This window comes from Catenulispora sp. EB89, from assembly GCF_041261445.1.
Taxonomy (GTDB): domain Bacteria; phylum Actinomycetota; class Actinomycetes; order Streptomycetales; family Catenulisporaceae; genus Catenulispora.
The window spans coordinates 114,491-172,161 of sequence record NZ_JBGCCU010000027.1; the positions used below are offsets into that span (position 1 = coordinate 114,491).

At 71.0% G+C, this 57,671-nt stretch carries 49 protein-coding genes and 2 pseudogenes (2 of these 51 running past the window's edge); 29 read left to right on the top strand and 22 right to left on the bottom strand.

Annotated elements, in window-relative coordinates:
- On the top strand, positions 1-300 hold the final stretch of the coding sequence (locus ABH920_RS40105; RefSeq protein ID WP_370354540.1) for an electron transfer flavoprotein subunit alpha/FixB family protein. Its footprint begins 909 nt before the window's first position; 300 of the gene's 1,209 nt are visible here — the last part of the coding sequence; its start codon lies off the left edge, out of view; it ends in the stop codon at positions 298-300.
- Positions 301-334: 34 nt separating this feature from the next.
- Positions 335-2,518: a (Fe-S)-binding protein gene (locus ABH920_RS40110; protein WP_370354541.1), complete on the top strand. Its 2,184-nt coding sequence runs from the start codon at positions 335-337 to the stop codon at positions 2,516-2,518.
- On the opposite strand, the gene ABH920_RS40115 is transcribed toward ABH920_RS40110, so the two are convergent.
- Together ABH920_RS40115 and ABH920_RS40120 are read right to left on the bottom strand one after the other, a co-directional pair.
- Positions 2,505-3,203: an HAD family hydrolase gene (locus tag ABH920_RS40115; RefSeq protein ID WP_370354542.1), complete on the bottom strand. Its 699-nt coding sequence runs from the start codon at positions 3,201-3,203 to the stop codon at positions 2,505-2,507. The genes ABH920_RS40110 and ABH920_RS40115 overlap by 14 nt on opposite strands.
- Positions 3,204-3,225: 22 nt before the next feature.
- Positions 3,226-3,864, bottom strand: coding sequence for an alpha/beta family hydrolase (locus ABH920_RS40120; protein WP_370354543.1), 639 nt, complete (start codon positions 3,862-3,864; stop codon positions 3,226-3,228).
- A gap of 341 nt (positions 3,865-4,205) precedes the next feature.
- Here ABH920_RS40120 and lpdA point away from each other — a divergent pair, with 341 nt between their 5' ends.
- From lpdA to ABH920_RS40135, 3 genes are all read left to right on the top strand, one after another.
- Entirely contained in the window at positions 4,206-5,609 is a 1,404-nt protein-coding gene (lpdA, locus tag ABH920_RS40125) for a dihydrolipoyl dehydrogenase (protein WP_370354544.1), read from the top strand.
- A gap of 120 nt (positions 5,610-5,729) precedes the next feature.
- Entirely contained in the window at positions 5,730-6,566 is an 837-nt protein-coding gene (locus ABH920_RS40130) for an SAM-dependent methyltransferase (RefSeq protein WP_370354545.1), read from the top strand.
- 22 nt (positions 6,567-6,588) lie between these two features.
- Positions 6,589-9,027 carry an EAL domain-containing protein gene (locus tag ABH920_RS40135; RefSeq protein ID WP_370354546.1) on the top strand — a complete coding sequence of 813 codons (2,439 nt, stop codon included), beginning with the start codon at positions 6,589-6,591 and terminating at the stop codon, positions 9,025-9,027.
- 18 nt (positions 9,028-9,045) lie between these two features.
- On the opposite strand, the gene ABH920_RS40140 is transcribed toward ABH920_RS40135, so the two are convergent.
- Positions 9,046-9,852, bottom strand: a complete 807-nt coding sequence (locus ABH920_RS40140) for an alpha/beta fold hydrolase (RefSeq protein ID WP_370354547.1) — start codon at positions 9,850-9,852, stop codon at positions 9,046-9,048.
- A 27-nt stretch (positions 9,853-9,879) separates the two neighbouring features.
- On the opposite strand from ABH920_RS40140, the gene ABH920_RS40145 reads away from it, so the two are divergent.
- Genes ABH920_RS40145 through ABH920_RS40155 form a run of 3 tightly spaced genes read left to right on the top strand, consistent with a single transcriptional unit; the run spans position 9,880 to position 13,597 of the window.
- Positions 9,880-11,259 carry an FAD-binding oxidoreductase gene (locus tag ABH920_RS40145; RefSeq protein WP_370354548.1) on the top strand — a complete coding sequence of 460 codons (1,380 nt, stop codon included), beginning with the start codon at positions 9,880-9,882 and terminating at the stop codon, positions 11,257-11,259.
- Positions 11,256-12,320, top strand: coding sequence for a (Fe-S)-binding protein (locus tag ABH920_RS40150; RefSeq protein WP_370354549.1), 1,065 nt, complete (start codon positions 11,256-11,258; stop codon positions 12,318-12,320). Before ABH920_RS40145 ends, ABH920_RS40150 begins: the two co-directional genes overlap by 4 nt.
- A complete protein-coding gene (locus tag ABH920_RS40155; protein ID WP_370354550.1) occupies positions 12,317-13,597 on the top strand; it encodes an alanine racemase in 1,281 nt (426 codons plus the stop codon). Before ABH920_RS40150 ends, ABH920_RS40155 begins: the two co-directional genes overlap by 4 nt.
- 59 nt (positions 13,598-13,656) lie before the next feature.
- Here the strand turns inward: ABH920_RS40155 and ABH920_RS40160 are convergent.
- From ABH920_RS40160 to ABH920_RS40170, 3 genes and pseudogenes are all read right to left on the bottom strand, one after another.
- Positions 13,657-13,896: pseudogene (locus ABH920_RS40160) on the bottom strand (HD domain-containing protein); the annotation flags it as partial.
- Positions 13,865-14,368: a hypothetical protein gene (locus ABH920_RS40165; protein WP_370354551.1), complete on the bottom strand. Its 504-nt coding sequence runs from the start codon at positions 14,366-14,368 to the stop codon at positions 13,865-13,867. The gene ABH920_RS40165 and the pseudogene ABH920_RS40160, both read right to left, overlap by 32 nt.
- 129 nt (positions 14,369-14,497) lie before the next feature.
- Complete coding sequence (locus ABH920_RS40170) at positions 14,498-16,012, bottom strand: carbohydrate binding domain-containing protein (protein ID WP_370354552.1); 1,515 nt, start codon at positions 16,010-16,012, stop codon at positions 14,498-14,500.
- Positions 16,013-16,379: 367 nt separating this feature from the next.
- Between ABH920_RS40170 and ABH920_RS40175 the strand changes: the two genes are divergently transcribed.
- The 3 genes from ABH920_RS40175 (at position 16,380) to ABH920_RS40185 (ending at position 19,379) form a co-directional block, all read left to right on the top strand.
- The gene (locus ABH920_RS40175; protein ID WP_370354553.1) at positions 16,380-17,828 is read left to right on the top strand and encodes a hypothetical protein; all 1,449 of its coding nucleotides are present in this window, start codon (positions 16,380-16,382) and stop codon (positions 17,826-17,828) included.
- 193 nt (positions 17,829-18,021) lie between these two features.
- Positions 18,022-18,777 carry a hypothetical protein gene (locus tag ABH920_RS40180; protein ID WP_370354554.1) on the top strand — a complete coding sequence of 252 codons (756 nt, stop codon included), beginning with the start codon at positions 18,022-18,024 and terminating at the stop codon, positions 18,775-18,777.
- 80 nt (positions 18,778-18,857) lie between these two features.
- The gene (locus ABH920_RS40185; protein WP_370354555.1) at positions 18,858-19,379 is read left to right on the top strand and encodes a hypothetical protein; all 522 of its coding nucleotides are present in this window, start codon (positions 18,858-18,860) and stop codon (positions 19,377-19,379) included.
- Between the two features lie 102 nt (positions 19,380-19,481).
- Here ABH920_RS40185 and ABH920_RS40190 read toward each other — a convergent pair whose 3' ends face one another.
- Complete coding sequence (locus ABH920_RS40190) at positions 19,482-20,135, bottom strand: helix-turn-helix domain-containing protein (RefSeq protein WP_370354556.1); 654 nt, start codon at positions 20,133-20,135, stop codon at positions 19,482-19,484.
- Positions 20,136-20,240: 105 nt separating this feature from the next.
- Here ABH920_RS40190 and ABH920_RS40195 point away from each other — a divergent pair, with 105 nt between their 5' ends.
- Together ABH920_RS40195 and ABH920_RS40200 are read left to right on the top strand one after the other, a co-directional pair.
- Positions 20,241-21,059 (top strand): MBL fold metallo-hydrolase, encoded by an 819-nt coding sequence (locus ABH920_RS40195; protein ID WP_370354557.1) that lies wholly within the window; start codon positions 20,241-20,243, stop codon positions 21,057-21,059.
- Positions 21,060-21,289: 230 nt separating this feature from the next.
- Positions 21,290-22,507 (top strand): ROK family protein, encoded by a 1,218-nt coding sequence (locus tag ABH920_RS40200; protein WP_370354558.1) that lies wholly within the window; start codon positions 21,290-21,292, stop codon positions 22,505-22,507.
- A 313-nt stretch (positions 22,508-22,820) separates the two neighbouring features.
- Here the strand turns inward: ABH920_RS40200 and ABH920_RS40205 are convergent, their stop codons facing one another.
- The gene (locus ABH920_RS40205; RefSeq protein ID WP_370354559.1) at positions 22,821-23,750 is read right to left on the bottom strand and encodes an AraC family transcriptional regulator; all 930 of its coding nucleotides are present in this window, start codon (positions 23,748-23,750) and stop codon (positions 22,821-22,823) included.
- Between the two features lie 122 nt (positions 23,751-23,872).
- On the opposite strand from ABH920_RS40205, the gene ABH920_RS40210 reads away from it, so the two are divergent.
- The 5 genes from ABH920_RS40210 (at position 23,873) to ABH920_RS40230 (ending at position 29,806) form a co-directional block, all read left to right on the top strand.
- Positions 23,873-24,742, top strand: coding sequence for an NmrA family NAD(P)-binding protein (locus ABH920_RS40210; RefSeq protein WP_370354560.1), 870 nt, complete (start codon positions 23,873-23,875; stop codon positions 24,740-24,742).
- Positions 24,743-24,798: 56 nt separating this feature from the next.
- Positions 24,799-25,392 (top strand): GNAT family N-acetyltransferase, encoded by a 594-nt coding sequence (locus ABH920_RS40215; RefSeq protein ID WP_370354561.1) that lies wholly within the window; start codon positions 24,799-24,801, stop codon positions 25,390-25,392.
- Between the two features lie 87 nt (positions 25,393-25,479).
- Entirely contained in the window at positions 25,480-26,769 is a 1,290-nt protein-coding gene (locus ABH920_RS40220; RefSeq protein ID WP_370354562.1) for a low temperature requirement protein A, read from the top strand.
- Positions 26,770-26,838: 69 nt separating this feature from the next.
- Positions 26,839-27,006, top strand: a complete 168-nt coding sequence (locus ABH920_RS40225; protein WP_370354563.1) for a hypothetical protein — start codon at positions 26,839-26,841, stop codon at positions 27,004-27,006.
- A gap of 94 nt (positions 27,007-27,100) precedes the next feature.
- Positions 27,101-29,806, top strand: coding sequence for a lanthionine synthetase LanC family protein (locus ABH920_RS40230; RefSeq protein ID WP_370354564.1), 2,706 nt, complete (start codon positions 27,101-27,103; stop codon positions 29,804-29,806).
- Here ABH920_RS40230 and ABH920_RS40235 read toward each other — a convergent pair.
- Positions 29,778-31,187 carry a restriction endonuclease gene (locus ABH920_RS40235; RefSeq protein WP_370354565.1) on the bottom strand — a complete coding sequence of 470 codons (1,410 nt, stop codon included), beginning with the start codon at positions 31,185-31,187 and terminating at the stop codon, positions 29,778-29,780. The genes ABH920_RS40230 and ABH920_RS40235 overlap by 29 nt on opposite strands.
- Positions 31,188-31,269: 82 nt before the next feature.
- Here ABH920_RS40235 and ABH920_RS40240 point away from each other — a divergent pair, with 82 nt between their 5' ends.
- Entirely contained in the window at positions 31,270-32,031 is a 762-nt protein-coding gene (locus ABH920_RS40240) for a DeoR/GlpR family DNA-binding transcription regulator (RefSeq protein ID WP_370354566.1), read from the top strand.
- Positions 32,032-32,071: 40 nt separating this feature from the next.
- On the opposite strand, the gene ABH920_RS40245 is transcribed toward ABH920_RS40240, so the two are convergent.
- The 3 genes from ABH920_RS40245 to ABH920_RS40255 all read right to left on the bottom strand — a co-directional run bounded on the left by ABH920_RS40245 (position 32,072) and on the right by ABH920_RS40255 (position 34,560).
- A complete protein-coding gene (locus ABH920_RS40245) occupies positions 32,072-32,815 on the bottom strand; it encodes a DUF1266 domain-containing protein (RefSeq protein ID WP_370354597.1) in 744 nt (247 codons plus the stop codon).
- Between the two features lie 265 nt (positions 32,816-33,080).
- Complete coding sequence (locus ABH920_RS40250) at positions 33,081-33,797, bottom strand: Mut7-C RNAse domain-containing protein (RefSeq protein WP_370354567.1); 717 nt, start codon at positions 33,795-33,797, stop codon at positions 33,081-33,083.
- A 103-nt stretch (positions 33,798-33,900) separates the two neighbouring features.
- Entirely contained in the window at positions 33,901-34,560 is a 660-nt protein-coding gene (locus ABH920_RS40255; protein WP_370354568.1) for a DUF2461 domain-containing protein, read from the bottom strand.
- A gap of 114 nt (positions 34,561-34,674) precedes the next feature.
- Between ABH920_RS40255 and ABH920_RS40260 the strand changes: the two genes are divergently transcribed.
- Positions 34,675-34,890, top strand: coding sequence for a dodecin (locus ABH920_RS40260; RefSeq protein ID WP_370354569.1), 216 nt, complete (start codon positions 34,675-34,677; stop codon positions 34,888-34,890).
- 197 nt (positions 34,891-35,087) lie between these two features.
- Here ABH920_RS40260 and ABH920_RS40265 read toward each other — a convergent pair whose 3' ends face one another.
- The 5 genes from ABH920_RS40265 to ABH920_RS40285 form a co-directional block, all read right to left on the bottom strand.
- A complete protein-coding gene (locus tag ABH920_RS40265) occupies positions 35,088-36,041 on the bottom strand; it encodes a glycosidase (protein ID WP_370354570.1) in 954 nt (317 codons plus the stop codon).
- Positions 36,042-36,058: 17 nt separating this feature from the next.
- The gene (locus ABH920_RS40270) at positions 36,059-38,473 is read right to left on the bottom strand and encodes a glycosyltransferase (protein WP_370354571.1); all 2,415 of its coding nucleotides are present in this window, start codon (positions 38,471-38,473) and stop codon (positions 36,059-36,061) included.
- Between the two features lie 363 nt (positions 38,474-38,836).
- Positions 38,837-40,210 (bottom strand): FAD-dependent oxidoreductase, encoded by a 1,374-nt coding sequence (locus ABH920_RS40275; RefSeq protein ID WP_370354572.1) that lies wholly within the window; start codon positions 40,208-40,210, stop codon positions 38,837-38,839.
- A gap of 225 nt (positions 40,211-40,435) precedes the next feature.
- The gene (locus tag ABH920_RS40280) at positions 40,436-41,881 is read right to left on the bottom strand and encodes an alpha/beta hydrolase (RefSeq protein WP_370354573.1); all 1,446 of its coding nucleotides are present in this window, start codon (positions 41,879-41,881) and stop codon (positions 40,436-40,438) included.
- Between the two features lie 125 nt (positions 41,882-42,006).
- Positions 42,007-42,702 carry a GPP34 family phosphoprotein gene (locus tag ABH920_RS40285; RefSeq protein ID WP_370354574.1) on the bottom strand — a complete coding sequence of 232 codons (696 nt, stop codon included), beginning with the start codon at positions 42,700-42,702 and terminating at the stop codon, positions 42,007-42,009.
- Between the two features lie 391 nt (positions 42,703-43,093).
- Here ABH920_RS40285 and ABH920_RS40290 point away from each other — a divergent pair, with 391 nt between their 5' ends.
- From ABH920_RS40290 to ABH920_RS40325, 8 genes are all read left to right on the top strand, one after another.
- Positions 43,094-44,098 (top strand): LacI family DNA-binding transcriptional regulator, encoded by a 1,005-nt coding sequence (locus ABH920_RS40290; protein WP_370354575.1) that lies wholly within the window; start codon positions 43,094-43,096, stop codon positions 44,096-44,098.
- Between the two features lie 116 nt (positions 44,099-44,214).
- Positions 44,215-45,912: an ABC transporter substrate-binding protein gene (locus tag ABH920_RS40295; protein ID WP_370354576.1), complete on the top strand. Its 1,698-nt coding sequence runs from the start codon at positions 44,215-44,217 to the stop codon at positions 45,910-45,912.
- A gap of 101 nt (positions 45,913-46,013) precedes the next feature.
- Complete coding sequence (locus tag ABH920_RS40300; protein WP_370354577.1) at positions 46,014-47,210, top strand: ABC transporter ATP-binding protein; 1,197 nt, start codon at positions 46,014-46,016, stop codon at positions 47,208-47,210.
- On the top strand, positions 47,207-48,178 hold the full coding sequence (locus ABH920_RS40305) for an ABC transporter permease (protein WP_370354578.1): 972 nt from the start codon (positions 47,207-47,209) through the stop codon (positions 48,176-48,178). Before ABH920_RS40300 ends, ABH920_RS40305 begins: the two co-directional genes overlap by 4 nt.
- Before the next feature lie 4 nt (positions 48,179-48,182).
- Positions 48,183-49,121 carry an ABC transporter permease gene (locus tag ABH920_RS40310; RefSeq protein ID WP_370354579.1) on the top strand — a complete coding sequence of 313 codons (939 nt, stop codon included), beginning with the start codon at positions 48,183-48,185 and terminating at the stop codon, positions 49,119-49,121.
- Positions 49,118-50,104, top strand: a complete 987-nt coding sequence (locus tag ABH920_RS40315) for an ABC transporter ATP-binding protein (protein WP_370354580.1) — start codon at positions 49,118-49,120, stop codon at positions 50,102-50,104. Before ABH920_RS40310 ends, ABH920_RS40315 begins: the two co-directional genes overlap by 4 nt.
- 26 nt (positions 50,105-50,130) lie before the next feature.
- A complete protein-coding gene (locus ABH920_RS40320) occupies positions 50,131-51,519 on the top strand; it encodes a GH1 family beta-glucosidase (RefSeq protein WP_370354581.1) in 1,389 nt (462 codons plus the stop codon).
- Between the two features lie 580 nt (positions 51,520-52,099).
- Entirely contained in the window at positions 52,100-52,222 is a 123-nt protein-coding gene (locus tag ABH920_RS40325; RefSeq protein ID WP_370354582.1) for a hypothetical protein, read from the top strand.
- On the opposite strand, the gene ABH920_RS40330 is transcribed toward ABH920_RS40325, so the two are convergent.
- The 3 genes and pseudogenes from ABH920_RS40330 to ABH920_RS40340 form a co-directional block, all read right to left on the bottom strand.
- Entirely contained in the window at positions 52,206-53,249 is a 1,044-nt protein-coding gene (locus ABH920_RS40330) for a sigma-70 family RNA polymerase sigma factor (protein WP_370354583.1), read from the bottom strand. The two genes, ABH920_RS40325 and ABH920_RS40330, sit on opposite strands and share 17 nt — an antisense overlap.
- 10 nt (positions 53,250-53,259) lie before the next feature.
- Positions 53,260-53,886: a TIGR03086 family metal-binding protein gene (locus ABH920_RS40335; RefSeq protein WP_370354584.1), complete on the bottom strand. Its 627-nt coding sequence runs from the start codon at positions 53,884-53,886 to the stop codon at positions 53,260-53,262.
- A gap of 165 nt (positions 53,887-54,051) precedes the next feature.
- Positions 54,052-54,691: pseudogene (locus ABH920_RS40340) on the bottom strand (HNH endonuclease).
- Positions 54,692-54,941: 250 nt separating this feature from the next.
- Between ABH920_RS40340 and ABH920_RS40345 the strand changes: the two are divergent.
- Complete coding sequence (locus tag ABH920_RS40345; protein ID WP_370354585.1) at positions 54,942-56,498, top strand: GGDEF domain-containing protein; 1,557 nt, start codon at positions 54,942-54,944, stop codon at positions 56,496-56,498.
- A 60-nt stretch (positions 56,499-56,558) separates the two neighbouring features.
- Here ABH920_RS40345 and ABH920_RS40350 read toward each other — a convergent pair whose 3' ends face one another.
- Together ABH920_RS40350 and ABH920_RS40355 are read right to left on the bottom strand one after the other, a co-directional pair.
- Positions 56,559-56,972 (bottom strand): hypothetical protein, encoded by a 414-nt coding sequence (locus ABH920_RS40350; protein WP_370354586.1) that lies wholly within the window; start codon positions 56,970-56,972, stop codon positions 56,559-56,561.
- Positions 56,969-57,671 carry the 3' portion of a metallophosphoesterase gene (locus tag ABH920_RS40355; RefSeq protein ID WP_370354587.1) on the bottom strand. It continues 254 nt past the right edge of the window, so 703 of the gene's 957 nt are visible here — the last part of the coding sequence; the start codon falls outside the window, past its right edge; the stop codon is at positions 56,969-56,971. The genes ABH920_RS40350 and ABH920_RS40355 overlap by 4 nt, the downstream gene beginning before the upstream one ends.

Below are 57,671 nucleotides of genomic sequence, written 5' to 3' on the forward strand. Positions count from 1 at the left end.
GCCCTCGCCGGCTCGCACACCGCCGCCGAGCTCGGCTGGATCCCGGCGGAGGCGCGCGTCGGGCTCACCGGCAAGACCGTGCGGCCGCGGCTCTACCTCGCCTGCGGGCTGTCCGGCTCGGTGCGGCACCGGGCCGGGATGCAGGGTGCGGAGACCGTCGTGGCCATCGGCGACGATCCGGCCGCGCCGATCTTCAAGCTCGCCGAGCTCGGGGTCGTCGGCGACGCGCGCACTATCCTGCCCGCGCTGCTCGCGGAGATCCAAAGCAGGGCTCGAATACCCATGTCCGATCCCGCCTGACCGTTCCACCATCCCTCAACGGACGGAGGCCCCTGTGGCTGTACGACTCATCATCGGCGCGGCGATCACGCTCACGGCGTTCGCACTGGCCGGACGCCGGGTGCTGATGCTCTATCGCCTGGGCCGCACGATGCAGCCGGCCGAGCCCGGGCGCGCCGACCAGCCGGCCACCCGCCTGTGGGCGGTGGTCACCGAAGTCCTCGGGCAGCGCAAGCTCCTGCGCTGGTCCGGCCCGGGGCTGGCGCACGCCGCCGTCTTCTGGGGCTTCATGATCCTCGGCGCCACCATCGTCGAGGGCTTCGGGGCCCTGTTCGACCGGGACTTCCACATCCCGCTCATCGGCACCGACACCTGGCTGGGCTTCCTGGAGGACTTCTTCATCGTCGCGGTCCTGGTCGGCCTGCTGGCCTTCACCGCCATACGCGTCAAGCAGAACCCCGACAAGCGCGGCCGCAAGTCCCGCTTCTTCGGCTCGCACACCACCGCCGCGTGGGTCGTGCTCTTCATGATCTTCAACGTCATGTGGACCCTGCTGCTCTATCGCGGCGCGCAGATCAACACCGGCAACTTCCCCTTCCCGCACGGCGCCTTCGCCAGCCAGGCCGCCGGCCACCTGCTGCACGGCGCCGGCAAGACCGGCAACGACGTCCTGGAGACCGTCGGCCTGCTGGCCTCCCTCGGCGTGGTCCTGAGCTTCCTGGTGCTGGTCGTGCACTCCAAGCACCTGCACATCTTCCTGGCCCCGTTCAACGTCGCCTTCTCCCGCCGCCCCCGCGCCCTGGGCCCGCTGCTGCCGGTCTACTCCGGCGGCAAGGCCGTGGACTTCGAGGACCCCGGCGAGGACGACAAGATCGGCCGCGGCGCCATCGAGGACTTCACCTGGAAGGGCCTGCTGGACCTCGCCACCTGCACCGAGTGCGGACGCTGCCAGTCCCAGTGCCCGGCCTGGAACACCGAGAAGCCGCTGAGTCCGAAGCTGCTCATCATGGCCCTGCGCGACCACGCGCTGAACAAGGCCCCGTACCTGCTCGCCGACGGCGAGGAGGCCAAGGCGGCCCTGGAGACGACCGCGGTGGACGTCTTCAAAGAGGCCCAGCGCCCCCTCGTCGGCGGCGCCGACGTCAACGGCGTCATCGACCCCGACATCCTCTGGTCCTGCGTCACCTGCGGCGCCTGCGTCGAGCAGTGCCCGGTGGACATCGAGCACGTCGACCACATCGTCGACATGCGCCGCTACCAGGTCCTCATCGAGGCCGAGTTCCCCCGCGAGGCCGGCACGATGCTCCGCAACCTGGAGAAGAACGGCGACCCGTGGGGCCGCGGCGCCAAGGCCCGCCTGGAATGGACCGCCGGCCTGCCCTTCGAGGTCCGCGTCCTCGGCGGAGGAGGCGAGGAGCGCATCCCCGAAGACGTCGAATACCTCTTCTGGGTCGGCTGTGCGGGCTCGCTCGACGACAACGCCAAGAAGACCTCCCGCAACGTCGCCGAGCTCCTGCACGAGGCCGGCGTCGAGTTCATGATCCTGGGCTCGGGGGAGACCTGCACCGGCGACGCCGCCCGCCGCCTGGGCCAGGAGTTCCTGTTCCACGAGCTGGCGTCGCAGAACGTGGAGACGCTGAACTCCGCCGGCGCCAAGAAGATCGTCGTCACCTGCGCGCACTGCTTCAACACCCTCGCCAACGAGTACCCGCAGCTCGGCGGCCACTACGAGGTCGTGCACCACACCGAGCTGCTGGCCCGCCTTATCAAGGACGGCCGCATCAAACCGGTCGGCGAGGTGGATGTCGCGGTCACCTACCACGACCCCTGCTACCTCGGCCGCCACAACCGGGTCTTCGACGCCCCGCGCGACATCCTCGGCACCATCCCCGGCGTGAAGCTCACCGAGATGCCGCGCAACCGCGAGAAGTCGTTCTGCTGCGGGGCCGGAGGCGCGCGGATGTGGATGGAGGAGACGATCGGCTCGCGGATCAACGAGACCCGCACCGACGAGGCGCTGGGCACGTCGCCGGATCTGGTGACCGCCGCCTGCCCCTACTGCATCGTGATGCTCACCGACGGCGTGAACACCCGTAAACAGCAGGGGAAGGCCGACGACGCGGTGCGGGTCGCGGACGTCTCCGAGGTGCTGCTGCGCTCGGTGCGCAGGCCGGAGGAACGCGCAGCCGCAGCCGAGCCACCTACGACTCCGCCCACGACTCCGCCTACGAAGCCGTGACCTCCCGCAGCACACTGATCAAAGCGTCCGGCCGCTCCTCGACCGGCACCAGATCGACATAGAAAGTACGCACGCCGAGCGCGGACCCGCCGCCGTCGGCCGCGTGGTCGCCGACCATGACGGCCGAGGCCGGGTCCACGCCGAGCGTGTCGCACGCCAGCTGGAAGATCTTCGGGTCCGGCTTGATCAGCCCGACCTCGTAGCTGAGCACCACCGCGTCCAGCAGGTCCAGCAGTCCGGCGTGCTTCAGGTGCGGCCGGATGTCGAAGGAGATGTTGCTGATCACCGCGGTCGCCAGCCCCCGGTCCTTGGCCTCGCGTACCGTCTCCAGCGCGTCCGGGTACGGCAGCCACGCCTCCGCGGCGTTACTGCGGTCGTACAGCGGCTCGACCAGCTCCGGCCACGGCCACCCGGACTCCCGGATCAGCCCGGTGTAGCAGGCGCGGTGGTGCGGCTCGTCCAGATCGCGCGCCTCGTAGAGCTCCGCGAGGTGTTCCGGGACATGCGTCGGATAGGCGCCGTACCAGGCCCCGGCCTCGATCAGGCGACGGGCCCAGTGCTCGACCTCGCCGTCGTCCAGGGCGAGCCCGCCCTCCTCGGCGACGGCGCGGACCCACCGCTCCGCCGGCTCGATGCGCATCAGGGTGCCGGAGAAATCGAAGAGCATCGCTCGGGGGTGGTCCATGCCCCAGACTCTAGATGACTCCTTACCGCAGCAGCGCGCCGATCCAGTCCGCGACCGCCGCCACCAGCGCGTCCAGCACGGGCGGATCAGTCTTCTTCACCTTGTACGCGTGGTCGCCGGCCGGCAGCCCGACCAGCCGGTGCGTCGGCGGCAGCCCGGGGAACTCGGCCGCGGTGCCGAACGTGTCGGCCCCGGCCTGGACGACCAGCGTCGGCAGCCCGGTGTCGAGCAGTTCCTCGGCCCGCGACTTCTCCGGCTTGCCCGGCGGATGCAGCGGGAACGCGAGCGCGACGACGCCGGCCGCGCCGGTGCCGAGCGCGGTCCGGCAGGCCACGCGGGCCCCAGCGCTGCGTCCGCCGGCCAGGAACGGCGTCGCGCGGGCGCGCTTGCGCAAGGCCTCGGCCACCGGGATCCAGCCCTCGTCGAGCGTCTTCGGCGCCGGCGCGATCTTCTTGCCCGCCACCCGCCACGGCTGCTCGACGAGCACCACCTCGATCCCGCTCGGCGGCAGCGCCACGGCCAGAGCTTGCAGATCTGCCGCCTCGATGCCGCCGCCGGCCCCGTGCCCGAGCGCCAGCAGCGCCCGGCGCTTGGTGCGCGACGGAGTCGGGAAGCGGGTCAGGCGGGCGTCGCCGGCCGGGGTGGTGATCAGTTCCTGCACGGTCTCAAAGTAGCCGCCGCCGATCAGCACAGCGCGGCGGACACTCGCCGAAACCCGGACCCGATCCGGCCCCCACCCGGACCCGATCCGGCCCCCACCCGGACCCGATCCGCACCCCGTCCGGACCCGATCCGCACCCCGCCCGGACCCTCATCCATCCGCACCCCACCCGCGCCACCCCGCATCACCGGCCCCACCAGCCGCGACCCGGCCGGCGCGCGCCCTACCCCGCCCGCCCGACCCGCAAACAACCCCCGGACCAGCCCTTTCCAACGCCGTGAGTCCCACACCCCCACCGGTCACCAGGCGTGCCATATGTCCCGGCGGTTAGAGTCGGAGCCATGAGCACGCATTTCGATGTCGTCGTCCTGGGCGCGGGGCCCGGCGGGTACACAGCGGCGGTCCGAGCGACGCAGCTCGGCAAGACGGTCGCCGTTGTCGAGGAGCGCTACTGGGGCGGGGTCTGCCTGAACGTCGGGTGCATCCCGTCCAAGGCGCTGCTGCGCAACGCGGAGCTGGCGCACACTGTGCAGCACGAGGCGAAGACCTACGGGATCTCCTCGAACGGCCCGATCACCTTCGACTACGGCGCCGCCTTCGAGCGCAGCCGGCAGGTCGCCGACGGCCGCGTCAAGGGCGTCCACTACCTGATGCGCAAGAACAAGATCGCGGAGTACGACGGCCGCGGCACGTTCCTGGACCAGCGCACGCTCAGCGTCGCCAAGTCCGACGGCGGCACCGAAACCCTCACCTTCGACCACTGCATCATCGCCACCGGCGCGCGCACCCGGCTGCTGCCGGGCACCCAGCTCTCGCCGCGCGTGGTGACCTACGAAGAGCAGATCCTGTCCGCGACGCTGCCGGAGAGCATCGTCATCGCCGGCGCCGGGGCGATCGGCGTCGAGTTCGGCTACGTGCTCAACAGCTACGGCGTCAAGGTCACCATCGTCGAGTTCCTGGACCGCATGGTCCCGCTGGAGGACATCGAGGTCTCCAAGGAGCTGGCCCGCCAGTACCGCAAGCTCGGCGTCGACGTGCTCACCGGTACCCGCGTGGACAGCATCGACGACTCCGGCCCCAAGGTGCGGGTCACCGTCACCGGCAAGGACGGCGCCCAGCAGGTGCTGGAGGCCGACAAGGTGCTGCAGGCCATCGGCTTCGCGCCGAACGTGGACGGCTACGGCCTGGACAAGACCGGCGTGGCGCTCACCGAGCGCGGCGCGATCGCGGTCGACGGCCGCGGCCGGACCAACGTCCCGCACATCTTCGCCATCGGCGACGTCACCGCCAAGGTGATGCTCGCGCACGTCGCCGAGACCCAGGCCGTGGTGGCCGCCGAGACCATCGCCGGCGCGGAGACGATGGAGATCGACTTCGTCATGGTCCCGCGCGCCACCTACTGCCAGCCGCAGATCGCCAGCTTCGGCTGGACCGAGGAGCAGGCCCGGCTGGAGGGCTTCGACGTCAAGGTCGCCAAGTTCCCGTTCAGCGCCAACGGCAAGGCCGCGGGCCTGGGCGACGCGGTCGGCTTCGTGAAGGTGATCAGCGACGCCAAGTACGGAGAACTCCTCGGCGCGCACCTCATCGGCCCTGAGGTGACCGAGCTCCTGCCCGAGCTCACGCTGGCGCAGCAGTGGGACCTGACGGTCCACGAAGTAGGTCGAAACATCCACGCTCACCCGACTCTCGGCGAAGCGGTGAAGGAAGCGATCCACGGACTCGCCGGACATATGATTAACATGTAGATCAGCGCCTTGACGTGGTGCCCGGCCGCCCCCCGCCGGCCCCCACCCGGACCGACCGGGCACCACGGCAGCACACCCGCCCCCCACCTGCGGGAACCCCACACCCGGAAGGTTCCAGACATGACCGACAGCAGACCGGAATGGGCCCCGGCCGCCATCAACCTGGACCAGCCCAGCTCGGCCCGGGTCTGGGACTACTTCCTGGGCGGGTCGCACAATTTCGAGGTTGACCGCCGGGTCGCCGAGCAGGCCATCGCCTTCAAGCCGGACATGCCCGACCTGGCCCGCCAGGTGCGGATGTTCCTGCAGCGCGCGGTCCGCACCGCCGCAGCCGCCGGGATCGACCAGTACATCGACATCGGCGCCGGCGTCCCGACGATGGGCCCGGTGCACGAGACCGCCCGCGAGACGGTGCCCGGGGCGCGCGTCGTCTACGTCGACCACGACCCCGTCGCGGTCGCGCACGGCGAGGTCATCCTCGCCGACGATCCCGGCGCGGTGTTCATCCAGGCCGACGCCCGCTCCCCGCAGGCCATCCTGGACCACCCCGAGGTCCGCGCGCTGATCGACTTCGACCGGCCGGTCGCGGTGCTGCTGTGCTCGCTGCTGCACTTCGTCTCCGCCGCCGACGACCCCGCGGCCCTGGTCAAGACGCTGCAGGCGGCCATGGCGCCGGGCAGCCACCTGATCGTCCAGCACGCCTCCAACGACGGCCAGTCCGGCGACGTCGTCAAGATGCTCCAGATGTGGAACACCAACTCCCCGGAGCCGATGTACTGGCGCACGCACGACGAGATCGAGGCATTGCTCGACGGGTTCACGATCCTGGAGCCCGGCGTGGTGCAGGTGCAGCTGTGGCGCCCGGACGCCGAAGAGCAAGCGCGTGCCGAGCAGGATCATGACCGCTACGCTTCCTACGCCGCGGTCGGGGTCAAGCCCGGCTCCACGACCGGCTGATCAGGCGGAGAGGCGGCCGGTGGTGGCACGGTACACGGAGTTCGGGGTCGGGGGTTCCGATCCCGGATCCGGGCTGGGGGCTTCCACGGCGCCGCTGGAAGCTCATACGGGACCGCTGGAGGCGCATACGGCGCCGCCGGCGCACACGGGGCCTCGGGCCGTCTTCGAGCCTGGTGCGTCGCGGTCCGATTCCGGCGATGCGACGAACGGCGCCACGTCTGAGGCCGCTGCCGCCGACGTCGCTTCCCCCGATATCGCCGCTCCCGACGTCGCCGCCTCCGACATCCCCGGCCTGGTCGACGTCAGCTTCGCCACCACCACCGACCCGGCCGCCCGCGAAACCGCCGACCTGTCCGGCACGGCCGCCCCGTCGGTGTCCGCCGATCCCGACCCCGACGCCGGCCCCATCGACGCCTTCGCCCGCGCCTGGGCCGTCGCCCTGTCCGCCGCCGCGGCCACGCCGCTCGGCTTCGACCACGCGCTGCGCGTCGTCACCCCGCTCGCCGAGCAGGTCGTGGCCGTCCCCGACGACCCCGAGCTGGCCCGCAAGATCGGCGTGCAGGCGGCCGGCGTGCTCATCGACGCGCACTGCTTTCAGGGCGCCTGCGTCGCGGTCACCATCGAGGTGCTGGACCGCCACCTGCCGCCCTACCTGCGTCCCGAGACCCGCTCCGCGCTGCGCGCCGGCCTGGCCTCCGCCTTCGCCGAGGGACTGCGCGAGCGCACCCGCGCCGAGCAGGCCTCCATCCACGAGGCCGTGCTCACCGCCTACCGCGCCGGCGAGGCCCGCTTCCGCACCGTCTTCCGCAACGCGGCGCTGGGCATCGTCATCACCGACAAGCACGGCCAGGTGCTGGAGGTGAACCCGGCGCTGGCCGAGATGCTCGGCGTCGACGCCTACGCCGCCCGCGGCCGCACCATAAGGAACCTGATAGACCCGACCGAGCCCGGCGAGTACTGGCGCGGCTACAACGCCCTGCTGGCCGGCGAGCAGACCGAGGCCGAGGCCGACACCCGGATCCGGCGGGTCGACGGCGGCGTGGTGTGGACGCACGTGCGCACCACCGCCGTGCGCGACGACGGCGGCGAGGTCGCGCTGGTCATCGCGCTGCACGAGGACGTCACCGAGCGCCGCCGCGCCACCGACCAGCTGCGCCACCAGGCCACCCACGACGCGCTCACCGGCCTGCCGAACCGGGTCCGGCTGCTCGACGCGGTCGAGGAACTGCTGCGCTGCGCCGGTCCCGAGGACCGCCTCGGCCTGTGCTTCCTGGACCTGGACGGCTTCAAGGGCGTCAACGACACCCTCGGCCACCAGGCCGGCGACGAGCTGCTGACGGTCATAGCGCACCGGCTCTCCGCGGCCACCGACCCGCGCCGGCACGTCGTGGCCCGCATGGGCGGCGACGAGTTCGTGATCCTCTTCCGCCGCACCCAGGGTGCGCAGTCGGTCTTCCCGGTGATCGAGAAGGTCCTGGACGCCGTCCGCCAGCCGGTCATGCTCGACGGCCACAGCGTCACCGTCACCGCCAGCGCCGGCCTGGTCGAACGCCCCGCCGCCGCGGCCTCGGCCACCGAACTGCTGCGCGCGGCCGACATCACGCTCTACTGGGCCAAGTCCGCCGGCAAGGCCGACTTCGCGCTGTTCGACGAGGACCGCAACGCCCGCGAGGTGCACCGCTACGCGCTGGCCCAGGCGCTCCCGGCGGCCCTGGAGTCCGGCGAGATGTTCCTGGACTACCAGCCGATCGTGAGCCTGTCCGGCGGCCGCCCGCCGACCGTCGAGGCCCTGGTCCGCTGGCGCCACCCGGAGCGCGGCCTGCTCCGGCCCGAGGAGTTCATCCCGGTCGCCGAGGAGACCGGCGCCATCGTCGAGCTGGGCCGCTGGGTCCTGGACCGGGCCGTCCACGACGCGGCGTCCTGGCCGGACGGCCCGGCGGTCGCGGTCAACGTCGCGGTGCGCCAGGTCCACGACTACGGCCTGGTCCGCGAGGTCGCCACCGCGCTGGAGGCCTCGGGGCTGCCGCCGCGGCGGCTGTGCCTGGAGATCACCGAGACGGCGCTGATGGACACCGAGGGCGACGCCCTCCCCGGCCCCGGCACCCTGCGCACGCTCGCGGACATGGGCATCGGCATCGCCGTCGACGACTTCGGCACCGGCTACTCCAACCTGGCGCGCCTGCGCCACCTGCCGGCCACCTCGCTGAAGATCGACGCCTCCTTCGTCGCCGACCTCGGCAGCCCGGACGCCGGCGGCTTCGCCGAGTCGGTGATCACCAGCCTGGTGGTGCTGGCGCACGCCGCCGGCATGACCGTCACGGCCGAGGGCATCGAGACCGCGGACCAGGCCGAGCGGCTGACCGTGCTCGGCGTGGACTACGGGCAGGGGTTCTACTACTCGCGGCCGGTGCCGGCGGGGGATATCCAGGCGGTGTTGGAGCGGTTGGTCGCCAAGGCCTGATCGCCGACGCCTGATCGGTCAGTGTTCGGCGAGGAAATCCAGCACGACCGGTCCGGCGACGTCCCGGAACTCGTCGAAGTACGCATGCCGGGCACCCTCGATCAGCACCATCCGCGCATCAGGAATCCGTTCAGCGATCAGCGGGGCGTTCGCCGTCGGATTGAACACGTCGTCGGTGCCGTGGACCACCAGTGTCGGCGCCACGATCGACGGCAACGCGTCCCACGCGTCGTGCCTGCCACTGGCCGTCAGATGCCGCCCCTTCGCATACGCCGGCATGTCCGGATCGCCGACCACATAATAAGGGCCCTGATGTTCCGCCAACCAGCCCGGCGTGTACATCAGCTCCAGCAGATACCTGTCCGCCGCGGCCCGATCGGCCTGCGCCAGTGCCTGCCGCACCGAACGATCCCGCTCGATCGCGTGCGGGCCGCCCGGCGACGTGCAGCCCAGCACCAGCGCGTCGATCCGCTCCGGGTGGTCCGCGGCCAGCCACTGCGCGACCCGGCCGCCCATCGAGGTGCCGTAGACGTGCGCCCGCGCGACGCCCGCCGCGTCGAGCACCGCCACGACGTCCGCGGCGAACTCCCTTGTGCTGTAAGGCTCGTCGGGCTTGTCGCTGGCTCCGGTGCCGCGCCAGTCCAGCGTGATCGTGCGGTAGCCGGCGTCCTCGAAGTCGGCGCGCGCCGAGTCCCACCACCGGTGCGTGTTGGACTGCCCGGCCAGCAGTACCAGCGGCGTGCCGTTCCCCGTGCTCTTCCCCGCGCTCTGGAACGCGATCGCCGTCCCGTCCGCCGCGACCGCCTTTCCGGCCTCTAGTCTCATGCCGATCATCCTGCCAGGCTGGGGTTCATGGACAAGATCCCTCCTGCGGCGGTCGCCGACCTGAAGGCCTTGCTGGGCGAGCGCGTGCTCACCGAAGCCGGAGCGCTGGCCGCGTACGGCCGGGACGCCACTCCGCTGTTCCGGCACGCGCCGGACGTCGTGGTGCAGCCGCTGACGACCGAGGAGGTCGCCGGGGTGATGCGGATCGCGACGCGGCACCGGGTGCCGGTCACCACGCGCGGGGCCGGGACGAACCTGTGCGCGGCGACCGTGCCGCTGTCCGGCGGGATCGTGCTGTCCACGACGCGGATGACCGCGCTGCTGGAGGTCAGCCGCGACGAGATGCTGGCGGTGTGCCAGCCGGGGGTCACGGCCGGCGCGTTGAACCTCGCGGCTTCCACCGTGGGCCTGATCTACGTCCCGGACCCGGGCAGCAAGGAGGCCTCGACGGTCGGCGGCAACGTCGCCACCTGCGCCGGCGGACTCCGAGGGCTGAAATACGGCGTCACCCGCCAGTACGTGCTCGGCCTGGAGGCGGTCCTGCCGGACGGCGAGGTCATCCGCACCGGCGGCCGCCTGGTGAAGGACGTCGCCGGCTACGACCTGACCCGCCTGCTGGTCGGCTCCGAGGGTACCCTGGCGGTGATCACCGAGATCACCATGGCCCTGGTCCCGACCCCCGCCGCCGCGCGCTACGGCGTGGCCTACTTCGAGACCATGACCGACGCCGCCGAAGCGGTCCGCGACATCGTCGCCACCGGCCCGGCCCCGGCCACCCTGGAGTTCATGGACGCGGTCTGCGTCGCCGCCGTCGAGGACTTCGCCCACCTCGGCCTGCGCCTGGACGCCGGGGCGCTGCTGCTGTTCGGCGACGACGGCGAACCCGACGCCGTCGACCGCTCCCTGTCCCGCATGGCCGAGGTCTGCGCCAAGAATGCCACCCAGATCGAACTCGCCGAGTCGGTGGCCGCCGCCGAGGACCTGCTCGCCGCCCGCCGCTGCAACCTCCCGGCCCTGGCCCGCAGCGGCAGCATGACGATCCTGGAGGACGTGACCGTGCCCCGGCCCAAGCTGGCCGAAATGGTCGCCTTCATCGCCGCCACGGCACAGAAGCACGGCGTCCGCATCGGCACCTTCGGCCACGCCGGCGACGGCAACCTGCACCCTACCGCCGTCGTCGACGCCGACGACCCGGCCGAGACCGAAGCAGCCATGGCAGCCTTCGACGAGATCTTCCGCCACGCGGTGGATCTCGGCGGTACGATCACCGGCGAACACGGCGTGGGGGCGGCGAAGCTGCCCTACCTGGAACACCGATTGGGGCCCGAGCAGATGGCGCTGCTGCGACGGATCAAGGCCGCCTTCGACCCCCTGGGTCTGCTGAACCCCGGGAAGCTGGGCTCATGAGCGAGGAAGCCACCTCCAACAGCATCTTCACCAAAGACCTCCTCGACGCCTGCATCTCCTGTGGCTTCTGCCTCCCGGCCTGCCCGACCTACGCGCTCACCGGCCAAGAACAGTCCTCCCCGCGCGGCCGCATCACCCTGATGCGCCTGCTCGAAACCGGCGACCTCGCGCCCGACGATCCCACTCTCGCCGAGGAGTCCTCGCTCTGCCTGGGCTGCCGCGCCTGCGAGACCGTCTGCCCGGCCGGCGTCCAGTACGGCCACCTCCTCGAAGAGTGGCGCGACGAGCAGTGGAGCGGCCTGAAGCGCCCCTGGATCGTCCGGCCGCTGCTCCTGGTCGCGAATCGTAAGTGGGTCCTGCGCCTGCTCGGCCTGGTCCGCCGCAGCGCCCGCAAACGCCGCCCCAGCCCCGACTCCGACCAGCCGACGCTCATGCTCGGCTGCTTCGAACGCGCCCTGTTCCCCTCGGTCAGCCGCAACCTCGCCGCTCTCGACCCGACACTGGCCGTCGACCCCGACCAGGGCTGCTGCGGAGCCCTGCACGCGCACAACGGCGACCTCGACCAAGGCCGCGACCTGGCCCGCAAGCTCGGCGAACGGCTCCCCGGCACCATCGTCACCACCAGCGGCGGCTGCGCGGCGCACCTGGCCGACGTGATCGGGCGCGACCGCGTCGTCGAGGCTTCCGAGTGGCTGCTTAAGCAGAACACTGATACCGATATCCGTCCCCTCCGCGTCGGCCTCCAGGACAGCTGCCACCTCCGCAACGGCCTCGGCGTCTGGAAAGAACCTCGCGAACTCCTCGGCCGCACCGCCACCTACGTCGAGCTCCCCTCCGCCGGCTCCTGCTGCGGCGCCGCCGGGACCTACGCCCTGGTCCGCAAGAAGGAAAGCAAGGCCATCCTCGCGAAGAAGATCGCCGAGATCGAGGCCGCCGATCTGGACCTGGTGATCGCCGTCAATCCCGGCTGCCTGCGCCAACTCCAGACCGGGCTGCGCAAGTCCAAGAGCCGCACCAAGGCCGTGCACATCGTCGACTACATGCGAGGCCACAAGGGATGACCGCTCCGGAGCTCCTCGACGCCACCTTCAAAGGCCTGCCCCTGCACGCCGCCGTCGCCCTCGACGACCTCGGTTCGCAGGGCTGGAACATCCGCCGCGGCGACACCTCCACCCCGGTCGCGGTCCTGCGCGCCGCCGCCCTGGACGCCAACATCGACGTCATGCGCCGCTTCTGCGCGCAGGCCGGCGTCAGCATCGCCCCGCACGCCAAGACCACCATGTCCCCGCAGCTCATCGCGCGCCAGCTCGCGGCCGGCGTCTGGGGCCTGACCGCCGCGCTGCCGGCGCAGGTGCGGATGCTGTGGTCCTTCGGCGCGCGCCGCGTGCTGATGGCCAACGAGCTGACCGACCCGGCCGCCCTGCGCTGGCTGGCCCGTGAGCTCGCCGCGCACCCCGAGCGCGAGCTGCTGTGTTACGTCGACTCGCTCGATGGCGTCCGGCTCGCCGAGCAGGCCTTCGCCGAGGTCGCCGAAGAGTTGCGCGTCGCCGAGTCGCCCCTCCAACTCCCCGTCCTCATCGAACTGGGCCACGCCTCCGGCCGCACCGGCGCCCGCGACCCCGCCACCGCCCTGGCCGTCGCCGAAGCCGCAGCTGCCGCGCCGCACCTGGCCGTGGCGGGCGTCGCCGGCTACGAAGGCACCATCGGCCACGACCGCACCCCCGAAACCGTCGCCCGCGTCGACGCCTTCCTCACCGCCCTCCGCGACCTCGCCACCACCCTCGCGGCCCGCAGCCTGTTCGACCCCGCCTGCGAACCGATCGCCACCGCCGGCGGCAGCAGCTTCTTCGAACGCGTCGCCGCCATCCTCGGCCCCCTCCCCGCCGACGGCATCCGCGTCGTCCTGCGCAGCGGCTGCTACCTGACCCACGACAACGGCCAGTACGCCACCCTGACCCCGAGCGCCCGCCCCGAGTGGACGCTCCCGCCGTTCCAACCGGCCCTGGAAGTCTGGACCCGCGTCGTCTCCCGCCCCGAACCCGGCCTGGCCCTCCTGAACGCCGGCCGCCGCGACGTCTCCCACGACGCCGGCCTCCCCGTCCCCCTCAAAGCCTGGCGCCCACCCGGCACCCCGATCGACCTCGACGACGCAGCCCACATCAGCGCCCTGAGCGACCAGCACGCCTTCCTCCGCATCGACCCCGCCAGCCCCCTGGCCGTCGGCGACCTCGTAGCCCTCGGCGTCTCCCACCCCTGCATGACCCTCGACCGCTGGCGCCTCTTCCTCCTCGTGGACGAGGACTACGACGTCATCGGCGGTGCCCGCACCTACTTCTGAACCACCGGAGCCACCGGATACCCCATCTGGTACGCCAACCGCTCGTCGGCCCCGTGTCCGACAGTGGTCAGCAGCAACAGATCACGGCCCGCGGCCTCGTGCTCGGATCCGGGACCGGACAGCTCGGCCGGATGCAGCGCCTTCCCGATGTCGTGCGTCGCCGCCCCGAACAGGACGGCCTCCGCGTCCACCGGCAGCCCCCGTTCCGCTGCCCACGCGACCAGCCGCGCCGCGACGTCATGCACCGCCCGCAGATGCGCGACCGTCTTAGGCCAGCTGCGCCAACCCCGAAGGCACATCCGGCAACCCGACCGGCCCCGTCGGCAGCACATCGGCCAGATAGGCATCCATATCAGGCTTCTCATTCATCAACACATGCCGGATCCACGCCGACCGCTCATGCACCAGCACCGCCAGCTCGTACACGCACCCGAGCACCGGCGGCTCGACCGGCGCCAGGTGCCCCGGGTCCTCGTCCGGGCTCCCCAGGAACGGCACGCCGCCGGTCGCGAACTTGCCGTAGATCACGTTGTCCCAGTACCAGCTGTAGACGTTCAGGTGCAGCCCGGCGCCGCTGCGGAACAGCACCGTGAACGCCGCCGGCGGCGTCTCGTCGCGCGGTGCGAGCATGCCGGGGATCAGCGCGAGTGCGTTCTCCTCCCAGTCCTGGCGGATCGGGGTCGCGTCGCGGGCGATGTGGTAGCGCTTGACCGGGCGGCCGTCGATGAGGTCGGTCCCGGCGTGCCAGGCGATCGGTGTCGGATAGCTCATGGCCCGACCGTAGGCGGACATCACTGACACCTCCTGTCAGTGGCTGTGACAGGAGGTGTCAGGCGGTGTCAGGCGGTGTCGCGCAGGCGGTGTCAGCCACCACGTGCCAGCGACGCCGCGCCAGTCAGCTCACCCCGTGTACTGCACCAGGATCTTGGTGAAGTCCCACGGATTCTGCGCCACGCTCGAGCACGCCCCGTCGGCCCAGTTGTGCGGCACGCTCGGGTCGCAGGCCCGGTCCCGGTTCGCCGACCAGTACGAGAACCACGCCGGGTGGTTCGCCTGCGCGAAGCCCAGCAGCGCCGAGAAGTCGCTGAGCTGGAACAGCTCCGAGGGCTGGTCCGTGTGCCCGTTCATGATCTGCAGGCCCAGGTGCGACCAGGCCTGCGCGCTGCTCCAGCCGTAGATCGACTGCAGCTGCCCGACCGCGTCGTTCGCGATCGCCTCGGTCTGGCCGACCTCGGTCCCGGAGGTCAGGCCGGTGTCGAAGTCCATGATGTTGACGACGTCCAGCCGCGCCCCGGCGGCCACCGCCTGCTTGATCTCGTCGACCCCGGAGCCCGGGAACCCGACCGTGGTCATCGGGATGGTCAGCGACACCACCAGGTTCGGGTCGTTCTGCTCCAGGATCTTGATCGCGCCGAACCGGACCGCGGTGTTGCTGTCCAGCGCGGTGTTCTCGTAGTCGAAGTCGACGTGCTTCAGGTTGTACTTGGTGATCACCTGCTGGTACGCCGCCGCCAGCGCCGACGCGCTGCCGCACGACGACCCCAGCTCGGTCCCGTTGTACCCGCCGAAGGACACCGCGGCGTCGCCGCCGGCCGCCCGCAGCGCGCTGATGTCGGCCGCGACCGTCGTGTCCGAGGACACCGGGGTCGAGGCGTTGCCGCCCCAGGCCGGCGTGCAGCCGCCGGAGTCCAGGACGAACGCCAGGTTCAGCTCCTTCTCCCCGGCGCCGATGACGTCGGAGATCGCCTGCGGACTGTTGTCCAGCGGCATGAAGTACGCCGGGTGGTTGAACCCGGAGTTCGGCGGCGGCGGGGGAGTGGAGCTCGGCGACGTCGACGGCGTGGTCGACGGCGTCGTGGGCGGCGTCGACGGGGAGGTGGACGGCGTCGTCGACGGGGTGGTCGGCGGGCTGCTCGACGAGCCCGAGCCCGGCCCGGCCGGCCCCAGCAGGCTGACGTCGTCGCCGTAGTACGTGCCCTGCCCGTACCAGCCGTGCAGGTAGACCGTGACGCTCGTGGTCGACGCCCCGGTGGTGAACGACGTGCTGAGCTGGTTCCACGCCCCGTTGCTGCTCCACGTGCTGGGATCGGTCCCGCCGGTCCCGGTGGCGCCGAGGTACACGTAGCTTCCCTGCACCCACGCCGACAGCGTGTAGGACGAGCTCGGCTGCACGCTCACGGTCTGCGTGCACTGCGCGTCGTCCGAACCGGCCGGCGTCGCACTCAACGCGTGCGACCCGGAGTGCACCGGGCTGCTCACGACCGACCCGCTGTTCGCACTGCACGACCACCCGGTGAGCGTCCCGGTCTCAAACCCCGGATTCACCAGCAGGTTCGCGGCGGCGGCACTGGCCCCGCCGGCGGCCACCGCCACCCCCGCCGCGGCCAACGCCCCGGCCGCGACCACCCCCACCACACCCGCGAGCCGCCGCGAACCCGCCGGCGGCCGGCCGCGGTCCCGATCTCTGCCTCCTGAGCCTCCTGCAGTGCCTCCTGCTGTACCGAGCTCCCTGTCCATCAGGTCTCCTCATTGCTGCGTCTCCTGAGCGACCCCGCACGGTGGAGCGTGGACTAGACCATTGGTGACGTCAAGGGACTAGACCAATTAAGGCCGATTCCTTGCCCGGACAAGGCTCAGCTCGCCCGGAACGGGATGATTTGGCCAGGTCAGCCGCTACTTCTGCGGCCTACTCATGCGCGCCGCGTTTGCGTTGTGCCCCGCTGCGCGCGTATCGCGTGAGCGCAGAGGTTTCCGTCCCTGCGGAAGCCGTTTGCTGTGGGACATGACCGCAGTTGAGTCCCGGCCGGCCACCCCGGAAACGCCCCGGAAGCGGCGCCGCCGCCCCACACCGTGGTTCCTGAAAGCCTTCACCGCGCTGGCGATCGCCGCGTCGGTCCTGTTCGCCGTCATCGCGGCCCTCGGCGCCTCGAACGTCCGCTCCGGCTTCACCGCCATCGGCACCACCGAGGAACCCCAGGTCTCCGCCGGCAACGACCTCATCTACGCGCTCAACGACATGGACGCCAACCTCGCCAACATCCTCATGGTCGGCGACAAGAACCTCGGCCCCGGCGTCGACCGGGCCGCGTTCACCAAGCTCTTCGAGGCCGACCGCGCCGAAGCCGACCACGACCTGCAACTCGCCGCCCTGCACGCCGGCGCGAGCGGCCCCGGCGCCCAGCAGGTGGCCACCGCCTTCAACGCACTCGGCGACTACGAAGCTCTCGCCGCGCAGGTGATGTACGTCGACACCACCTCCGCGAACCGTCCCGCCGGACAGCTCCCGCAGGCCGAATCGGCCCAGTACGCCCAAGCCACCGACCTCATGCGCAGCTCCGTCCTCCCGGCCGCGCACGCCGTCGCCGACAGCAACGGCGCCGCCCTGGAGTCCTCCTACCAGAACCGCCGCAGCGTGGCCCAGGAAGCCGTCTGGTGGATCGTGCTCACCGGCGTCCTCGCCCTCGCCGCGCTCGTCGGCTTCGAACTCTGGCTCACCCGCCGGACGCGGCGCGCGCTGAACCCGGCGCTCGTCGGTGCCACCGTCCTCACCCTCGTCGTGATGATCTGGGGCGCTGTCTCCATGGGCTCGGCCTCCGAGCACCTGCGCGCGGCCAAGAAGGACGCCTACGACTCCGTCGCCGCGCTGTCCGCCGCCAAGGCCGAGAGCACCGACGCCAACGCCGACGAGAGCCGGCTCGTCGTCGATCCCTCCCGCGCCACGCAGTATCAGGCCTCGTTCCTGGCCAAGAGCCGCGCGCTGCTGGACCCCGGTCCGAACGTCACGCTCGACACCTACGACGCGGCCGTCAAAGCCGACCTGGACGCGTACTTCAACAACCCCTCGCACCCGGTCGACTTCGGCGGCTACTTCGGCACCGAGATGAAGAACATCACCTTCCCCGGCGAGCGCGCGGCCGCCGAGCAGATGCTCCGCACGTACCAGACCTATGAGCTCGACGACCGCGTCTTCCGCCAGAAGCTCGCCACCGACCTGCCCGAAGCCATCCGCTTCGACACCAGCCCCGCCGCCTCCGACTCCGACGGCGCCTTCACCGCGTACGCCACAGCGGTGCAGAAGGTCATCGACATCAACGCCGCGGCCTTCACCGCCAACATCAACGCCGGGGTGGACGAGGTGACGCTGTGGCAGTGGCTGCCGCTCGGGGCTTGTGTGCTGGCCGTGGGCCTGGCGGTCGCCGGAGTACGGCCGAGGCTGGCCGAGTATCGCTGACCCCGTTGATCACTCGGGGCGCACTGCTGGTGACGGTGGTGCACGCTCGGTGATCAAGGTATGCGGTCGGTGTGAGGATTCCGGCGGGACCCATTTGAGGTTCGTTTGCGTGGATCTGCCTATGTCATCCCCTGGGTAGTGTGTTGGTGGTAAACACGAGAGATGCGCGAAAGCGCGGGGAGAGTGCATCGGCATGCGGAACACCGCAGACGTCCGTTACATGTACACCAGTTGGCAGACCGCGTATCCCGGACGAGCGGTCGATCTGACGGAGCTGGACTTCCCACCCGTCCACTACGACGCCGGGGTGGCCGCCGCGCTGCGGCTGCTCGACCTCGGTGCCGTCCCGTGCGCCGAACTGGTCGCCGAGATCCGCGACGACCTGCGCGACGCGCTGTTCGCCGCCGAGGACCTGGAGTGCGACTACGCCGCCGTCCTCTACCCGGAGCCGCGCCGGTCGTGTGAGCACGTGTGGGTCGGGTTCTCAGTGTTCGACAACCGCGACGAGCCGGTGACGCCGGCTGAGGCGCTGGCCGAGGAGGTGCTGGATCCGGCGAAGCACGAGGTCGTCTCCGAGCGGATGAAGGACCTCGAGCTGCCGGACGGGCCCGCCGCCCGGCTGATCCAGACCACTGTCACGCGCGACGCGGCGGACGCGTCGTTCCAGTTCGTGCCGCGGCTGACCGTGTGCGGGGTGGCGCGGCAGGCCGGGGCCGGGTACGTCATCCGCGGCCATGCCACCAGCGCTGCGCTCGTGGACACGCTGGACAAGCTGGTCATGGCGTGGGCGCGCAGTGTGTCGTTCGGCGTGCCGGTCGGGTCTGGCGTGGGTGCTGGTGCTGGTGCTGGTGCTGGTGCTGGTGCCGGAGCAGGAGATGTGGAGCTGGCCGGCGCCGGGCCGCAGTTGGCGTTCCACCCGGGTTCCACCCCTCTTCCACCCTTGGGTTGAAGCTGTGACCTGCCCTGATCGGCGATTCTCGAGGTGTCGGGAAAACCCGGCGGAACTCCGGTTGGGTCAGGGAGACCGCAATGAGCGCCAGCATCTGGATCGTCAACCTCGTCGTCCTGGCTTCCGTGCTGGGCACCGACCTCGGCCGCCGCGAGATCAACCGGGGCCGGCTGCTGCGGCCGGCGATCGTGGCCTCGGTGATCGTGCCGATGTACCTGAAGCACCCGGCGACCAGCGGCAGCGGGCTCGTCCTGGAGCTGGCGCTGGCCGGCCTCGGCCTGATGCTGGGCCTGGCCGCCGCGGCGCTGCTGCCGACGCGGCGCGAGGCGGGCAGCGGGCGGACCTACACGCGGGGCGGCGCGGGGTATGCGGCGCTGTGGACCGGCGTGGTCGGCGCGCGACTGGCCTTCTCCTACGGCGCGCAGCACTGGTTCAGCGAGTCGCTGGGGCGCTGGATGTACCAGAACTCGGTGACCGCCGACGCGCTGACCGACGCGCTGCTGCTGATGGCGATCGCGATGCTGCTGGGCCGGACCGGGACGCTGGCGGTGCGGAAGGCGAATCTGCAGGCGGCGCCGACGCGCCCGGTGCTCGCTCGGTGAGCACTGCGACTCAGTAAGCCTCATCGCTCCGAATCCAGTGGCCCCCTCGGAACACTTCCGAGGGGGCCGCTGGTGTGTCTGCTGCTTCCTCTGCTTGCGCGATCAGCTTCTGCGCGAGATGACCATGATGTATTCGCAGGGCGCGTCCGTCCGGTTGGCGAAGCCGTGGTCGGCGTCGGCTTCGAAGAACAGGGAGTCGCCGGCGTCCAGGGCCTCGCTGATCCCGCCGATCGCGACGGTGAGGGTGCCTTGGAGCACCATGATCTGCTTTTCCGTGCCCGGCGGATACGCGGGCAGCAGTCCGGTGGAGACCTGTGCGGGGAGGTAGTGGACGATCAGCTCGGCGCGTCCCGCGCCCGGGGCGGCTGAGGCGATGTGCCGCTCGAAGCCGGTTTCCGGGTCCCGGAAGACGGGGCGGTCGGTCTTGCGCATGACGACGGCCGCGCCGGACGCGGCGTTGCCCGGTGCGCCGATCAGGTCGGAGAGCGATACGTCGAGCGCGTGGGCGATTTTGGACGCGACGCCGATCGTCGGGCTCTTCTCGCCGCGTTCGACCTTGGACAGCATCGCTCGGCTGACCGATGAGCGGGTGGACAGCTGCTCCAGGGTCAGGCCTGCCTGCTCGCGGTGGTGGCGGACGTTGCCGCCGAACGCGCCGGCCAGGTCGTCGCGGGCGGTGTCGTCACCGGCCGGGGCGGTGCCGCCCGGGTCGCCATCGCGGTGCGGTTCGGCCGTTTCTGCGTCTTGCTTGACCACCGTGCTCCTCGATCGATGGGTGTCTCGCTGCCGTCAGTGTAGACTTTCTCCTAAAGTAGATCCTGTCTTCTATTGAAGATTCGCTCGACACCACGGAGGGGTTCCATGCGTTTGATCTCCAGCGGCCGGCACCATGCCAGGTTCGAGTTCGGCGATCTGCAGGTGGTCTCGTTGCGGGACGGGTACATCGACATGCCGCCGACCCGGCTCCGCGACGAGGACGGCTGCGTGCTTGAGGAGTTGCCGGCCGTTGTCCCGCTGGTCGGCGACAACCTGCGGCTGTCGGTCAACGCGTTCTTCGTCACCGACGGCGTTCGGTCGGTGCTCATCGACACCGGCGCGTCCAACGTCTGGCATGTTCCCGGCATGGGGCTGATCTACGACGCGCTCGATGAAGCGGGGATCGACCGCGCGCAGGTCACCGATGTGGCCATCACTCATCGGCATGAAGATCATGTCAGTGGTCTGATCGCACCGGATGGTTCGGAGGCGTTTCCCGAACTCGAGCGCGTGTGGATCGGGGCCGGCGACGTCGCGGTGTTCACCGGGCGGCTCGCGCCGATCCGCGACCGGGTGGTGGCGGTGGCGGAGGAGGTCGCGATCAACGACTGGGCGAGCGCGATCCCGACTCCGGGGCACACTCCTGGTCACACCGTCTATCGGGTCAGCAGCGGCGCGGGACGCCTTCTCGCCTGGGGCGACACTGTTCACGTTCCCACGCTTCAGTTCGAGCAGCCGAGCGTGTCGTGGGAACTGGACGGTGATCAGCCCCAGGCGCGGGCCGCGCGAGCGGCGCTGCTCGAACGACTGGTTCGACCGAACCACTTCGTGGCCGGAGCTCATCTTGATTCGCCGGGGATCGCCCGGGTGGCGTCGTCCGGTGACGGGTACGTGCTGGAGTACCTTGCGCCGCCTATCGGATGATCGGAGCCGCCGGTGCTGAGCGGCGCTCGGCGGCACTCGCCGACACCCGGTTGCCTGGCCGGGCTACTTCGGTCTCCGATAGTTCTGGGCCGCCGACAGACCGTTATCAGGCGCCGCCGCCGACCCGCTACCGAACGCCGCGGTATCCCCGCAGGTGAGACCGGTTCACTCAACATGTCCCCTTGACCGCTACAGCTGGTCCGCCCTACAGTTCCCGCGAAGTTACATCGATGAACGATGCAAGAATGGCGGCGAGCGTGACGCAGCTCCGGTTCACCCAGAAGGGGACCAAGAGTTCCCTTCGTGCGCGCAACGATGTGCTGGTGCTCCAGTGCGTCGCCGCGGGTGAGGGCCGGTTCTCGCGTACCGACGTGATCCGGGAGACCGGACTGCCGACCGCCACCGTGTCGGAGATCGTCGGCGACCTCATCGAGCGCCGCCTGGTCCGCGAGGCCGGGCGCGAGGCGCAGCCGGTGGGCAAGCCGCGGGTGCTGCTCGATCTGGACGACGCGCACCACCGGTTCATCGGCGTGCAGGTCGCCAACGAGCGGATCACCGCCAGCCGCTTCACCCTCAACGGCCACATGGAGCAGACCGAGACGGTCTCGCGCCCGCTGGACGCCCCCGCGCTGACCGCGGTGTCGGACATGGTGCGCCGGATGGGGGCGCCGACGCCGGGCCGGATCACCGGGGTCGGGGTCGCGGTGCCGGGGATCGTCGGCGACGACGGCGTGATCCGCGAGGCCGTGAACTACGGCTGGCACATGGTCTCCATGGGGCACGAGCTGTCAGAGCTCTGCGACGGCCTGCCGGTGCACGTGGTCAACGACGCCAACGCCGTGGCGCTGTCGGAGGTCGCGATCTGCTCCGACCGCGACAAGACGGTGGCGGTGCTGTGGATCGGGACCGGCATCGGCGCCGGGATTGTGCTGGACGGCCGGCTCTACCACGGCGGCAACTTCCGCAGCGGCGAGATCGGGCACATCGACACCGGCACCTCGCTGCGCTGCCGCTGCGGCCTGATCGGCTGCCTGGAAACGGTCGCGGTGCAGCCGGTCATCCTGGGCGACGCCTCGGAGCAGACCGTCGCGAGCTACCTGGCCGGCGGCGACGGCCAGGACGCCCGAGCCCTCGGCGAGCGCGTGACCCGGGCCGCCCGCGAGGTGGCCCGCCTGCTGTCCACCCTGGCCGGCACCCTGGACGTCACCGAGTTCATCCTCGGCGGCCCGATGGCCGGCGACCCCCTGGGCCCCCCGCTGATGCGGGAGATCAACGACCTGCTGGCGCTCCGCGTCATGTCAGGCTTCGAACAGCTGGTCCTGCGCGCCTCCACCCTGGGCACCCACAGCCTGGTCTTCGGCGCCGCCGCGAACGCCATCCGCCAGGAGCTCGGGGTCGTGATCACGATGCCCGCGGGTGCTGACGAGGCCGGTGATAACGCGGCCTAGCCGAGAAGACCCCTTCCGCCATCCGACGCGCGGCCGGCCCACCCCGCCGACCGCCCCAGACGGTGCCGTCCCGAATTCCTGAGCCGGGACGACGCCACCCGGTGCCGCCTCGCTTTCCTGAGCCGGGGCGACTCCGCGGACGCCGTCCCGCATTCCTGAGCCGGGGCGGTGGCCGGAACAGCGCCGCCCCGAATTCCTGAGCCGGGGCGGCGCTGTTTTTTGGTGGGGGTTTCGGTTGGGGACGCAGTTCGGTTGCGCGCCACTGGTTGCGCTGGCGGCCTCCGGTTTCCACCCGCAGCAGCCAAGGCGCACCTCAAGCCGCCTCGTCCGTCCTCGCCTCCCGCCGGTAGCGTCCCGGGGCGATCCCGAACTCGCGCTTGAAAGCCTTCGCGAACGCGAACTCCGACGAGTAGCCCACCCGCAGCGCCACGGCGCTCAGCGGGGCGTCCGACTCGCGCAGGAGCCGGCCCGCCATCGTCATTCGCCACCACGTCAGGTACGTCAGTGGCGGCTCTCCGACCAGTGTCGTGAACCGCTGCGCGAACGCCGAGCGGCTCAGGCCCGCGCGGTCGCCGAGTTCTGCGACGGTCCAGGCGTGCCCCGGATCGTCGTGCAGGTGCGTCAGTGCGGTGCCGATCGCGGGGTCCGTCAGGGCGCCCGGCCAGCCCAGTGCGGCGTCGTCGCGGGCTGAGCGCTCGATCCAGCCGCGCAGGATCAGGAGCAGGAGCGCGTCGACCAGCGCCGGCACCACCCCGTCCTGGCCCGGGCGCGCCTGCTCCAGCTCCTCGCCGAGGAGTGTGACCGTCGCGGCCAGGCCCGGCGTCTCGGATGCCCGCAGCAGCAACAGTTCCGGCAGTTGCGCCAGCAGCGGATGCGGACGCGTCCGCCCCAGCTGGTACGCCCCGCAAATCAGCAGCGACCGTTCCCCGGGTCCTTCGACGTCCACCCGACCGATCGTCTGGCCCGGGCGCCACGCCGCCGGCCTGAAGTCCTGCACCGGTGTCGAGGGATCGTCGGCCAGCGACACCGAGCTCCCGTGCCGGAGCAGCGTCACGTCCCCGACCGCCATCTCCACCGCCTCGCCCTCGGGCGGCAGCAGCCAGCATCGGCCGCGCAACAGCACGTGGAACGTCGTCCCCCCGACCCGCGGGAAGCGCAGTCCCCACGGCGCGTGCACCTCGGTCCGCGCCGACCGCGTCTGCCCGACCCGCATCGCGGCCAAGGCGTCGGTGAGTACGTCCATACGTCGAATGCTAGCGCGCGCCCGGACGATCGGACATGAATCACGGACTCGGCGACATTCATCATCCGCCCCGCGCGCCCTAACGTGGAACACGTAGCCAAGAGAACGAACTCAGGGAGCTGATGAAGATGACCGTCCTGGTGATCGGCGCGACAGGCAAGTCCGGCCGTCCCGTCGTGGAAGCGCTCGCGGCGCGCGGCGTCAAGGTGGCCGCCGCCAGCCGCAACCCGGAGGACGACAGCGCCAGCGGTAACGTCATCCCCGTCCGCTTCGACTGGGCCGACCGCGCCACCTGGGCCCCGGCCCTCCAAGGCGCCGAAGCTCTCTTCATCGTCGGTCCCTACGCCCAGCCCGACGGCGAAACCCTCGTCGCCGACCTCCTCGCCGAGGCCCACGACACCCGCCGCGTGGTCCTGCTCTCGGTGATCGGCGCCGAACTCCTGCCGACCGAGGCGATGATGGCCCACTGGGAGCGCGCCGTCCGCGCCGCCGGCAAGGAGTGGACCTTCCTGCACCCCAACTGGTTCTTCCAGAACTTCGGCACCGGCTTCGCCCCGGCCCTGCGCGATCGCGGCGTCCTGCAGCTCCCGGCCGGCGACGGCGCCGTCAGCTTCGTCGACACCCGCGACATCGCTGAAGTCGCCGCCGTGGCGCTCACCGAGAACGGCTACGCCGGCCAGATCCTCACCATCACCGGCCCCGAGAGCCTGACCCACCAGCAGGCCCTCGACGTCCTCGGCGAAGCCGCCGGCCGCACCCTGACCTACCAAGCGGTCCCGCCGCAGCAGGCTGAGGAGAGCTCCCGTGCCGCCGGGGTCGGCGAGCGCACCATCGTCGCCCAGCGCGGCCTGTTCCAGGTCATCCGCGACGGCGGCAACGCCCCGGTGACCGACGTGGTCCAGCGCCTCACCGGCCACGCGCCGCGCAGCCTCGTGCAGTACGCCGCCGAGAACGCCGAAATCTGGAAGGCCCTGGCGGCGACAGGCGAATAATTGAACTAGTGCATAACATGTTGTCACTAGTTCAAAGAATCGCTAAGCTGCGGATCATGACAGCGAAGACCCCCGCGCCGACCACCCTCACCGGGTCCCATATCCGCCTGGAGCCCCTGACCCGCGGCCATCTTCCCGACCTGTTCGCGGCCGGCGGCAACGACGACGCGGTCTGGCAGTGGCAGGGCGGCCCGACGCCGCGCACCGAGGAAGAGCTCGGGGAGAAGCTGGACAAGCTCCTCGCCGACGACGAGTTCGTGGCCTTCGCCGTCATCCACCTGGCCGGCGGCCGCGCCGTCGGCTGGACCACCTTCCTCGACATCAGCCCGGTCGACGAGCGCCTGGAGATCGGCTGGACCTGGTACGGCAGCGCCTACTGGCGCAGCCCCGTGAACACCGAGGCCAAGCTCCTGCTCCTCACCCACGCCTTCGAGGACCTGGGCATGGGCCGCGTCCAGTGGAAGACCGACCACCTGAACCAGCGTTCGCAGAACGCCATCGCCCGCCTCGGCGCGCAGCGCGAAGGCGTCCTGCGGCGGCACCGGATACGGCCCGACGGCACGTTCCGCGACAGCGTCTACTTCTCGATGCTCCAGGACGAGTGGCCGGCCGCCAAGCAGCGTCTGACGGAGCGGCTCGCGCGCGGCTGACCGGAGTCGCCGCGATGCCGGCGGTCCGCCATCCACGGGGGATGGCGGGCTGCTCGTCGGCGCAGGCTCCCCGGTTAGGGTGAGCCCATGACCGCCACGCCGGCCCCCGCCGACAGCGACCACAGCACCGGCCACACCGTCGGCCGCAGCACAGACCACGACACCGGCCAGGCCACCGGACACGACACCGCCCCGGCCCCCGCACCCGAACAGTCCGCCCCGCGCCGCGTGACCACCCTGGAACTGTTCTTCGACCTGGTCTTCGTGTTCACCATCACGCAGCTGACGGTGCTCCTGGCCGGCGACATGTCCTTCGCCCAGGTCGGCCGCGTCCTGCTGATCTTCGCGGTCCTCTACTGGATGTACGGGGCCTACGCCTACCTCACCAACCAGGTCCCGCCGGAGAACCTGTCCCGTCGCGTGATCCTGATGGTCGGCATGTTCGGCTTCCTCACCTGCGCGCTGGCGATCCCCGAAGTCTTCAGCGTCGACGGCGTCGCCTTCGGCCTGGCCTTCATCCTCGTGACGGCCGTCCACAGTGCGCTCTACGCCCTGATCCACCGCCAATACGTGCTCAGCTTCGCCATCCCGAACCTGGCCGCCGCCGCGTGCGTCACGGCGGCCGGCGCCGTGAAGGGCGGCGCCGCCGCCGATGTGCTCTGGCTCGCGGCGGTCGTCCTGCAACAAGTCGCGCCGGTCGTCTCCGGCCGCGTCACCGGCGACTACGGCCAGGGCCGCGCCCGCGTCACCGAGACCGTCGGCGAGCTGGACCCCGCGCACTTCGTCGAGCGCCACGGCCTGCTGCTGATCATCGCCTTCGGCGAGTCGGTCGTCGCCATCGGCGCCGGGGCGGCCGGCACCCGCCTGGACTGGCCGCTGGCCGCCGGGATCGCGCTGGCCCTGACGCTGGCCGCGGCGCTCTGGTGGACGTACTTCGGACACGACGAATCCGCCGCCGAACACGCCCTCGCCGCCGCCTCCGGCATCCGGCGCTTCCGACTCGGGATGCGGGCGTATTACTACAGCTTTATCCCGATGCTGCTCGGTATTGCGATCCTTGCCGCCGGTCTGAAAAAGGCAATCGGTCATCTCGGCGATGCACTGCCGACCGCACCGGCAATCGCACTTGCAGGCGGCGTCGCCGTTTTCCTGGTCGGCGATCTCTGTTTCCGTCTCAGCTTGCGGATTTCTCCCATGTTCTTCCGGGCTGTCGGCGCGGCGGCCGTCCTCGCCACGATTCCGCTGGCGAGCGCTTCGGCGGCGGCGGAACTTCTCGGACTCGTCATTGTCATGGTCCTGATGCTGGTGGCGGAGGAGGACGCGCGGCGCCGTCAGCTCGGGGGCCCGACTTCACACGGAGAGTCGATCACCCATTGACGCCCGCCCCGAGGGCGGTTAGACAGGGCAGAGTCCGAGCATCGGACGCCTCTCACAAGGAGCCGAATGATGAACGAACTGCTCGAGTTGGAGCCACGCGAGACCGATGCCGACGAACTCGACGTGGACACTGCCTTCAGCGGGATAGCCGACGCCGCTCGGGACCACAGCCAGTGCCTGCACTGCTGCGGTGACGACGTCAGCCACTGGTTCTTCGCGACCAGCATCCCCTGGTAGTCCTGCACGACGGCGCGCTGGGGGCGACCCGCGTCAGGACTGACGGCGACACGGCGACACGGCACCACAGCACCACGAAAGAAGGACGTTCGATATGAACGGCGGGCTGTCGCCTCAGGACGTGGAGCGGCTGATCCGAAAACACGCCGCCGAGGCCGGCGTCGAGATCGGGCTGAAGGAAGGCGTCACCTGGCTGGGTGTCCGGCCGCCGGGTGCGCACGTCGTGGAACAAGGATGGAAGCTGCACGTCTCCAGCCGGACCCGGGCTCTGGCCGAGACCGCCGAGGTGATCGTACCGGCCCTGCTGGCCGAGGGCTGCGCCTTCAAGATGGCCGCCTCCACCGGCGCCCTGGCGCGGCTCAACGACGGCACGATCACGCCGTCGTCGATCGGCAAGGCCTTCACCGTCTACCCCGAACAGGACCGCGTACGCGCCGTGGGGCTGATGCTCGCGCACCTTTTACGCGGCCGGGCGGCGCCGCGCGTGCTCAGCGACCGCCGCGTGGCCGCCGACGCCCCGGTGTACTACCGCTACGGACCCATCGACAAACCCTGGGGCGCCGACGCGCAGGGCAAGCTGGTCATGACCCTGACCGGCCCGGACGGTGAGGAGTTCCCCGCCCTGGCGACGCTGCGCTACCGGCAGCCGGCCTGGGCCGTGGACCCGTTCACCGGCGAGCCCGGCGCGCGGGACTGGCAGCGGCCGCCGACCCTGACCACGCGCCTGGGGGACTACTACGAGATCGACTCCGGCATCGTGCACGCCGGCCGCGGCGACGTGATGCGCGCCGTGGACGTGCGCGACGGCAGCCGGGTCATCGTCAAGCAGTCGCGGGCCCTGGTCGACGAGGGCGACGACGGCGTCGACACCCGCCTGCGCGTGCGCAACGAGCGGCGAGTGCTGGCCGTGCTGGAAGGCGTGGACGGCGTCGCGGGCTACGTCGACCACTTCCGCGCCGGCACCGACGAGTTCCTGGTCACCCGCGACGTCGGCCGGTACAACCTCGCCGACGACGTGATGGAGAACGGCCGCTACCTCGCGACCTACGCCACGGCGCACCCCGCGACCCACTCCACAGCCGACCCCGGTGCGACCACGGGGCGCGTCCCCGGACGCACGCTGGAAAAGCTCGCGCGGCAACTGGCGACCGTGATCCTGGCCGTCCACGACCGGGGCGTCCTGATCCGCGACCTCAACCCGCGCAACGTGGTCGTCGCCCCGGACGGCTCCGCGAAACTGATCGACCTCGGGCTGGCCGGCCACAACGGTCTTTACTTGCCCGGCGGCACCTCCGGCTATTCCAGCGCCCGGCAGTTCCGGCACCAGGAACCGACCACCGGCGACGACCTCCTGGCCCTGGGCACCACCCTGTGCTACGCCTGGTCGGCCCTGCCCGCCGTGGTCCTGAGCAAAGACGTGGACGAGCCGCGCCGCGTCGCGTTACGCATGATCCGAGCGCGTTGCGGTGAGGCCCCGGGCGGTGTCCTGGGGCTGATCTGCGATCTGCTCGGGATGAACGACGTCCGCGCGCAGCAGGCGGCCCAGCGCATGGCCGCCGGCGACTTCTCCGCCACCCGGCGGACCCGCACCGCGCTGCCTGTCTCCGCCCCGGTCACCGACGCGCTGATCGAGGAGATCGCTGCGAACCTGCTGACCGACCTCACCGGCCAGACCCGCAGGGTCCTGACAGAAGTCCCGCGCACCGAACAGGTCGGCGTGGACGGCTGCGTCTACCGGGGCGGCGCGGGCATCGGCATGGAACTGCTGGAACACCTGGAGACCCCGGGCGTCCCGGCACTGGTCGCCGAACTGGTGCCGTTCAGCCGGCGCGGAGCCGATGTCGTCCGTCTGGGCCCGGGACTGTGGACCGGACGGACCGGCCTGGACATCTTCCGGCTCAGCGCGGCACAGCGCCTGGCTCCCGGCATCCTGCCGGCCGCCGACGCCGACCCCGCCGGATACCCGATAACCGATCCCTCCGCCGTCGAAACCCTCGACGCGGACTGGAAGCCCGAATACTCCGACCTGGTCAGCGGCGCCTCCGGCATCGGCCTGGGCCACCTGCTGCTCCACGACCTCGACCGGCGCCCCGACCACCTGGACATCGCCCGGCAGTGCGCCGAGCACGTCCTGGCCAACGCCATGCCCGACGCCGACTCCCAACCCGGACTGCTCGGCGCCGCCTCCGGCGTGGAACCCTCCACCGCCCGCGGCCACGGCCTGGCCGGCACCGTCGACGCGCTCGCCGTCATCGGCAGCCGGCTTGCCGACGACACCATCCTGTCCGGCGCCGACGAACGCGCCCGCGAACTCGTCCGGCGCGCCGACCGGCTCGCCGCGAAGTCCGCCCGGCCCACCACGGCCCCCCTGGCCGCGTCCTGGTGCCAGGGCCTGGCCGGCATCACGACCAGCCTGCTGACCGCGGGCGAGTACCTGAACGACCCGGCCTACACCGACGCCGCACGCCGCACCGCCGACGCCTGTATCGCGCTCATCCCGCGCATGGACAAGCCGACCCAGTGCTGCGGCCTGTCCGGGATCGGCAACACGCTGATCGACATCGCCGTCCGCGAGGGCGACGACCGGTACTGGCGGGCGGCGCGCGCCGTCGTGGCCCAACTGCTGGTGCGCAGCGCCGGACCGGCCGGCCACCCGCTGTTCGTGCGCGACGACCCGGGCGAGTACAGCGCGTCCTGGGCCTACGGCGTCGCCGGGATCCTGGGCTTCTTCCGGCGCCTGTCCCGGGGCGGCGGGCCGATGGCGCTGGCGGTCAGCTCGTCGCTGTCCTGCGTGCCCTGACCACCGCGTCCATGCCGAGGTGATCCCTCAGCAGGGCGACGAGGCGGCCGCCGTCGATCAACGTGATGCGGCCGACCTCCCGGGCGAAGGCGTGGCTCGCCGGGCCGAACGACGAGGTGGTGACGACCAGGCCGGTGTAGGCCTTCTTCTCCTGCATCGTGCCGTAGAGCGCGCGCACCGCCTCGACCGGCACGGTGCCGCTGTACCGCTTGGCCTGGATCACACAGACGCCGCCGATGGCGATGTCGTCGCGGACGGCCACCGCGTCGACGCCGCCGTCGTGGCTGTCCGGCGTCTTCCACGCCCGGAAACCCATGGCCAGGAACAGATCGCGGATGAGGCGCTCGAAGTCGAAGGGGTCCATGGCGGCAAGGTCGAGGGCTGCGGCGGCGTCATGGCGGCGCTCGCTGTCGAGGTCGATGAACGGGGTCACGGGTTCCAGGGCGCAGGGGTCCTTGGAAAGCAGACCTCTTAAATGCTCCAGGCAGCGCACCGGGTCCAGCTGCGGCTCGTCCAGCGCGACCTTCTCGAAGTCCTCCCGCGACACCACCAGCGTCACCAGGCACGGCCGGCCCGGCTGACCGGTCGCCGGATCGGTGCCCGGGACGTGGCCGTTCACGGCGATGACGTTGACCGCCTCCGGCGCGGTGAGGGCGGCGACGTAGTCGGCGACGCAGAGAGCGAGGCGTGCGACGGCATCGCGGTAGATGCGGCGGCGTTCTGATTCCGGCCGCGGAACTGCGACGATCTCCTCTTGCGCGGCGACGTACCGGAACGCCTTCTCGGCCGGAATCCCTTCCGGACGCGGCAGATCCACCGCGACGGTCAGCCGCCGGGTTTGAGGGGAGTAGGCCACATCTGGATGTGAGCGCTTGAGAAACGAGCGCTCTTCGAGGAGCTGCGCGATGCGCTCGGCGTAAGCTTCCGCGTCGCCGCATTCGGGAGCCGCGTTCGAGTCCTGATGCAGCGGCTCCAGACGCAGCGGCGCCAAGCCGCGATCGCGATCTGTCAGGACACTTCCGATCGCCTGAACCCGCTGCTCCACCTCGCGTGTCCGGGCCGCCGCCTGGTCCCTGAGCCGCTGCGCGGACCGGTCCTTCTGCTCGCGGGCCTGAGCCTGCTGGCGCAGCGTCTCCCGCTTCTCCATCTCGCGGAGCACCTGCTGGACCTGGCGCGCATCGGCGGCCTGCTGCCGGCGGGCCAGATCTTCGGCGGCGCGCTGGGCCTGCCGTGCGGCCGCCTCCTCCCGTCGCGCCGCCGCCCGTTTCTCTTTCTGCTCGGCCTGCATCGCGGCCTTCTCCAACGCCGCCTTGTGCGCCGCCCTGCGTTGCTGCGCCTCGAAGAGCTGCTGCGTGAGACTCTTCGGCTTCGACCCCGCCACACCTCTAGAATACGGCCAGCGAAACACAGCAAAACGGCGCCGAAACCAACGGGTCCGGCCTCGGGTGGTCAGGGGTGGGGAGATGTACGCGGAGGAGCGTCAGCAGGCCATTCTGGCCAAGGCGCGGGCCGAGGGCCGCGTCGACGTGGTGAGCCTGGCCGAGGGGCTGGCGGTCACCACCGAGACCATCCGCCGGGACCTGACCGTGCTGGAGCGCGCCGGGGTGGTGCGCCGGGTGCACGGCGGCGCGATCCCGGTCGAGCGGCTGGGCTTCGAGCCCGGCGTGGCGGCCCGGGACTCGGTGATGACCGGGGAGAAGGAGCGGATCGCGAAGGCGGCGCTGGCCGAACTGCCCGAGGAGGGCTCGATCATCGTCGACGCCGGGACCACGACCGGGCGCCTGATCGAGGCCCTGCCGGTGGACCGGGAGCTGACCGTGGTCGTCAACGCGCCGGCCTTCGCCGCGCAGCTGGCGACCCGCTCCAACCTCACGGTCCTGATGCTCGGCGGGCGGATCCGGGGCCGGACCATGGCCGCGGTCGACGACTGGGCCCTGGCCCCGCTGTCCCAGCTGTGCGTCGACGTGGCGTTCATGGCCACCAACGGGGTCTCGGTCGGTCGCGGGCTGACGACCCCGGACATCACCGAGGCCGCGGTGAAGCGCGCGATGATCGGCGCCGCGCGGCGTACCGTGCTGCTGGCCGACCACAGCAAGGTCGGCAACGACTGCATGGCGCGCTTCGGCGGGCTGAACGACGTCGACCTGTTCATCACCGACGAGGGCCTGGACGAGGAGACCGCGGGGGAGTTCGGGGACGCCGGGGTGCGGGTCGTCCGTACGTGAGCTGAGCCGATGGACCGGTCCGGCGTCCCGCCCCGTCCCGTCACCAGGGCAGGCGCAGCCAAGGGCTCTCCGGCTTGCTCAGCAACGACTTCCCGCCGCTGGTGTAGCGGCGGTGGTCGGCGTTGATCTGCTGCGCGTCGAACCCGACGTTGGCCTGCCAGAACACCCGGCCGGCCAGGAAGCCGAGCTGGAACTCCTCCCACGACGGGTACTCCGGCAGTGCCATGCGCACCGCCGCGTCGATCGCCGCCCACGCCTCGTCCGGATGCAGGTAGCCGGCGTCGACGATGAAGCGGCTCACGTGCACCACCCGCGCGGCGTCCCAGGCGGCGATGCTCTCGATGATGCGGCGCGGGTAGTACCACTGCATCGAGGCCCGATGCGGCCAGCCCGACTGGAAGTAGTTCAACGCCACGTCCGGGCGCTCGCCGCGCTGAATCGCGATCGCCGGGATCTCCCGCGTGGCCTGCTCGACCCGGGCCCGCTCCTCGGCGCGGCTGAGGTCCCAGCCCGCGTTCAGGTAGCCGCGGACGCAGGTGTAGACGGCGCGATGGCCGCCGCCGTCCAGGAGGTAGCGGTAGGTGGCGCGCGCGGACTGCGCGTCGTGGACGTCCCAGGACTGCTCCAGGACCCGCGCGGCGGACTTCGGGTCGGCGGCGGTGGTCAGGGCGTTGATCGGCAGGTAGTCGCTCGCCGCGTACACGGCCCCGAGGGCCAGCCCGCGCTCCTGCCGCTGGGTCAGCGCAGGCGCGTCGGGCAGTACTTTGAAGCCGAAGTCGACCATGTTCTTCAACCTGCCCAAGATCCCCACCGATGTTCCCCCTGCCATGACCGGACCGGACGTCCCGCCGCGGGGGCCGGAACGGTCGTTCGGCGGAGCCGGGGCGATGCTGGACACGGGACCCTAACGCGGGGCGTCGGCGGGGCGCATCGGCAGAATTACCCGCAGTGAGCGGCGGGGCCGGGCATTTCTACCGGTGCCGGGATGAGTGATACCGGCTACCGGCACTGTCGCTGCCGGAGCTGCCGGAGCTGCCGGAGCTACCGGGCTACCGGTGCCGCGTCGCCTGCTCGACGATCGCGTCCAGGCTCGCCGAATGCGCGCCGCGCCAATACGCGTGGCCGCAGGACTCGCATTCGGCGAAAGCGTCGTAGGACTTGGCGGTGCCGCTCTCCACCCGGCTCTGCATCTCTTCCTTCGTCACCGGCCGCAGCACGCCGTTGCACGCGGTGCACCGGGTCCACGGTGCGAGCTCGGGCTGGAAACGGTCCAGGATCTCGTCGAGCTGCACGGTGGGCTGGTGGCTGTAGACGTAGGCGCCGGCGAACAGCTCACGCCGGTGCAGAAGCCCCCGATCGCGCGAGAGCATCACCCGCCGCTCCTGCGCGGAGCGAGCCGCCAGCGCCGCGTCGCCGATATCAGGGGTCTCATACGCGGCGTCGATGCCGAGCACCCGCAGCCGCCGGGCGAGCGTGCCGAGGTGGATGTCGAGCAGGAAGCGCAGCGGACCCTCGACGCGCTGCGGGAAGGCGAGCTTGCGGACCTCGACGTCCTCCCCGGACACCGGCACGTGCCCGGCCGCCGTCGGCCGCCCGTCCACCAGCAACTCCCCGACCTCGACCAACGGCACCCCGAGCGCCTCCACGACGTGCCCGAGGCTGGAGGTCGCGTCGGTCGCCACGGCCGCGCCCGGCTTCCGGTTCGCCGCCGAGACGAAGACGTGCAGCCCCGGGTCGAAGGTGATGGTGATGTCCGCTTTCGCCACGGGGCCAGCATGCCAGCGGACGCGATCTCGGGACCAGTCGTTTGTGGCTTCCTGCCGCGCTCCAGCCCTCGGTCCCCGGCCCTTGGTCCCCAGCCCTCAGTCCTCAGTCCTCGGCTTCCTCGCCCCGCGGCGCCGCGTTCGCCATCACCCACCCGACCAGCGGCGTGATGTCCCGCCAGTACTTCGTCAGCACCGTCGCGAACCCGGCGTCCTCGCCGACCGCCGGCGCCACCGCCCGCCCCGCCGTCAGGTGCTCCCGCCGCATCAGGTCCAGCCGCGGATGGTCGGCGGGCACGCCGCGCGGCCGGGTGCGTACCTGCGCGCCGCCGATCTCGAAGCCGCGCTTCTCCAGCCTCGCGACGATCGCCTCGAGCTCCGGTCCTGTGGCGGCGCTGTCGATCGCGGCGCGGAAGCGCGCGGTCTGCTCGCGCTGCTGCGGGAAGAAGCCGCCGCCGACGTGCAGCCCGTCGGCGTCCAGCGAGAGGTAGTAGCCGATCCCCGGCGCGACGTTCAGCAGCGCGCCCTGGTGCGTCTTGTACGGCGTCTTGTCCTTGCTGAAGCGGATGTCGCGGTACGGCCGGAACAGGCTCGGCGTGCCGTCGAAGGCGGGCGCCAGCTGGTCCAGCAGCGCCTGCATCGGCTCGCGCACCGCGCTGTCGTACACCTGCTTGTGCTCGGTCCAGTAGGCCTTCGAGTTGTCGGCGGCGAGCCCGAGGTAGAAGTCGTACGCCTCATCGCCGAACCCTGCGAACCGCGTCGTCATGCCGCCATCGAACCATGCCCGCGCCCCGGCCGCCGCGCCGCCGTCACCCGTTCGGCCCGCCGCCCGCCGCCTCCCCGGATGCGCACCGCCGCCACCTGCCCGAGCCTGGCAACTATGAGCGAGCACACTTACCGCGTCACCGAGATCGTCGGCTCCTCGCACGAGGGCGTCGACGCCGCGATCCGCAACGCGATCAGCCGCGCCAGCGCCACCCTGCACAAGCTCGACTGGTTCGAGGTCACGCAGATCCGCGGCCACCTGAAGGACGGCGAGGTCGGCCACTTCCAGGTGGGGCTGAAGGTCGGCTTCCAGATCGACGACGCGGACTGAGGCGAAGCCGGCGGCGCGAGCACCTGCCGCGCGCCCGAGCCCGCCGCCGCGCGAAAAGCTACCGCCGCTCGCCGGCCCGGGCATGATGTTCTCGCGTGCTCGCCGTCCCGCCCCGCACCAAAAAGAGCCGCCGCCCCACCCCCGAGCCCCAGCCCGAGCGCGAAGCAGCGGCCCCGCACCAAACCCTCAGGCCCCCCTCAGCCGTACTGCCACAGATAGTCGAGCAACTCGTCGAGCTTCGCCGTGGCCAAAGCGACCACCGAATCCCCGGCCCCGTAGTACAGCCGCAGCTCCCCGCTGTCCTCGTCGTGCACCATGCCCGTGGGGAACACCACGTTCGGCACGTCCCCCCGCGTCTCGTACTCCGCGGCCGGCCCCATCACCCACGCCGGAGAGCGCCGCACCACCCGCGCGGGCTCCTCCAGGTCGAACAGCACCAGTCCGGCCCGGTACAGCGGCCCCGCCGGCATCTGCTTGACCCCGTGGTAGACCGCCAGCCAGCCGTGCTCGGTCTCGATCGGCGCCGGCCCCAGTCCGATGCGCGCCGCGTCCCACCACGGCCCCTCGCGGCTGGCCATCACCGGCTCCGGCGCGCTCCAGTGGTGCAGGTCCGTGGTGCGCGACAGCCAGATGTTGCCGCGGTTGCCGGTCCGGGAGCTGACCGGCCGGTGGTAGAGCACGAACTCGCCGTTCACCCGGCGCGGCAGCAGCGCCGCGTCCTTGTCGTCCGGCGGCATCACCGCGCCCAGCTTCTCCACCGAGTGGAAGTCCTCGGTGGTGGCCAGCGCGACGCACGGCCCCGACGGCCCGTACGCGGTGTACGCGATCACGTACTTCCCCAGCTCGGCGACCCACGTCACGCGGCAGTCCTCCACACCCCACATCGAGGTGTGGTCGCCCGGGTCCTCGGCCAGCAGCGGTTTGGGCTCCACCCGCCAGCCGTGCACACCGTCGGGCGAGCGCGCGACCGTCAGGTGCGAGATCCCGCGCGCGTCCTCGACCCGGCACAGCAGCACGGTCTCGCCGTCGTGGGTCGCGGCGCCCGGATTGAACACCGTGTTGACGCGGTAGGGCCAGTCCTCCGCGGTGAGGATCGGATTGGCGGGCTCCCGTCGGAACAGGTCCCGGATGATGTCGTCTTTGGTCGGCAAAGCCGTTGCCCCCTCAGTTATCGATTGGCGGTGTCCCTGGCGTCGGCCAGACCCGCCCGGATCAGCCCGAGGCGCGCCTGGTAGTAGGCCAACGTCGATTCGGCCCCCTGGTTCACGTTCGTGTCCCCGGACCGCAGCCCGTCCCGGCACCCGCCGGAACCGGCGTCGTACAACGGCAGCCCACGCCGGTTGTCCCCCAGGAACCAGCCGAAGGAACGTCGCGCGAGCCTGGCGTAGCGCTCCTGCCGGGTCACCCGCCACGCCTGCGCGCCCGCCTCGACCACGGCCGCGGCGTCGAGGGGCTGCTCGTCGCCCTCGTCCTCGGGGCGCGCCACCCCCTTGTGCCGCCACAGGTTCCCGACCAGCCGCAGTTGGCCCCGCGCGGAGTCCCCGGAGTCCCCGGAGTCCCCGGCGGGGTTCCCGGCGAAGTCCCCGGCCGGATCCAGCCCGACCTGCTCCAGATACCAGTCCAGCGCGATCAGGCCCCGCTCGGCCATCGCGCCGTCCCCGGCCCGCGCCCCGCCGGCGAGCAGCGCCTGGGCCAGCCGCGCGTTGTCGTACGTCAGCTCTTCCTCGAACCACGGCCACTCAGCCGTCGCAGTGTCCTGCCACGCCGCGTCCAGCCGCTCGACGCACCGTTCGAGCTCCGGCGTCGGCTCCGGGACCCGTACCAGCCCGAGCACCGCGTACGCCATGCTCCGCAAGCTGGTCAGGCCCCTGACCGCGGGCAGCACGTCCATCAGCTGCTCGACGGCCCGCTCCCGGAACTTCTCCGGGACCGCCGGCGACGACGCGACCTCGCCCAGCCCCCAGACCAGCCGCCCGACGTGGTCCCCGGAGTGCGGCTCGTCCAGCCAGCGGCCGTCGACGGTGCGCATGTTCCGGACCGCCTGCGACTCCGGGTCGTAGGCCTGCTGCAGGAACTCCAGGCTCGTGTCCAGCCAGGTGTGCGGGGCCGCCGCGCGCAGCGCCTGCGGCTGCTCCGCGCACAGCCCGGCCGCGACGATCGCCAGCCGCGCGACGTCGTCGACGCAGTGCCCGGAGGCCGGGTCCGGCCGCATCCCCTGGCCGAACTGCATGATCCCGCCGGAGTCGGTGAGCCGGCTCAGGTGCTTCAGCTTCAGCCGCGGCAGTTCGAAGCGCTCCGCGTGCTTCGACTGAGGCTTGTGCTTCGAGCGGTCCGACCGCTCCAGGGCGGCGGCGTTCGCCGCGTTACCCGCGCTCGCCGCTGGTCCCTTCAGGCGACGCTGCGCCGCACACGCCCGCACGATCGCCGCGAACCGCTGCGCCACCGCGTCCCACCGCAGCCCCGCCCCGCGCTCGCGCGCCGCCCGCCGCGCCGCGGCCAGCCGCTCGTCGTCGCCGAGCAGCGTACGGAGTGCGCCGGCGAAGGCCTCGGGGTCCTCCGGCGGAACAGTGATCCCGGCACCGTCACCGAGCATGTCCACAGCGTAGTGGTAGTCCGTCGACACCACCGGCTTTCCGGCGGCCACGGCGAAGGTCAGAGCACCCGACGAGATCTGCTCCCGCGAGCGGTACGGCGTCAGGAAGATCTCCGTCTGCGCCAGGATCGCGCCGATCTCCATCTCGGTCAGGAAGCTGTCGAGGAACACCACCCGGTCCGCGACGCCGGCCTCCTTGGCCGCGCGCATCAGGCTCTCGCGGTAGTCCTCGCCGTTGTTCCGGACGATCTCAGGGTGCGTCGATCCGGCGATCAGGTACGTGACATCCGGGTGCTCCTCGGCGATCAGACCCAGAGCCTCGATCGCGGTCTGCAGGCCCTTGCCGGGCGAGATCAGCCCGAACGTCGACAGCAGCCGCCGGCCGGCCAGCGCGTCCAGCGTCCGCCGGCCCTCCGCGCCGATCTCGTACGACGTCTGGTGATCGGTCACCGGCTCCGGCGCCCCGTGCGGCACGTACACGATCCGGTCCGGCGGCGCGATCCCGGTCCGCACGACCAGCGTGCGCGCCGTCTCGGTGAAGACGGTCACCGCCGCGGCGTCCTGGCACAGCCGGTTCAAGGTCGAGGCCTGCGTCCACGTCGGCTCGGACAACACTGTGTGCAAAGTCACCAGATAAGGCACGCCCCGCCGCGCCAGTTCGCCGGCGAAGCCGGTGATCCACGCCCCGTCGTTGCCGCCGAAGATCCCGTACTCGTGCTGGATGACCACGGCGTCCACGCCCGACTCGGCCAGCCGCGCGGCGGCCTTGCGGTAGTCGGAGTAAGAGTCCTGTCCGATCACGGTGGACACCTCGGCCGGGTAGTCCAGGCCGTCCCGGTCCAGCGCGCAGATCTCGACGGCCAGGTCAGGCGCCGAGTGCGCGAGCGCCGTGGTCAGGTCCTGCGAGAACGTGGCGATGCCACAGCGGCGCGGCGCGTAGGTCGAAACGATCGCCAACCGGGTTCCCAGCGGCGGGTGGGTCTCAGACATGCCCTTCACCTTCCAAGTCCATGGTCCGTGGACGACGCGGAGCGTCGGTGGCGCGCGGATGTAGCGGAGGTATCGGTCGGATGACTGTGTATGGGGGCTAAAGATGATTGAACAACAGTCAGCGTCGCATCCGGATGTTTCGTGACGGAAACAACATTCTGCGACAGTGGGGCATAGAGCCCATGTGATCGTCCGTGGGCTGAGACATCCGTGTCCGTGCTCCAGGCCCGCGATGAGCCGCCGCCGCGCGCGATCATGCTCGCCGCAGCCGTCGTCGCCGCCTTCGCCTTCCGCCCTTTCGAGCGCCACTCCACCCGGCCGGTGTGCTGTTCAGCGCCCTGGCCGGCCTCGCGGCCGCCGCGCTCACCCTCGCGGGTGTCGGCGTCCCGGCCCGCGCAGCACGCGGAAGATGATGTCCGGTCGCAGAAGGGACTCCGGACGATCCATCAGCGACCCCACGCGGATGAAGGCCACGGACATGTCCACGTCGTGGGCCGCGGCCGCGTGCACCTTCGGGAGGTAGGCGTTGATCATGCGGACGGCAGGGGTGCGCCGCCCCCGCACGTCCGGAAACGCCAGGTCGCCGCCCGCCGAGATCTGCCACGGCGGATTGACGGCCTTCGCGATGGCCTGGAAGTAGCGCCGCCATGTCAGCGGCTTGCCGTTTCTGGCGTCCCGGTCGTCGGCGAGCACCGCGCGCATCGCCTCGGCCTGCATCGCGGCAGACGTCATGCCCTGCCCGTAGACGGGATTGAACGCGCTGACGGCGTCGCCGAGCACGAGAAACCCGTCGGGGAAGCTGCGCATCCGCTCGTAGCGGTGCCGGACGTTCGCCGGGTACTGGAAGCCGACCGGGTCGTCCAGCGGCTCGGCGTCGCGGATCGCCTCGAAGATGTCGGGGAAGTGGAGGCTGGCCGCGAAGGCGTCGAAGGCCTTCGGATCCAGCGGCGGACGGTCGCCGAGCATGCCGGCGAGCGTCAGCCGCGCCAGGCCGTTCTCCTGCTCGGCCAGGACCGCGGCACGCTGGTTCTCGGGGGTGGCGTTGTTGAGGATCAGCTGGTCCTTGCCCATCGCGCCTTGCGGGAGGCGGTAGGTGCGGGTGGCGTAGGCGAGGCCGACCTGGACCGTGTCGACGGTCGGGCGGCCGTGGCCGAGGTCGTGGAGCCAGACGGGAGCGCGCGAGGCGCGGCCGGTCGCGTCCAGGACGAGGTCGGCGTCCAGGGCTGTCTCCTGCTCGCCGCCGTCCGCGTGGATCCGGACGCCGGTCACGCGGCGGCCGTCCGGCGTCGCGGTCAGGCCGACGATGTCGTGGCGTTCCAGGAAGCGGACGCCGTCCAGCGCACGTACTCGAGCCCTGACAAGGTTTTCCAGCAGCGGTCTGCCGCAGAGCAGCGACCGCAGACCGATGTCGGTCTGAAGCAGCCGCTGACCGGACAGGAGCAGGCGGACCTGCCCCAGGGCATCCGTGGTCCGGGCCCCGGCGACTTCGGCCTCTGCGACGAACCCGGGGAACAGGTCCTCCAGGATCGACGCGCCGCGCGCCAGCAGCACATGGACGTGCCGCGACTGCGGCACGCCGCGACGATGCCGGGAGCCGGTGGCGAGGACGTCCACGGGGAGGGCGTCGCGCTCGACGACGGTGACCCGCCCGAACGACTCGCTGAGCACCCGGGCCGCCAGCAGCCCGGCCATGCTCGCGCCCAGGACGACGGCGTGGTCGCGGCGTGTGTGTGGCATGCCGATGCCCCCTCGACACAGAATGGCCCGGGCGGAGGGCCCGGGCATCGTTATGGTCGCTGTCGGCGGGTATACGTGGCATCTTCGAGATTGCGACGAGATACCGGCTTACGCCGGAAAAAGCGTGGTCCCGGCGCGGCCGAAGCCGAACCGGGACCTCGCTTCGTCGGGGAGGCCCTCTCTCCCCGAAGTCTCAGCGCCGAGCGCTCACGGCGCTCACGGCACTCACGGCACCATCGGGAACGACCACGCCGGGTCCGGCTCGACCGGCGGCGGCGAGGTCACCTGGCCGTAGTGGCCGGTGGCGATCTGGCCGAAGTTCGCCATCGCCGGGGAGGACGGGTCGAAGTAGTAGTCGTGCGCGCCGATCGGGTCCCAGCTGGGGCCGACGCCGCCGTTGAAGACGTGCGCGCCGAAGGCCGGGGTCACCGGGTCGGTGTTGTGGAAGCCCTCGGCCCAGACGATGGGGTCGTTGTCGTCGCGGGTGGCCCACACGTGCGAGGTACCGTCCGGGACGTGCATCGCCGCCGCGTTGTCCACGTTGATGCCCGGGCTCGCGGCCAGCACCACGTCGTCGGCGCGCAGGCCGCCGGGGGCCTGGGTGGCCTCGCCGACCACCGTGGTGCCGTAGCTGTGGCCGATGACCGTGGTGTGCAGCGGGTCGCTCGCGTCGTGGGTGGCGTACAGGCCCTGCTGGAAGTTGTCCAACACCGGGCCGCCGGCTTCCGCGGGCCCTGAGAACAGCGCGCCGGGAACTGTCGCCGGGGCGTTGTAGTTCATCCACGCGACCGCCGACGTGCTCTGGTTCGGGTCGGCGTTGTGCGCGGAGGCCACGATGCTGTCGGCGGCCTTCGTGTACTGGTCGACGTGCCCGGCCGACAGGTCGGTGCTCACACCGGGGACGACCGTCACCACGTTGTCGGAGGTGTCCGGGTTGCCGCTGGCGACGATCGCGTGCCCGACCCCGTTGGTGTCGATGCCCAGCAGGTACTTCTGCGGCGCGCCGTTGGTGCCGCCGTCGTTGAGCACCTTCTGCAGCTCGTTCATCCCGTCGAGCTTGCCCTGCAGCGCGTCGATCTGCTTCTGGTTCTGCATCGCGTCGAAGCCCTCGGTGTCGTACGGCGACAGGGGCGTGTTCTTCAGATCCGTGATCTGCTGCCGGGTCTGCGTCTGCAGGTTGGACAGCACGGTCCGGTTCGCGGCGTCGCGCACGGTGTCCGGCACGCCGTCCAGCGCCCCGATCTGCGACGGCTCGCCGGCCACGAGCGCCGACCGCTGGTCGCTGCTGAGCCCGTTCCACCACTTGTTCACGTCGGCGGGGCTGGTCCCGGCCGTCGGCGTGGACGGCAGCGTCCCGCCCAAACCCAGGCTCGCGAAGCTGTCGGAGACCATCGTGTCCAGCGAGGCGTAGTCGCTGGCGCAGCACTGCACCGCGCCGTTCAGCGTGCCGAACAGCCCCATGCCGGAAGTCAGGGAGCTGAGCAGACTGTCCTGCAGCTGCCCGTTGACCGAGCCGACCAGCGACCCGATCCCACCGAACATCTCCCCGCCCAGCGCCAGCGACCCGAGCTCGCTCAGCGCACTGTTGCCGGTACAGACCAGGCCCTCCAGGTCCGCGGTGACCAGGCTCATGAGCGGCAGGTCGATGCTGAAAGCGCCTGTGTCGGCCACGACGGCGTCTCCTCGTCCGATTCCGGTGGTGTCCGGCACAGCATGACGTGTCCGCCGACGGCGTCGCGACGGGAGAAGTACCCACCGGGCGATGGTTTTTTAGGCCGCCAGGGGGTCGGTGCGAGTCAGGGAGTCTGACCCCAATAGTTGCTCAAGTCGGTCGCCGTCTTCAGATCGTTGCTGGAGCCGAACGTGAACTTCTGACCAGGGATCTCCGGAAGCAGACGAGCGAGCATCACCGCGTAGCGATGTCTCTCGAGCGTCGTCGACAATCTCTCGCGCTTCGCCTTGTTGCGCCACCCCTTGTAGAGGTCCTCGTCGAGGCCGATCCCGTGCACGATCCCAGCCAGGTCCACATCGCGCTCGCTCGGCCCGGCACCGGTCGCGACCCGCTCGACCCGGGCCAGGGCCGAGGCCGCCGCGTCGGCGTCGAGGAGATGGAGCTGTCCGTACAGGGCGCGGCTCTTCGGTCTGTCCCACGTGAGGACTTCCCGCTCCCGCAGCGACTTGAGGTACGAGAACAGCGAAGGCGAGACCCAGTTCCTGACACATTGTTCGGGATGCCGCCGGCCTTCCTGTGTCTGCCGGGCCTGGAGCAGCACCACCTCAAGCAGCGGCTGCTCGCCGATGTCCGCGTCGCTGCCGGCCGTGACCGTCACGCCGGGCGATCCGTCGGCGCGCCGCAACTGCAACCGTCCTGCCGCCGCCAACTCGGCCATTCCCGCCGCGTTCAACGCGAACTGCATCGCCGCCGACCCCCGCACCACGCCCTTCTCGGCGTCCAGTGCGACCAACAGCAGCTCTTCCCCCAGTGTCAGCACGCTTCGAAGGTAACCCCTGCCACCACCCGCCGCACACCCCCGCCGCGCCGTCGACCGCCACCGACCCCGCCGACCGCCCCTACCGCCCTCAGATTTCCAGAACGTTACCCCGCCGTTATTGCCCAGCCGCCCGACCGGGTGTTGACTGCTCCCCGGAACCGGTTTCGGAACCGGTGCCGTAAGCGGTCGCGAGACCGGTTCCGGTACCGTCCGGGCCGATCCGGGCCCCTGGCAAAGGGCCCGAGGGACAGGCACCACAGCGCGAGCGCACCAAGGCACCGACAACGCACAATGCACGTTGCGCGTTGCGCAGTGCCCGGCACCGCACCAGCACAGCGCACCAAAGCACTGACACATCCAGTGGCACCAAGCCGTCCGAAAGGCGCCGTCCATGCCGATCACCATCGCCGACGTCGCGGCCCGGGCCGGGGTCAGCAAGACCACGGTCTCCCGCGTCCTCAACGGCAAAGGCGAGCTCGACGCCTCCACCGTGGCGCGGGTGCGGCACGTCATCGACGAGCTCGGCTACGTGCCCAGCGCGCGGGCCGTGTCGCTGGCGCGCGGGCGCACCGGCGTCATCGGGATGCTGGTGCCCTCGCTCACCTGGCCGTGGATCGGCGAGGTGATCCAGGGCGCGGTGGACGTGGTGGAGAGCGGCGAGTTCGGGGTCATGCTCTTCACCTGCAACCAGGGCGACGAGTCCATGCGGCGCTTCGCCAGCCAGGTCAACGCCAAGGCCTTCGACGGGCTGCTGGTCATCGAGCCCGAGGGGACCCTGGACTACATCACCGAACTGCACACCGGAGGTCTGCCGGTGGTCCTGATCGACGATCGGGAGAGCCGGCCGCAGTTCGCCTCCGTCGCCACCACCAATCGCGCCGGGGGCCGGCAGGCCGCGAACCACCTGCTGGACACCGGACGCCGCCACCCGCTGGTCGTCACCGGCAAGCTGGGTTTCGGCTGTGTCACCGAACGGCTCGAGGGCTTCGCCGAGGTCTTCGAGGAGGCCGGGCATCCGCTGCCGGCCGAAGCCGTGCTGGAGGGCGACTTCAGCATCGCCTCGGGTCACGCCGCAGTGGCGCGGGCCGTGGCCGACGGGGTCCGGTTCGACTCCGTCTTCGCGCACAACGACCTCTCCGCTGCGGGCGCCTTGCAGGCGCTGAGAGAGGCCGGACTCGCGGTGCCGGGGGACGTCGCCGTCGTCGGGTTCGACGACGTCGAGTTCACCGCGCTCACCGAGCCGCCGCTGACCACCGTCCGCCAGCCCCTGCGCGAGTTGGGGGCCACCGCGGCCCGGCTGCTCACGGCCCACCTCGGCGGCGAGCCCCTGCCGGCCGAGCCGGTCGTCATCCCGACCGACTTCGTCGTCCGAGGCTCCACCGCATCTCAGGACTAGATCAGGACTAGATCCCATCGCGATCCGCCAGGCGCGCCGGCATCGGGCCGTGCCGCGATGCCGCACACCCCCGCACAGGGCGGGCGGCACGGATCCCCCAGCTTGGAGGAGAAGAAATGACCCTCGCGACACCCGGCACCGCAGCCCGGCGACCGCTGGCCGCACTGCTGGCCGCGGGCCTGGCCGTCACCCTCGCCGCCGGTTGCGGCTCGAGCACCAAGGCCGCCGGCGGTTCCACCGGCGGCAGCGGCAAGACGGTGCTCAACGTCGGCATGCCCGACGGAGCGACCCTGCCCGCCAACAACAACCCCTATCTGGACTCCTCGTTCGCCAAGAAGCTCGGCTACACCTGGCTGATCTGGGAGCCGCTGGCCATGCAGGACGAGGCCAAGCCGGACCAGGACCCGCAGCCGTGGCTGGCCACCAAGTGGGTCTGGTCCCCGGACTACAGCAAGGTGACCCTGACCGTCCGCGACGGCGTGAAGTGGTCCGACGGCACCCCGATGACCGCCGACGACGTGGCCTACTCCTTCCAGATCCAGAAGGACCACAAGGAGGTCAACTACTACTCGCTGCCGATCACCGACGTGTCGACCTCCGGCAACCAGGTCACCGTGTCCTTCGACGGCTCGCAGTACGTGAACCGCACGAAGATCCTGTCCACCCAGGTGATCAACAAGAAGCAGTGGTCGGCGATGGCCGACCCGTCGAAGGACACCGTCGCCAACCCGGTCGGCACCGGTCCGTACACCATCAAGACCACGACGCCCTCGACGGTCACCGTCGCGGCGCGCGACGGCTACTGGGGCGCGGCTCCCAAGGTGAAGACGATCAACTTCACCACCTACAGCTCCAACGACACCATGGGCGCCGCGCTCACCTCCGGCGCGGCCGAGTGGAGCTACTACTTCATGTCCGACGCCAAGAGCACCTTCGTGGCCAGGGACCCCGCGCACTACAAGCTCTACTTCCCGGCCCAGCTCTCGGCCGACGGCCTGTGGTTCAACACCACCAAGAAGCCGCTGGACAACCCGCACCTGCGCCGCGCGATGAGCATGGTCATCAACCGGACCGACATCTTCAACCAGGGCGAGGCCGGCTACTTCAAGCCGCTGATCGACAACATCACCGGCGTCCCCACGCCGCAGGGTGAGCCCTACATCGCCGACCAGTTCAAGGGCGTCACGCCGACCACCGGCGTGGCCGCGGCGAAGAAGGAGCTGACCGACAACGGCTTCACCTACAGCGGCAGCACCCTGATGGACCCGACCGGCAAGCCGGTGACGCTGACCCTGACCGACCCGGCGGACTGGAACGACTACCAGACCGACCTGGCGATCATCAAGGACAACCTGGCCACCATCGGCATCAACGCGACCATCGACAAGGCCAACGACGACGCCTGGTTCGACAACATCGCCAAGGGCAACTTCGAGGCCGCGCTGCACTGGACGAACTCCGGGACCACGCCGTACGACATGTACGACCAGATCATGGACTCGGCCGGCCTGGAGCCCATCGGCACCGCCGCGACCGGCGACTTCGGCCGCTACAAGAACCCGGCGGTGGACGCCGCGCTGAAGGCGTACTCCAACGCCACCGACGACGCCAGCCGCAAGACCGCCATGGACAACCTGGAGCAGCTGTTCGTCCAGGAGATGCCGATGATCCCGACCTCGGCCGGCAACCTCGGCGCCGAGTACTCCACGAAGAACTGGAGCGGCTGGCCGACCGCGGACAACGCCTACGAGGCGCCGCAGCCGACCCGGTGGGGGATGGAAGACATCGTCCTGCACCTGACCCCGTCCTCCTGACCGGTCCGACAGGGCCACCGAGCCACTGTGACTCCCTGTGATCAGGGCCGGGTGGCGGCGTTGAGGGGCGCCGCCGCCCGGCCCGTGGAAGGAACCTTTCGATGACCTCCGAGGTGGTCCTGGAAGCCGAGGCGCTGACCAAGCACTTCCCGGTCCGCGCCCACGGCCGTGCGGCCCTGACCCGTACGCCGAAGGTGGTGCACGCGGTCGACGACGTCTCCCTGAGCCTGCGCCGGGGCCGGGTCACCGCGCTGGTCGGCGAGTCCGGCTCCGGCAAGTCGACGGTCGCCCGGCTGCTCGCGCAGCTCTACCCGCGCACCGGCGGCGACATCCGGATCGGCGGCGTGTCCACCGCGGTCAAGGGCGGACGGCAGTTCAAGGCGTACGCGCGCCGGGTGCAGCTGATCTTCCAGGACCCGTTCGCGTCGCTGAACCCGGTGCACACCGTGCGGCATCACCTGACCCGCGCACTGAAGATCCACGGCCGGTACACCGGCGAGGAGTCGCTGGCCGAGCTGCTGGGCCGGGTCCAGCTGACGCCGGCCTCGCTGTACCTGGAGAAGTACCCGCACGAACTGTCCGGGGGGCAACGCCAGCGCGTATCCATCGCCAGGGCGCTGGCCGCCGACCCCGAGGCGCTGCTCGCCGACGAGCCGGTGTCGATGCTCGACGTGTCGATCCGGCTCGGCGTGCTGAACCTGTTGCGGGACCTCAAGGAGCGGCTGGACCTCGCAATCCTCTACATCACCCATGACATCGCCTCGGCGCGGTACTTCGCCGACGAGACGCTGGTGATGTACGCCGGGCGGATGGTCGAGGGCGGGGACTCCGAGACCGTGACCCAGCGGCCGGCGCATCCGTACACGCACCTGCTGGTCCACTCGGCGCCGGATCCCGAGCGCGTGCGCGGCGGATCGATGCCGTACGACGACGAGGACACCGGCGAGCCGCCGAGCCTGATCGACCCGCCGAGCGGCTGCCGGTTCCATCCGCGCTGCCCGAAGGCGATGGAGGTGTGCAAGGCGAAGGTGCCGGAGCGGACGCTGGTCGGCGACGCGCCGGACCACTGGGTCGCGTGCTGGCTGTTCAGCGACGAGAGCGACGGGTCCGCCGCCGCGGTCGACGTCGAGCTCGCCGAGTTGACCGAGCTGGCTGAGTTGACCGAGCTGACGACGGTCGGGTCCGCGACGGCCGAGCCCGAGAAGGCTGAGCCCGAAGCCGCCGAGACTGCCGAGCCCGTCGAAGCCACCGAAAACGCCGTCACCGAAGACCCGGACTCCGAGGAGGCAGCACCGTGAGGTACTTCGCCCGCCGCCTCGGCTTCTACGCCTTCACCCTCTGGGCCGCCATCACCATCAACTTCTTCATCCCGCGCCTGATCCCCGGCAACGCCGTCGACTCCCTGATCGAGCAGCGCCGCGGCGAGGTCGACAGCAAGGCCGTGGAGTCCCTGAACATCCTGTTCGGCCTGGACAAGCACCAGAGCCTGCCGTCCCAGTACTGGCACTACCTGGTCCAGCTCTCGCACGGCGACCTGGGCATCAGCTTCGGCAACTTCCCCGAGCCGGTGACCACGGTGCTGGGCTCGGCGCTGCCCTGGACGCTCGGGCTGATCGGCACCACCACGATCCTGTCGTTCCTGATCGGCACCCTGCTCGGGGTCTTCGCCGGCTGGAAGCGCGGGACCTGGGTGGACGGCCTGCTGCCGGCGACCTCGTTCCTGTCGTCGATCCCGTACTTCTGGCTCGGCCTGATCGCCGTGGCCTGGCTCGCCGGCCCGCTCGGCCTACCGACGTCCGGCGGCTACACGGTCGGCAACATCCCGGGCTGGAACATCGCCGGCGACATCCTCCAGCACATGATCCTCCCGGCCCTGACGATCATCGTCACCTCGATCGGCGGCTGGCTGCTGTCGATGCGGAACATGATGGTCACGGTCACCGCCGAGGACTACATCACCGTCGCGCACGCCAAGGGCCTGTCCGGGGCGCGCGTGATGACCAAGTACGCGGCGCGCAACGCGCTGCTGCCCTCGGTCTCCGGCTTCGGCATGGCCCTGGGCCTGGTGGTCGGCGGCACGTTCCTGGTGGAGCAGGTCTTCTCGCTGCCCGGGGTGGGCCTGCAGCTCATCAACGCCATCTCAGGGCACGACTACCCGCTCATCCAGGGCATCTTCCTGGTCGTGACGATCGCGGTGCTGGCCGCGAACTTCCTCGCCGACCTCGCGTACATGGTGCTCGACCCGCGCACCCGGAAGGAGGGATGACCTCGTGAAGTTCCGATTCCGGCTGCCGAGCGTCAAGGTCACGATCGGCCTCGCGGTCCTGATCGTGTTCACCTTCGTGGCGTTCTTCGGCGCCTCGCTGGCACCCTTCGATCCCTCGGCGCGCAGCAACGACATCCTGCAGAGCCCGTCGGCCAAGCACCTGTTCGGCACCACGCACCTGGGCCAGGACATCTTCAGCCAGATCCTGGTCGGCACCCGCAGCGTGATGTTCGTCGGCTTTGCGGCCGGCATCCTGGCCACGGTGATCGCCGTGATCATCGGCGTCACCTCCGGCTACCTCACCGGCTTCGGCGGCGAGGCGGTGGCGACGCTGTCGAACGTGTTCATCGTGATCCCGGCCCTGCCGCTGATCGTCATCGTCACCAACGTCATCCCGAACTCCGGGGACTGGGCGATCGCGGTGGTCATCGGCTGCACGTCCTGGGCCTGGGGCGCCCGGCTGCTCAGAGCCCAGACCCTGTCGCTGCGCAACCGCGACTTCGTCCAGGCCGCGAAGGCCGGCGGCGAGTCCACCTGGCGCATCGTCGCCGTCGAGATCCTGCCCAACCTCACGGCGATCATCGCCTCCTCGTTCATCGGCACCGTGATGTTCGCCGTCATGACCGAGATCGCGCTGGCCTATGTCGGCGTCTCCGGCATCTCGGAGTGGAACTGGGGCGAGGTCCTGTTCTGGGCGCAGGGCCAGCAGGCGCTGGCGATCGGCGCCTGGTGGTGGTTCGTGCCGGCCGGGCTGTGCATCGCGCTGCTGGGCACGGCGCTGGCGCTGGTGAACTTCGGCATCGACGAGATCGTCAACCCGCGGCTGCGCGGCGGCAGCAAGGCCGTGGTGCGCTACCCCGACGGACGCAAGGCCCGCATGCGGCTCGGATTCACCCCGGTGCTCACGCCGCGGACGGAAGAGGCAGGGAGGGGCGGCCGATGAGCCCGGTTCTGGAGATCAAAGGACTGTCGATCGACTACGGCACCGGCGAGCAGTCGGTCCGCGCGGTCAACCAGGTGGACCTGACGCTGAACCGCGGCGAGGTGTTGGGCCTGGCCGGCGAGTCCGGTTCGGGCAAGTCGACGCTCGCCTACGGCGCGACCCGGCTGCTGCCGCCGCCCGGCGTGGTGACCGGCGGCTCCGTGCTCTACCACCCGGACGACGGCGAGCCGGTCGACCTGCTGCGCATGACGCCCGCCGAACTGCGCGCCTTCCGTTGGAAGGAGCTGTCGATCGTGTTCCAGGGCGCGATGAACTCGCTGAACCCGGTGGCCACCGTGGCCGCGCAGCTGACCGACGTCATCGCCGAGCACCGCCCGAAGTCCACCAAGACCGAGCGGATGGTGCGCGCCGCCGAGATGCTGTCCCTGGTCGGCATCGCCCGGGACCGGCTGGAGAGCTATCCGCACCAGCTCTCCGGCGGCATGCGGCAGCGCGTGATGATCGCGATGGCACTGGTCCTGGAGCCCCGCGTGGTGATCATGGACGAGCCGACCACCGCGCTGGACGTGGTGATGCAGCGGCAGATCATGCGGCAGCTGGCCAAGCTGAAGGAACAGCTGGGCTTCTCCGTCATCTTCATCACCCACGACCTGTCGCTGCTGGTGGAGTTCAGCGACCGGATCGCGATCATGTACGGCGGCCGGATCGTCGAGGAGGCGCCGGCCGTGGAGCTCTATGACAAGTCCCTGCATCCCTACAGCGACGGGCTTCTGCATTCGTTCCCCGCGTTGCGCGGCCCCCGGCGGGAGCTGACCGGCATCCCCGGATCCCCGCCGGACCTGCGCGACATGCCGGTCGGCTGCGCGTTCCAGCCGCGCTGCCCGAAGGCCTTCGACCCCTGCGGTGTCTCGCCGCCACCGCTGGTCCGGCCGGCCTCGGACCGGACCCGGTCCGTGGCCTGCTACTTGCACCCGTCTGCGTGAGCTGTATCAGAATATTGAGGAGAACCATGTCTTTGGAGCTTCCCCGCGACTTCCGGTGGGGCGTCGCGACCTCGGCGTACCAGATCGAGGGGGCGGTGGATGAGGACGGCCGGACCCCGTCGATCTGGGACACGTTCTGCCGCGTCCCCGGCGCGATCGAGAACGGCGAGGACGGCGACGTCGCCTGCGACCACTACCACCGGATGCCGGAGGACGTGGGGCTGATCAAGTCGCTCGGCGTCGACACCTACCGGTTCTCCGTGGCCTGGCCGCGCGTCCAGCCGGGCGGTCGCGGCCCGGCGAACGCCGCCGGGCTGGCGTTCTACGACCGGCTGGTCGACGAGCTGCTGAGCGCCGGGGTCACGCCCTGGCTCACGCTGTACCACTGGGACCTCCCGCAGGAGTTGGAGGACGCCGGCGGCTGGCCGCACCGCGACACCGCCTACCGGTTCGCCGACTACGCCGAGCTGGTCTACGAGCGCCTCGGCGACCGCGTCGAGCACTGGACGACCCTGAACGAGGCCTGGTGCTCGGCGTGGCTGGGCTACGTCGAGGGCGTGCACGCCCCGGGCCGCCGCGAGTTCGCCGACGGCATCGCCGCGATCCACCACCTGCTGCTCGGCCACGGCCTGGCGACCCAGCGGCTGCGCGCCGCGGCCGAGGCCGCCGGCCGCCCGATCGACCTGGCGATCACGCACATCCTGGGCAACGCGATCCCGGCCTCCGACTCGCCGGTGGACGTCGAGGCCACCCGGCGCGGCGACGCCCTGCACTTCCGCATGTACATGGACCCGATCTTCAAGGGCGCCTACCCGGCGGACCTGCTGGAGGACCTGGACGCGGTCGGCGTGCCGATCCCGGTCCAGGACGGCGACCTGGAGATCATCAGCGCGCCCCTGGACACCCTCGGCGTGAACTACTACCGCTCGATGAAGACCACCGGCTTCGCCGCCGACGGCTCGACCACCGACGCCGCCGGCCGCCCGGTGACCCGCACCGTCGACTTCGGCGACCTGCCCAAGACCTACATCGACTGGGAGGTCATGCCGGACGACTTCGCGAACCTCCTGGTCCGCATCGGCCACGAGTACGCCGGCATCCCGCTGGTGATCACCGAGAACGGCGCGGCCTACAACGACGTCCCCGACGCCGACGGCTTCGTCGACGACGAGGACCGCACCACCTACATCGCGGCCCACCTCGACGCCGTGGCCCAGGCCCGCCAGCGCGGCGCGGACATCCGCGGCTACTTCGCCTGGTCCCTGATGGACAACTTCGAGTGGGCCTACGGCTACGACAAGCGCTTCGGCATCGTCCGCACCGACTACCGGACCCAGGCCCGCACCCCCAAGCGCAGCGCACTCTGGCTGCGCGACACGATCGCCCGCGCCCGCCGCCCCCTGGGCGACGACTGACGCGGGAAGCGCCCGGGGCCGATCGCAGCCGGCCCCGGGCGCTCGGGGCGGGGACCGTCGTGCGCCGGTTCCCGCCCTTTTTTGCGTGCGCGGGCATGCGCGTGTGCGGGTTCTGTGGGCGCCGCCGGGCAGAGTGGACGCGATGGTTTTCGATCGCGGCGACCGCAGGAGAGACACGTGCACGAGACGGTGGCGAAGCTGGCGGCCCTTCTCGGACCGCCTCAAAGACCGGTCACGCCGGTGCCGTGGCACCTGCCGCGTTCGGAGGCTGGCATAGATTTCCCCGCCGACTTCCGTGATTTCGTCGACCACTTCGGCGGCGGCCAGTTCCGGCGGGAGCTCGGTATCCGCGCGCCGTCGGCGTGGCCCCACGAACCGGGCGCGCCCACCGGATTCAAGGGCTTCGTCTGGGCCACCACGCAGGACGGCGGTATCGGCGACTATCTCGCCGGCGCTTATGAGGACGGGGACTACGACGAGTGTCCCTACCCCGTCTACCTGGACAGTCGCGATCTGGTACCGGCAGCTGGCGGAACGGGACACCTTCGACGGTGGCTTCGCAGCCTTCTTACTCGCTCTCGTGACGGGCGCGTACCCGATGGCCGACGAGCTGCTCCCGCCTCCCAACCCGGAGGTCCCGGAATGGGAGACGCACGACGACTGGGACCATCCGCCCGAAGGCATGGTCATCGAGGGCTGGTAGCCGGCCCCGCCTCCCGAAGAGCGGCGTTCTCGAAGCCGAACACCGGAAGCAGCCGCGGATCCCCGAACGAGACGATCCGCCCGACGCGATCGCCGATGACCTCGAGCACGACGACGCCGTACGGCTGATACCGCCCCTGCGCATCGCGCAGATACCCGGCGACCGCCGGACAGCCGTTGGCGCCGCCCGCCACCGGGAACATGCGCCACAGGCCCGGCGTGCCGAGGACCCGGTCGCGCAGCACCGGGATGCAGTTCTCCAGGCCCTTGAACCAGGCGCGGATCGGCGGCGCCTCGATCGCGGCGTCGTGGAGCAGCAGCCGGGTCAGGGCGTCCGCGTCGGAGTTCTCGAAGGCTTTGATGTACCTGTTGAGCACCGCCTTGGCCTGCGGCGCGGTCGGCTCGGCGATCTCGTCGGCGGCCGGTGCCCGCTCCTGCAAGGTCGCGCGGGCCCGCTGCAGCGTGCTCTTCACCGATGCCGTCGAGACCTCCAGCATGGCCGCGACCTCCGCCGCCGGAAACGCCAGCACGTCCCGCAGCACCAACACCGCCCGCTGCCGCGCCGGCAGGTGCTGCAGGCTCGCGACCAGCGCCAGCCGCACCCCCTCGCGCGCGGCGACCACCGACGCCGGGTCCTCGGCGTCGGTGGTGACCAGCGCGTCCGGGACCGGCTGGAGCCACTGCTCCCGCAGGTCCGGTTCGAGCTGCGCGCTCTGCGTGTACCGCTCCGGCGGGCCCAGGCCGGACGGCAGGACCCGGCGATCCGCGTCGCGCCGCCTGGCCAACGCCGTCAGACAACCGTTGGTGGCGATCTGGTAGAGCCAGGTCCGCACCGACGAACGCCCCTCGAACCCGCCATGGTGCCGCCAAGCCCGCAGATACGTCTCCTGCACGAGGTCCTCGGCGTCGAGCACCGAGCCGAGCATGCGGTAGCAGTGGGCGAACAGCTCCCGCCGGTAGGGCTCTGTCTCCCTGGCGAAATCGTCGGCGAATTCGTCGCCGTAGTCGGCGTCCGCGGCGTCGGCCATAGGCGCGTCCCTACACCTCTCGTCCGAGGTACGCGGCCAACCGGTCCGCGGCGCACGCACCATCCGGAGCAGCACGCTCCGGCCCGAACGATGCCTCAGTGTCCGGACCGCGCAGCGCGTCGGTGATGGACACTTCGGCCAGCCCGAGCAGCGCCACGGCGAGCTCTGGCACGAGATCGGTGTCCTGCCCGAGGGCGCGCGCGAGATCCCAGCCGTGCGTGAACTGGTCGGTGGCCGCGAACTGCGCCAGCGCCGTGCCGGGGAACTCCCCGAAGGGCACCGTCACCATCCGCTCCGCGGCGCCCGGCGCTCCGAACGCGTCGAGCGTGACGCGGATGCTCTCCTCATAAGCGGCTACGAAGTCACCAGCACGCGCACCAGCACGCGCACCGGCACCATCACGCTCACCGCCGACGAAGTCCGCGCCCTCCGCGGCCTCCAGGCCCGGATCACCGGACACCATGGCCGCCCACCAACGCGCCGCACTGATGATGTGATTGATGAGCGCCCGCACATCCCACGACGCACACGGCGTCGGCCTCGCCAGGTCCTGCGGCTCGACCTTCCGCAGGACACCCATCGTGCTGTCGAAGGCTGAGCTCAAATCCACACCCCGGCCCACGCTCGGTTCCGTCATCGTCGATCCTCTCATCCGCGAACGGCGAACTGCCGCCAACCAGGCAGACTCGGCGCGCGTCGGAAAGGAATCGGTCATGGTCGCGACCAGCGGCGAACCGGGGGAATCGCTCGGGGCGGGGGCCGTTGTGCGCCGGCTCCCCGCCCCTTGGGGCCACCCGGGACCTCAGCTACGAACCTGACGGACAGGCGCCCGCAGCACCTGCCGGCGATGCCACCCCAGATGCTCCGCGTCCGGCACCGGGAACCCGCCCTGCAGCGCCCGCAACGGCCGGTCCAGCAGGTCCAGGACCTGCCGCTCGGCGCTCGCCGACCGGCCCACGAAGTGCGCGGTGACCATGATCCGGTGATCGGTGGCGACGCCGAGGACGCCCTTGTCGAAGAGCTTGTGGTGCAGCGCGCACAGGCAGATGCCGTTCGCGACGTCGTCCGGCCCCGCGAACGCCCACCAGCGCACGTGCGCCGCGTCCAGCCCGACCGGAGCGCCGGCGAGCAGGCCGTCGTAACCGCAGAACGCGCACTGGTATTCGTACGCCAGCAGCACATCCTTGCGGAACTGCGCCCCGCGCACCCGCTCCGCCTTCGCCGTCCGCACGGCCGTGTCGCCCGGCGCTGGTCGGATTCGGCGGCCCGAACTCCACCAGCAGCTGGTCCAGCTCGGCGCGCGCCTGGTCGAACCGGATCGGCGCGCCGCCGTCGCGCTGGAAGCGGCCGAGCGCGAACAGCAGCAGGAGCGGCTTGTGCGGCGCGCGGTTGCCGTTCTGCGCCCACTGACGGATGGCGTCGACGCGGTGGATCCAGTCCATCCGGTCAGCGTAGGAAGCCGCCGCGCGGCCGACAAACGCCGAAGCGGCGACGCGGCTAAGCCCCGAAGCCCCGAAGCCCCGAAGCCCCGAAGCCCCGAACTGAACGCGTCGGCGAGCCCGCAACGGTTCCCCGACCGGTCCCCGCCCGACCCCGAGCCCCCCGACCGGCCCCACGCCGTGGCGCCCGCCCCCACCCGGGCCCACGATGGGACAAAGCCGACCTTGCGGTGACCATGCTGGAGTTGCAGAGGTGAACAGCGAGGAGGGTGGTTCCTCGGTCTGGTCCGGGCCTCGGCTCGCGGTGTCTCGCCTGAACTGGGAGGGTCGGCACTCCGAGGCGATCGACCTCGCGGACCGGCTGCTCGCTGAGCTCACCGACCCGCAGGAGATCCTGGGCGTCCTGCTCGCCAAGCTCTCGGCGCTGCTCAACACCGACCGGCTGCGCGAGTGCCCCGTCGTCATCGACGCCGCCTGGCACGCCGCCCAGGCCAACGGTGCGGCGCCCGCCGACCTCGGCGAGTTCCACGCCCTCGCCGCGTTCTTCGCCTACCGCGAGGGCTCGCTGGAACGCTGCGTCACCAACCTCGTCCGCGGCGCCCGCGCGCTGGAGGCCACCGCCACCGACGTCCGCGCGCTGCGGCCCTGGATCGCGATGGCCGTCACCTACTCCTACGTCGGCTTCCACCGCCACGCCGTCGCCGCGCAGGGCCACGCCGAGCGCATCAGCCGGCTGGGCACCGCCATGGACCGCAAGCTCGCCGCGCACCCCGAGATCAAGGTCCGGCACGCGGTGTGGCTCGACCAGCGCGGCGAATCCGTGGCCGCCAAAGCCCTGCTCCGCGACCTGGTCGTGCACCTGGGACTCGACGACCTCATCGAGATGGAGCGCGGCTACCTCGGCTACGCGGCGGCGCGGTACGCCTCCCTCGGCGGACGCGTCGACGTCGACGTCCACGCGCTGCTGGACAGCACCGCCGAGCCGATCCTGGAGAACGCCGAGATACGCCGCCTCGGCCACGCCGCGCTCGCCATCGCCGAATACCGCCCGGCGCTCGCCCTCCAACTACTCAAGGACGCCAGCACCACCCACACCCGGCTCGGCGCCGCCGAAGTCCCGCACCTCAAAGCCATGGCCTACGCCGTCCAGGGCGACTACGCCTCGGCCTACAAAGCCGCCGGCGAAGCCACCCTGAGCATCGCCGAGGCCGCCGACCCGATCTACGACCTGTTCGTCGACGGCATCACCGCGCGCCTGGACTTCGACGAACTGCGCCGCAACGTCAGCCGCTACACCGACGAGGCGCACACCGACTCCCTCACCGGCCTGCCCAACCGCCGCCACCTGGAGCGGTACGTCGAAGAGCTCACCCGGTCCGGCCGCACCGCCATGCTCGGCGTCGGCGACCTGGACCACTTCAAGGAGGTCAACACCATCCACGGCCACCTGGTCGGTGACCAGGTCCTGGAACAGGTCGCGGCGATCCTGTCCCGCACCCTGCGCGGCGGCAGCTTCCTGGCCCGCTACGGCGGCGACGAGTTCGTCATCATCCTGCCGGGCACCACGCCCGCCGAGGCCCGCGCGGTCGGCGACCGGCTGCGCGCCGCCGTCGAGGCCCACGACTGGAACGACCTTGCGCCCGGCACCCCCGTCAGCTTCACCGTCGGCTTCGCGCCGCTCGACGGGCCCGGCGGCCTGCCCGCCGCGTTCCGCACCGCCGATCTGCTGATGCTGCGCGCCAAACAGTTCGGCGCCCGCCGCCCGGGGACCTGGCCGGACGGCGATGACGACTACGAGCCAGGCTACTGATACCTCACTTGATACGTCTCTTGATACGTCACTGATGCGCCGCTGATGTGTCGGGACGGATCAAGCCCGCAGCCGTGCCACCTCCACCCGGGCCCACTTCACCGCCTCGACATACGTCGGAACCAGCAGCAGCAACGTCGCGACCTCGACCAGAACACTGATCAGCGACTGCGGCGACGGCTGCCAGCCCCGCTCGGTGAAGCCGAACACGCCGACCGTCCTCGACGCCGCGAACCCGCCGAGCGCCCCGGCCGCCGCTCCCGCCGCGGCCAGCCGCAGCAGCACGGGCCCGCCGGCCAGGACCAGCGCCGCCACCGCGAAGGACGCGCTGGCCTGAAGCAGGAACAGCACCCCCACGACGTGGATGAACCGGTAGCCGGTGACATACAGCTGAGCGTGGATATAGCCGCTGACCGACAACGTGGCGGCGCTCGCGACCCGCAGCCCGACGTCGAGCACCGTCCGGGACTTCATGCCAGCCTCGTGTCGGTGATGGCCAGCGCCGAGTCGCTGGTTTTGTACGTTACGGTGCGGATCCCCAGCGCCTCCTTGAGATGCCCGGCCGGCAGCACCTGCGGTGTCGGGGCCGGCGCCTTGCCGGGAGCGGGAAGTGGATAGGCGGTCGTGGTCGCGGAGTGGAAGGTGACGTTGCCCTCGGTCTTGCTGAACAGCTGGTGCACGTGCCCGTTGAGGCAGGTGACGGAGCCGAACCTTTTCAGTAGCGCCAAGACCTGCAACGCGTCGTCGGTGCTCCATCCCCACGCCGGATACATGGCGAACAGCGGGATGTGGCTGAACACCACGATCGGTGTATCAGAGCTCAGACCTGCGACGTCCCGGCGCACGAAGTCGATCTGGTCGTTGCCCAGATGCCCGAGCTTCTCCAGACTCAGGGTATTGACCAGCGCGATGAAGTGCACGCCGTGGGTGTCGAACGAGTACCAGCCGTCGCCGGTCGTCCCCGCGCCGAACGTCTGCCGGTAGGCGCGCCCGGAGTCGCCGACCGAGTCGTGTTCGCCCGGCACGGTGAACACCCGCTCGGTGCGTACCTGGGTCAGCATCTGCCGGACCTGGTCGAACTGCGCCGCCGTCGACAGATGGGTCAGGTCGCCGGTGTGCATGACGAAGTCCGGACGGAATCCCAGGGTGTTGACTTGGTCGATCGCCTCGGTG

Bases quoted from the DNA above. Each gene is read 5' to 3' on its own strand.
- ABH920_RS40245 (WP_370354597.1), bottom strand. From the start codon at position 32,815: ATGGTCGACTTCGGCTTCAAAGTACTGCCCGACGCGCCTGCGCTGACC.
- ABH920_RS40145 (WP_370354548.1), top strand. From the start codon at position 9,880: ATGGACAAGATCCCTCCTGCGGCGGTCGCCGACCTGAAGGCCTTGCTG.
- ABH920_RS40290 (WP_370354575.1), top strand. From the start codon at position 43,094: ATGCCGATCACCATCGCCGACGTCGCGGCCCGGGCCGGGGTCAGCAAG.
- ABH920_RS40150 (WP_370354549.1), top strand. From the start codon at position 11,256: ATGAGCGAGGAAGCCACCTCCAACAGCATCTTCACCAAAGACCTCCTC.
- ABH920_RS40300 (WP_370354577.1), top strand. From the start codon at position 46,014: ATGACCTCCGAGGTGGTCCTGGAAGCCGAGGCGCTGACCAAGCACTTC.
- ABH920_RS40240 (WP_370354566.1), top strand. From the start codon at position 31,270: ATGTACGCGGAGGAGCGTCAGCAGGCCATTCTGGCCAAGGCGCGGGCC.
- ABH920_RS40180 (WP_370354554.1), top strand. From the start codon at position 18,022: ATGCGGAACACCGCAGACGTCCGTTACATGTACACCAGTTGGCAGACC.
- ABH920_RS40230 (WP_370354564.1), top strand. From the start codon at position 27,101: ATGAACGGCGGGCTGTCGCCTCAGGACGTGGAGCGGCTGATCCGAAAA.
- ABH920_RS40320 (WP_370354581.1), top strand. From the start codon at position 50,131: ATGTCTTTGGAGCTTCCCCGCGACTTCCGGTGGGGCGTCGCGACCTCG.
- ABH920_RS40315 (WP_370354580.1), top strand. From the start codon at position 49,118: ATGAGCCCGGTTCTGGAGATCAAAGGACTGTCGATCGACTACGGCACC.
- ABH920_RS40220 (WP_370354562.1), top strand. From the start codon at position 25,480: ATGACCGCCACGCCGGCCCCCGCCGACAGCGACCACAGCACCGGCCAC.
- ABH920_RS40295 (WP_370354576.1), top strand. From the start codon at position 44,215: ATGACCCTCGCGACACCCGGCACCGCAGCCCGGCGACCGCTGGCCGCA.
- ABH920_RS40200 (WP_370354558.1), top strand. From the start codon at position 21,290: ATGAACGATGCAAGAATGGCGGCGAGCGTGACGCAGCTCCGGTTCACC.
- ABH920_RS40130 (WP_370354545.1), top strand. From the start codon at position 5,730: ATGACCGACAGCAGACCGGAATGGGCCCCGGCCGCCATCAACCTGGAC.
- ABH920_RS40195 (WP_370354557.1), top strand. From the start codon at position 20,241: ATGCGTTTGATCTCCAGCGGCCGGCACCATGCCAGGTTCGAGTTCGGC.
- ABH920_RS40155 (WP_370354550.1), top strand. From the start codon at position 12,317: ATGACCGCTCCGGAGCTCCTCGACGCCACCTTCAAAGGCCTGCCCCTG.
- ABH920_RS40205 (WP_370354559.1), bottom strand. From the start codon at position 23,750: ATGGACGTACTCACCGACGCCTTGGCCGCGATGCGGGTCGGGCAGACG.
- ABH920_RS40255 (WP_370354568.1), bottom strand. From the start codon at position 34,560: ATGACGACGCGGTTCGCAGGGTTCGGCGATGAGGCGTACGACTTCTAC.
- ABH920_RS40275 (WP_370354572.1), bottom strand. From the start codon at position 40,210: ATGCCACACACACGCCGCGACCACGCCGTCGTCCTGGGCGCGAGCATG.
- ABH920_RS40140 (WP_370354547.1), bottom strand. From the start codon at position 9,852: ATGAGACTAGAGGCCGGAAAGGCGGTCGCGGCGGACGGGACGGCGATC.
- ABH920_RS40270 (WP_370354571.1), bottom strand. From the start codon at position 38,473: ATGTCTGAGACCCACCCGCCGCTGGGAACCCGGTTGGCGATCGTTTCG.
- ABH920_RS40335 (WP_370354584.1), bottom strand. From the start codon at position 53,886: ATGACGGAACCGAGCGTGGGCCGGGGTGTGGATTTGAGCTCAGCCTTC.
- ABH920_RS40260 (WP_370354569.1), top strand. From the start codon at position 34,675: ATGAGCGAGCACACTTACCGCGTCACCGAGATCGTCGGCTCCTCGCAC.
- ABH920_RS40225 (WP_370354563.1), top strand. From the start codon at position 26,839: ATGAACGAACTGCTCGAGTTGGAGCCACGCGAGACCGATGCCGACGAA.
- ABH920_RS40330 (WP_370354583.1), bottom strand. From the start codon at position 53,249: ATGGCCGACGCCGCGGACGCCGACTACGGCGACGAATTCGCCGACGAT.
- ABH920_RS40185 (WP_370354555.1), top strand. From the start codon at position 18,858: ATGAGCGCCAGCATCTGGATCGTCAACCTCGTCGTCCTGGCTTCCGTG.
- ABH920_RS40350 (WP_370354586.1), bottom strand. From the start codon at position 56,972: ATGAAGTCCCGGACGGTGCTCGACGTCGGGCTGCGGGTCGCGAGCGCC.
- ABH920_RS40165 (WP_370354551.1), bottom strand. From the start codon at position 14,368: ATGAGCTATCCGACACCGATCGCCTGGCACGCCGGGACCGACCTCATC.
- ABH920_RS40175 (WP_370354553.1), top strand. From the start codon at position 16,380: ATGACCGCAGTTGAGTCCCGGCCGGCCACCCCGGAAACGCCCCGGAAG.
- lpdA (WP_370354544.1), top strand. From the start codon at position 4,206: ATGAGCACGCATTTCGATGTCGTCGTCCTGGGCGCGGGGCCCGGCGGG.
- ABH920_RS40215 (WP_370354561.1), top strand. From the start codon at position 24,799: ATGACAGCGAAGACCCCCGCGCCGACCACCCTCACCGGGTCCCATATC.
- ABH920_RS40115 (WP_370354542.1), bottom strand. From the start codon at position 3,203: ATGGACCACCCCCGAGCGATGCTCTTCGATTTCTCCGGCACCCTGATG.
- ABH920_RS40210 (WP_370354560.1), top strand. From the start codon at position 23,873: ATGAAGATGACCGTCCTGGTGATCGGCGCGACAGGCAAGTCCGGCCGT.